Below are 49129 nucleotides of genomic sequence, written 5' to 3' on the forward strand. Positions count from 1 at the left end.
GACCCGAGCGTGATCTCGCTGTGCGCGGCGCTCTCGCACAAGCCGATCGAGATCGTGCACCTGATCTACCGAGACAAGCCTTACGAGCTCGAATCCAAGGACTACGAGTTCTCGCGCGCCTCGGTCGACGAGCACTGGGACGCGGGCCTGCGCGACATCCGCAACACGCTGGATCACCCGGACTGGCTGGTGAGCGCCTCGCAGACCAACGGCGTCACCACCTTCGACCTGACCGAGCCGAACGCACGGCGCGTGCGCCGGCCGCTGAAGCTGCCCGAGATTCCCGCCGCCGAGTAGGGCCGGGGCGGCATGCAGATCAGGTTCGTTTAAGCCGCCGGCGTCACGCTGGCACTGCGGGCATGCGGATTGCACGCCCCTGTTTCAACCCCCGTCACCCAGAGGATTCGCCATGCAACTCAAGGACAAGGTCGCTTTCATCACCGGCTCGGCCAGCGGTATCGGCAAGGAAATCGCCGTCCTGTTCGCGCAGGAAGGCGCGAAGATCGTCATCGCCGACCTGAACAAGGAGGCGGCCGACGCGACCGCGGCCGAACTCGAGTCCACCGGCGCGCAGGCGATCGGCGTGGGCGTCGACGTCACCAGCGAGGAACAGGTCGACGCGTCGGTCGCCGATGCGGTGAAGGCTTTCGGCGGCATCGACATCCTGGTGAGCAACGCCGGCATCCAGATCGTGCATCCCGTCGAGGAATTCAGCTTCGCGGACTGGAAGAAGATGCTGGCGATCCATCTCGATGGTGCCTTCCTCACCACGAAGGCCTGCCTCAAGCACATGTACGCGCAGGGCCGCGGGGGCAGCGTGATCTACATGGGCTCGGTGCATTCGAAGGAAGCCTCGCTGCTCAAGGCGCCGTACGTCACCGCCAAGCACGGGCTGATCGGCCTCGCGAAGACGGTGGCCAAGGAAGGCGCGAAGCACGGCGTGCGCGCCAACGTCATCTGCCCCGGATTCGTGCGCACCCCGCTGGTGGAAAAGCAGATCCCCGAGCAGGCGAAGACCCTCGGCATCACCGAGGAGCAGGTGGTCAAGAACGTGATGCTCAAGGAGACGGTGGATGGCGAATTCACCACCACCGACGACGTGGCGCGCGTCGCGCTGCTGTTCGCGGCCTTCCCGACCAACGCGCTCACCGGCCAGTCGCTGGTGGTGAGCCACGGCTGGTTCATGCAGTGAACGCCACCCGGTAGATACACGGTGATCGGCCCGCTCAAGACGCCATGGAACTTCGACAGCTGCGCTACTTCGTGAAGGTCTGCGAACTGCGCAGCATGGGCCGCGCGGCGCTGGACCTGGGCCTCGCGACCTCGGCGCTGAGCCAGCAGATCAGCCGCCTCGAAGGCGAGCTCTCCACGCGACTCCTGCAGCGCAGCTCGACCGGCGTCACGCCGACCGACGCGGGCATCGCGTTTCTCCAGCAGGCGCACCTCACGCTGCGGCATGCCGACGAAGCGGTGCGCGCCGCGCAGCAGGCGCGGCTGTCGGGCCACGTCAGCATCGGGCTGCCGCCGACCACGTCCTCGGTCCTCGGCGTGCCGCTGATGCAGGCGATGCGCGAACGCTATCCGGAAGTCCGGCTGCATCTGGTCGAAGCACTGTCGGGACATCTGGCGGGGATGCTCAATGCCCGCCAGCTCGATCTCGCGGTGCTGTTCCAGACCGATGTGGCGCGGCGCTGGAGCCTGCTGCCCCTGCTGGACGAAAAGCTCTTCGTCATCGGCCGCAGGGACTTGCCCGGCCTGCCGTCCGGCCGCCAGGTGCGGCTGGCGCAGCTGGGTGCGCTGCCGCTGATCATGCCCAGCGGATCGCACGGCCTGCGCGCGACGTTGACCGCCGCGTTCGCGCGAGTGCGGATCGAGCCGCGCGTGGTGGCCGAGATCGACGGCCTCGCGTTGCTGATGGATGCGGTGCGAGCCGGTCACGGTGCCACCATCCAGCCCGGCGCCGCGACCGCGCGGCTGGCGGACGAAGCGTTGGTCCAGGTCCGCATCGCCGATGCGCAGGTGGGCCGCCGCAACGTGCTCGCAAGCCTCTCGGACGATGAACTCTCGCCGGCCGCGCTGGCCGCTCGCGTGGTGATGGCCGACGTGGCGCGCTCCCTCGTGCGCGAAGGCCGATGGGCCGGGGCGACCCTTCACGAAAACTGAAGACCCCTTGCCTCGGGCGTTCTTTCGCCCGAGGGGGTGCGTCCCTAGAGTTGTGCTCCTCACGAGGAGACAACTGAATGATCGATGTCCTGGTCGTCGGCGGCGGCAACGCGGCGCTGTGCGCGGCGCTGATGGCGCGCGAGGCGGGCGCCAGCGTCCTGCTGGTCGAGGCCTCGCCGCGCGAATGGCGCGGCGGCAATTCCCAGCACACCCGCAACCTGCGCTGCATGCACGACGCGACGCAGGACGTGCTGGTCGACGCCTACCCCGAGGAAGAGTACTGGCAGGATCTGCTGAAGGTCACCGGCGGGCTCACTGACGAGCGTCTCGCGCGCATCGCGATCCGCGCTTCGTCGTCTTGCCGCGACTGGATGCGCAGCCATGGCGTGCACTTCCAGCCGCCGCTGTCGGGCGCGCTGCATGTGGCGCGCACCAATGCCTTCTTCATGGGGGGCGGCAAGGCGCTGGTCAACGCCTATTTCCGCAGCGCCGAGAAGCTGGGCGTACAGATCCGGTACGACACACCGATCGTCTCGGTCGAACTCGACGGCGACCGTTTCGTCGCCGCGCTGACAGCGAAGGGCGAGCGCATCGAGGCGCGCAGTTGCGTGCTGGCCGCCGGCGGCTTCGAATCCAACCGCGAATGGCTCAGCGAAGCCTGGGGCGTGAACGAGCGCGGCGAACGCCCCGCGGAGAACTTCCTGATCCGCGGCACCCGCTTCAACGAAGGCGTGCTGCTCAAGGCCTTGATCGAGGCCGGCGCGGATTCGATCGGCGACCCGACGCAGGCGCACATGGTCGCGATCGACGCGCGTGCGCCGCTGTACGACGGCGGCATCTGCACCCGCATCGACTGCGTGTCGCTCGGCGTGGTGGTCAACCGCGAGGCGAAGCGGTTCTACGACGAGGGCGAGGACTTCTGGCCCAAGCGTTACGCAATCTGGGGCCGGCTGGTCGCGCAGCAGCCGGGGCAGATCGGCTATTCGATCATCGACCGCAAGGCCATCGGGCGCTTCATGCCGCCGGTGTTTCCGGGCACCGTGGCGGACAGCCTGCCGGAACTCGCACGCAAGCTGGGCCTGCCCGAAGCGGCCTTCGTCGAAACCATCGATTCATACAACGCGGCCTGCCGTGTCGGGACCTTCGACCACACCGCGCTCGACGACTGCCACACCGAAGGGCTGACGCCTGCGAAGACGCATTGGGCGCGGCCGATCGATACGCCGCCGTTCTACGGCTATCCGTTGCGGCCCGGCGTGACGTTCACCTATCTCGGCCTGCGGGTGAACGAAAAGTCGGCTGTGCACTTCGGCGGCCGGCCGAGCCCGAACCTTTTCGTGGCCGGCGAGATGATGGCCGGCAACGTGCTTGGCAAGGGCTACACCGCGGGCGTCGGGATGGCCATCGGCACCGCCTTCGGCCGAATCGCGGGGACACAGGCGGCCAATGCCGCAGAGGCCGTCAAGGAGGCAGCGCATGCGGTCGCTTGATGCCCTGACGCGCGAGGCTGCATCGCTCGCGAGCAACGGTGGTCGCACCGTCATCCCGATCCTGAGCGAGCGCGAAACCGAGGTCGGCCGCCAGATGCAGATCTGCAATGCCTGCCGCTATTGCGAGGGCTTCTGCGCGGTCTTCCCGGCCATGACGCGTCGGCTGGAGTTCGGTCGCGCGGACATCCACTTCCTCGCCAACCTCTGCCACAACTGCGGCGCCTGCCTGCACGCCTGCCAGTACGCGCCGCCGCACGAGTTCGCGGTGAACGTGCCGCGTGCGATGGCCGAAGTGCGCGGCCAGACCTATGCGGACTACGCCTGGCCGCCGGCGCTTGGGCGGCTGTACCAGCGCAACGGGCTCACGCTTTCGCTCGCGCTCGCCGTGGGGCTGGCGCTGTTCCTGATGCTGGCCGTCGCGCTCAACGGCTCGCTGTGGGGTGGAGGCTTGCAGGGCAACTTCTACCGGCTCTTTCCGCACAACCTGCTGGTGAGTCTGTTCGGACCAGTGTTCGTGTTCGTCGTGTTCGCGCTCGGCATGGGCGTGACGCGCTTCTGGCGCGAGTTGAAGCCCGCGACCAGCGGCGCGCCGCTGAATGCGCCGGCCGCGGCCGAAGCCGCCGATGCGGTGCTGCGCCTGAAGTACCTCGACGGCGGCCACGGCCAGGGCTGCCACGACGAGGACGATGCCTACACGCTGCGGCGCCGGCGCTTCCACCACTTCACGTTCTACGGCTTCCTGCTGTGCTTCGCGGCGACCTGTGTCGCGACGCTCTATCACTACGTTCTGGGATGGCATGCGCCCTACGACTTGCCGAGCCTGCCCAAGCTGCTCGGCGTGGCGGGCGGCGTGAGCCTGATGGTCGGCACGGCGGGACTCTGGCGGCTCAACCGTCGCCGTCATCCATTGCAGGGCGACGCCGCGCAGAAACCGATGGACCTGGGCTTCATCGCCTTGCTGTTCCTCACCAGCGCGAGCGGGCTGGCGCTGTGGCTCGGGCGTGGCACACCGGCGCTCGCGCTGCTGCTGTGCCTGCACTTGGGTGCGGTGATGGCGCTCTTCGCCACGCTGCCCTACGGCAAGTTTGCCCACGGCATCTTCCGTACCGCGGCGCTGCTGCGCCACGCGGTCGAGAAGCGGCTGCCGAATCCGGTCGGCCTCGGCGCCGATTGACTGATCTTCAACAAGACCAAGGAGAGACGATGAACGAACGACCACTGCTTCTCGCAGGGGCGCTTTTCGCCAGCGCGCTGCTGCTGGCCGGCCCGGCCCGGGCGAATGACTTTCCGCCGGCCAAGCCGGTCACGATGGTGGTCGGCTTTGCGCCTGGTGGCGCGGCCGACGCAGCAGCCCGGCTGATCGCGAAGAAGCTCGGCGAGAACATCGGCCAGACCGTGATCATCGACAACAAGGCCGGCGCTGGCGGCAACATCGCCCATCAGTTCGTGACGGGCGGGCCTACTGACGGAACGATGCTGCTGTTCGGCTCGATCGGGCCGCTGACCATCGCGCCGCATGTGATGAAGGTGCGCTACGACCCCTTCAAGGACTTGGCGCCGGTCTCGGGCGGCGTGAACTTCCCCAACGTGCTGGTGGTGCACAAGGCGCTCGGGGTGAAGACGCTGGGCGAATTCGTCGCGCTCGCGAAGAAGAAGCCCGGCAGCGTGGATTTCGCGTCGACCGGCGCTGGCTCGGCTTCGCACCTGGCCGGCGAACTCTTCAATCAGCGCGCGGGCATCGACATGGTCCATGTGCCTTACAAGGGTGGGGCGCCGGCCATGCAGGACCTGATCGGCGAACGCGTGGCCTCGTACTTTTCAGCCCCGCCCACGGCGCTGCCGCAGGTGGAGGCCGGCCGGCTGATCCCGCTCGCCACCACAGGGCTGACGCGGCCGGCCTACATGCCGGACATCCCGACCGTGGCCGAATCGGGCTACCCGGGCTTCGAGGCGCTCAACTGGTACGCCTTCGTCGCGCCCGGCAAGACCCCGACGCCGATCCTCGACCGCTGGAACGTGGAGATCGTGAAGGTGCTCAACGATCCCGGCGTCAAGGACGCGCTGAACAAGCACGGCCTGACGCCGCAACCGACCACGCGCGCTGAACTGGCCGCCTTCATGCGCAAGGAGGATGCGAAGTGGGGCAGCATCGTGCGCGATCGCAAGATCACCGCCGATTGAGGTTTCGTGGTGGCGGGAAAGCGCTCGCGGGGGTAGAACCGTGGGGCTTCGCGCTTGGCTTGCGCGGACATGGTCAAGGAGTTCCCCATGAGCAACGACGACCTGAAGAAAGGCTTTCCGGCTTCCGCCAGGACCTTCGAGGATTTCGAGGCTTCGGCGAAAGCGCTCGGGTTCGACGAAGCATTGATCCGCGAGTGGGCGCCGATGACGGTGCTCGACGAGCACACGCACCCCTTCGACGCCAACGCGCTGGTCACCCAGGGCGAGATGTGGCTGAGCTGCGGAGGCAATACGCGCCACCTGCTGCCGGGCGACACCTTCATGGTGCCGACAGGCACGCCGCATGCCGAGCGCTATGGCTCGCAGGGCGCGACCTATTGGGTTGCGCGGCGCAATCCGCGCTGATGCGCTGCGAGGCTCAGAGCTTCAGTTCCCAGGTCTCGCCGACGAGCTGCTGGCCGAAGCCCTCGTAGGGCTCCGACTTCACCAGCTTGAACCCGCGCGTCGCGTAGATCGCACGTGCGGCGGTGAGGCAGCTGTTGGTCCACAGCACCATCTTCCTGTAGCCCTTGCTTCGCGCGAAGGAGAGGCATTCGTCGGTGAGCCGGCCGCCCAGCCCGAGTCCGCGTGCCTGTGGGGTGAGGATCAGCATGCGCAGCTGCGCGGTGGTTGCCGACTTGCGCACCACGAAGACCGCGCCGACGCGCTCGCCGTCGAGCTCGGCGATCCAGCAGCGCTCCCAGGCGGGCTGGAACTTGCGCAGGAACTGGCCGGCGATGTCGGCCACCAGCGCCTCGAAGTCGCTGTTCCAGCCGTATTCGCGGGCGTAGATCTCGCCGTGCTGTTGCACCACCCATCCAATATCGCCGGGCGCCGGGTCGCGCAGAACGGCAGTCTGCGGTTTGGCAGGCGGTGCAGTGGCCGGATCGAGCAACTGCCGCACCGTGCCCATCGCGCCGATCAGTTGCGCGCGCTGCGCCGTCGAAAGCGGCGAGAGCAGGGCGGCGGCCTCATCGCGCGACTTCTGCTGCAGTGGCGCGAAGGCGGCGTGACCGGCCTCGGTCAATCGCAGCAGGCTTTGCCGCGCGTCGCGCGGGCTCGGTTCGCGCACCAGCCAGCCCTGCGCCTCGAAGCGCCGGAGGATGCGGCTCAGGTAGCCGCCATCCAGATGCAGGTCCTTGCCGATCTCGCTGGCGACCGGCGATTCGCGGTGCGCCAGCTCGTACAGCACGCGTACGTCGGTGAGCGACATGTCGCTGCCCAGGTAGGGGTCGAGCACGCCGATGCAGCGCGTATAGAAGCGGTTGAATTGGCGGACGGCCTTGACGGCCGAGGTGTCCACGGTGTCCGAAAGGGGAGTGGTGACGGCGTCCATGCTTGCCATTGTCAAGTGATTGATTGACAAAAGCAATTAATCAAGGATCCGGGTCGCGCGTGCGGGAATCGCCTTTAGGGCGACAGTTCCAATGGAAAACCCTAAAATCGAGGGTTGCCCACGAGGCCCCTCCGGCCGACCCCACCCCCGATGAACGCCCCCGTCGACGTCTCCTTCTTCACGCGCGCCGCCAAGCCGCTGACCAGCTACCGCAAGTACTGGGCGGCCCGCTTCGGCACGGCCAAGTTCCTGCCGACCTCGCGCGCCGAGATGGACGCGCTCGGCTGGGACAGCTGCGACATCATCGTCGTCACCGGCGACGCCTACGTCGATCACGCGAGCTTCGGCATGGCGGTGATCGGCCGCATGCTCGAGGCGCAGGGTTTTCGCGTCGGCATCATCGCGCAGCCCGACTGGCAGAGCGCCGAGCCGTTCAAGGCGCTGGGCAAGCCGAACCTGTTCTTCGGCGTGACCGCCGGGAACATGGATTCGATGATCAACCGCTACACCGCCGACCGGAAGATCCGCAGCGACGATGCGTACACGCCCGGCGATGTCGGCGGTCACCGCCCCGACCGCGCGGCGATCGTCTACTCGCAGCGCTGCAAGGAGGCCTGGAGCGACGTGCCGATCGTGCTCGGCGGCATCGAAGGGTCGCTGCGCCGCATCGCCCACTACGATTACTGGCAGGACAAGGTGCGCCGCTCGATCGTGGTCGATTCGAAGTGCGACCTGCTGCTCTACGGCAATGCCGAGCGCGCGATCGTCGAGATCGCCCATCGCCTCGCGGCGCGCGAACCGGTACACCAGATCACCGATGTGCGCGGCACCGCTTTCGTGCGGCGCGAGACGCCCGAAGGCTGGTTCGAGATCGACTCCACGACCGTCGACGAACCGGGCCGGGTCGAGGCGCACATCAACCCCTACCTGATGGTCTCGGAGCAGGCCAAGGCCAACGGTGCGAGCTGCGCCCGCGAAGAAGAAGCGCAAGCCGTTGCCGAGGCGGCGGAAGCAGCCGGATCGGCGAGCGTCGCGAATGCGGCGATCAAGCCGATCCAGTTCGTGCCCAACCCGGCGCTGCAGGGCAAAGGCAAGGTCAAGGTGCCGCCGCGCGACCGCTCGGTGATCAGATTGCCTTCCTACGAGCAGGTGCGCGCCGATGCGGTGCTCTATGCCCACGCCAACCGCGTGCTGCATCTGGAGACCAACCCCGGCAATGCCCGCGCCCTGGTGCAGGCCCACGGCGAAGGCACGACCGCACGCGACGTCTGGATCAACCCGCCGCCGATCCCGCTGACCACGGCCGAGATGGACCACGTCTTCGACCTCCCGTATGCGCGCAGCCCGCATCCGCGCTACGCCGACGAGCACGGCAGCCACGACGGCGCGACCAAGATCCCGGCGTGGGAGATGATCCGCTTCAGCGTGAACATCATGCGCGGCTGCTTCGGCGGCTGCACCTTCTGCTCGATCACCGAGCACGAGGGCCGGATCATCCAGAGCCGCTCCGAAGATTCGATCATCAAGGAGGTCGAGGCCATCCGCGACAGCGTGAAGGGCTTCACCGGCACCATCTCCGACCTCGGCGGGCCGACCGCCAACATGTACCGCATCGGCTGCAAGTCGCCCGAGATCGAGGCCGCCTGCCGCAAGCCGAGCTGCGTGTATCCGGGCATCTGCCAGAACCTCAACACCAACCACGATCCGCTCATCAAGATCTACCGCCGGGCGCGCGCGCTCAAGGGCATCAAGAAGATCCTGATCGGCTCGGGCCTTCGCTACGACCTCGCGGTGCAGTCGCCCGAGTACGTCAAGGAACTGGTGCAGCACCACGTCGGCGGCTATCTCAAGATCGCGCCCGAGCACACCGAGCAGGGCCCGCTCACCAAGATGATGAAGCCGGGCATCGGCAGCTACGACAAGTTCAAGCAGATGTTCGAGAAGTACTCGGCCGAGGCCGGCAAGAAGCAGTACCTCATCCCGTACTTCATCGCGGCGCATCCGGGCACCAGCGACGAGGACATGATGAACCTCGCGCTCTGGCTCAAGCGGAACGGCTTCCGCGCCGACCAGGTGCAGACTTTCTACCCCTCGCCGATGGCCACCGCGACGGCGATGTACCACACCAACAAGAACCCGCTGCGCAAGATCACGCGCGACAGCGAGACGGTGGACATCGTGCGCGGCGAAAAGCGGCGCCGGCTGCACAAGGCGTTCCTGCGCTATCACGACGCCAACAACTGGCCGCTGCTGCGCGAGGCGCTCAAGGCCATGGGCCGCGCCGACCTCATCGGCAACGGCAAGCATCACCTGATCCCGACCTGGCAGCCGCTGACCGACGGCAGCTACCAGAGCGCACGTCGCAAGAACTCGACGCCGACGGCGGTCGCACTCAAGACCGTCAAGCCCGTGAAGGGCCGCATCCTCACGCAGCACACCGGCCTGCCGCCTCGCGAGACCGGGGCGGGGCGCCCGAAGGCGACGCCGGCCAAGCCGATCCGCAAGGGCCGGTAGCCGCCGCACGCGGGCGGTTGGCCGGCAGACCGCGGCAGCGTAGCCGTGTATGGTGTCGCCCATGCAAAAACCGCTGGCCGCGTTCTTCGTCCGTTTCGGTTTCTGGCTCTTCCTCGGCATGGCGGCCCTGAGTTCGCTCGATGCGCATGCCAGGCTCGAGGCGGGCTCCGCGCAGGCGATGCGCGATCTTCACCGCAAGTACGCCGATCAGCTCGCCAGCAGCCCGCTCAAGCGGCCGGTGGTCATCGACTCGGCGGAGACCGACGGCGGCCTGCAGGGCGACATCTACGCGGTGGTCGATCACCCCATCGACGAGGTGCGCCGCGCGCTCGAGCGCTCGTCCCAGTGGTGCGACATGCTGGTACTGCACATCAACAACCGGCGCTGCCGCGCGATGCGTTCGCCCGAAGGCGAAAAGCTCACGCTGAGCGTGGTGCCGCGCTACGACAAGCCCATCGAGCAGGCCTTCGAGCTCACCTTCGTGCACCGCATCGTCCATGCGGCGCGCGACTACCTGCAGGTGGAGCTTTACGCCGAAGAGGGCCCGATGGGCACCAGCCAGTACCGCGTGATGCTCGAAGCCGTTCCGCTCGGCGAGCACCAGACCTTCCTGCATTTTGCCTACGCCTACGACCACAACATGGTCGCGCGGCTCGCCACCATGGCCTACCTCGCGACCTTCGGCAGCGACAAGGTCGGCTTCGCGGTGGTGGGCAAGACGTCCGAGGGCAAGCCCGAGTTCATCAAGGGACTGCGCGGCCTGATGGAGCGCAATGCCATGCGCTACTTCATCGCGCTGGATGCCTATCTCAACGGTTTCGCGGCGCCTGCACCCGAGCGCGCCGACAAGCGCCTGAACGCGTGGTTCCAGTCGGTCGAGCAGTACCCGACCCAACTGCACGAGGTCGATCTCGCGACCTACCTCGCGGTCAAGCGCGAGGACCGCCAGCGCGACGCCGCGGCCGCGCGCTGACGCGACGGGCGCAATTCACCGGGAAGGCTACCTCGCCGCCGCGCCCGAAGCCCTGACCGGGCTGCTGCGGCAGACGCTGTGCACATCCGCCCCGCATGCCGTGGGCTCGAGTGTCTTGGTCAGGCACACGCGGATCTCCGTCAGTTCCGGCCCGCTGCAGATGACGGCCATTGATTGATCGGAGAGCCGCGCGTTCGCATCGCGGAAGGCCTGTGCAATCTGGGTGCTCGTGAGGATGGCCACGCCATCGCCCGGCTGGAACTGGTCCGGGATCACGATGGACTGGTGCGCCTGGTCCGCGAGCTCGAAGTAGCCTTTCGCCGTCAGCCCGCTGCAGGTGCCATGTCGATCCCATTCGTGGGCGATGAGCTTGCTGCTGGGGAAGACGTTCGCGCCAACGCTTTGGGCGCCGCCGTCGAGGCGGTTGCGCGTCGGGCAATTCTCGGGAAATCCTCCTGCCCGGTACTGTGGCCAGAGTCCATGGAGGACGAATCCGGACCGTTGGGTCCCGCACTGCTGCATGTCTTGCGGATGGCCCTCGCAATACGAAGGCGACCAGGACAGCGTCAACAGGTAGTAGTCGAACTTGCCGGCAACGGATGCGGGTGGATGCCCCTTCGCTCTGGCATCGGCATCTGCGCCGAACAATGAGGCGCAGACCAGGATCGCAATCAGGAAGGCTCTCATGGATCCTCCTTAAGTGGCTGTCGAATCAGGATAGAACCACTGCAGCGCATCCACGTCATCAACAGGAGGGAGCGTCGCCCGATCAAAGCCGGGCACACCCCGCTGCCTGGCGGGAAAGCGCCGCGTCGCCGCGGCGTGCAGCATCGAGCGCTTCAGCGCAGCACCAGCACCGGCGTGTGCGAGTGCGTCAGCACGTGCAGGGTTTCGCTCCCCATCAGCAGGCGCTTGATGCCGCGCCGGCCGTGCGAGGCCATTACGATGAGGTCGCAGTGATGCACGCGCGCGGCTTCGATGATGGCCTCGGAGATGAGCTCCGCCTGCATCACGATCGCGCGGGCGCTTTTCACGCCGCGGCCTTCGGCCTTGTCCTTGACGGCATCGACCACGCGCTGCGCCTCGGAGTCGGCCTGCTCGCGCAGGTGCGAGACCTCGGACTGGCTCAGCATGATCGAGCCTTCGAAGTAGCTGGCGGGATAGTGGTGCACCACCTTCACGGCGATGAGTTCCGCCTGCGTCAGGAGCGCCAGATCGATGGCGCTGTTGACCGCCAGGTCCGACAGCTCGGAGCCGTCGGTGGCAACGAGGATGCGTTCATACATGGCGCTGCTCCCCGGACGGGAGACGCCCGCCCGCACACTCAGCGTAGTACGGGCGGGCGCGCGGGGCAAGCGCCGGCAGGCGTCTAGGCGGGCTTGCCTAGCGCTGCAGGATCACTGGCTGACCCAGTGCGTGCCGAACGGGTTCGACGCGCCGATGGAAGGGAAGTCCACGAAGGCCTGGCTGCAGTCGAGCACCTTGTCGACGTCCACCTTCAGGCTGGCCTGGCCGTTCACCACGATGCGGTTGGCGGTCGAGGCCTGGATCGGCAGGTTCACCGTGTCGAGCGTGATGTTCGCGTCGGAGGAAATCAGCGAGATCAGCGACGGATCGTCCGCGGCCACCTGCGTCATCGACACGACCAGCGGGTAGGCCGGCAGGTAGCCCGTCGGGTAGGCGGCGGTCGGCGTGAAGTAGCCGCCCGTGTTCGCCGCGAAGCCCTGCAGCTTGACCTTGGACTCGCCCAGGATGCGCACGTTGCCGAGCGTGATGTCGTGGAAGTTCGGCACCTTCGGAACGCCGCCCGACAGCGCCTTGGTGCTGTAGTAGGGGGTGAAGAGCAAGGCGTTCTGCGCATTCTTGATGCAGATGTTGCGGTAGTTGATGTTGCTCACCTCGCCGCCGCGTGCGTAGTCGGACTTGATGCGCAGGCCTTCTTCCGAATTGAGGAAGGAGTTGTCGTAGACCTCGACGTTCGTCACGCCGGCGTTGGTTTCGCTGCCCACCGAGATGCCGTGGCCCCAGTAGATGTGGTTGTGCGCGATCACGATGCCATGGGCCCGGTCGCCGCGCTTGCCGCGGTTGCCGTCGATGCCGAAGCCGACTGCGTTGGGGTTGTTGCTGCCCTTGAGCGCAATGTCGTCATCGCCCGTGCTGACGTAGTTGTAGGCAAAGACGAAGTTCTTCAGGTAGCCGTCGAAGGACATCTTGGCCGACGAGGTCGTCGTGCTGCCGGTCGTGAGCGCATTGGACTTGGCGCTGGACGCGGAGCCGGGGTCGAACGCATCGGTGTTTTTCACGTTGTCGGCGTTGAAGGTCTCGCCGGTGTAGAGCGGATTGCCGTTGCCCGCCGGGTTGGCGAAGGCCGCCAGCGTCGGCGTCTGCACCTTGACGTTCCACACCGTCAGGCCGTCGACGCCGCTGGGCACCACGTGGAAGTTGGCGCTGTTGTTGAGCGTGATCTTGTAGAGCGTCAGGTTCTTGGCGTAGTTGAACACCATCATCCGGAAGTTCGACTGCGAGCCCGAGCCGGTGGTGCCGTTCTGGACCATGTTGCCGAGGTAGGCGAGGTCCCACCAGGTCATGTTGCGCACCGAGGACTTGGAGTCGACGAACGTGCCGCCGTTGTCGCACGCGGTGCCGTCGGGGGCCTGGGCGCTGGGCGTGGCCGCGTAGGCTGCGTAGGTGTTGGAGCAGCTCAGGTCGACCTTCATGATCGGATAGAGCGCATTTGTGGTGACGATCTCCGCGTAGGCGCGGCTGTCGATGCTCCCTTCGCCGACCACGGCCGAGTTGACCAGGTAGTCGCCATTGATGAGCGCCTTGCAGTTGCCCGAGCTGCCGGCCTGCGTCGCGCTCACCGCCGTATTGCCGCAATACTTGCCCGCCCCGTTCAGGTAGGCCATCACGTCGCGCGTGGCATAGAGCGTGGCGCCCTTGTCGATCCACAGCGTCACGCCCGAGGGCAGCGTGAGCGGGCCCGAGATGAAGCCGTTGCCGGGGCCGCTGCTGTTGACCGTCAGGCGCACAGCGAACTTGCTCGGCTTGTACTGCGGCTTGGCCAGCTCTTCGCCGCTGGCGCCCGCGATGTTGATGTTGGGCAGTGCGGCGGCCTTCTGGTCGGCGGTTGCCGAGGCGTCTGCTGCCAGGATGGCCGCGCCGACCTCCGCGTTGACCGCTGCGCCGCAAGCATCGAGCGCCGCCTGGATGCGCGCCTGGTCCGGGTTGGCGGTGGCCGCGCTGACAGCCTTGCCGACGCCGGCGATCGAGGGGTCTGCTTCGGGCGGCAGCGCGCCGTCCGGGCGCCGCACGAGGTTGTTGCTGGCCTCGAGCGTTGCGCAGACCTGGGCGTCGGTCGGCAGCGTGGGCTCGGGCGGCAGGGCCGGATCGAAGGTGGTGGTGCCCACCTGGAAGGCGTTCTTCTGGGCGACCGAGGAATCCGAGGACGTCGCCGGCGCGGTGACCGGCGTCTGCGTGCTGGACGAACCCGAAGTGGCCAGCAGCGCGGCGTTGCCGCTGCTGCTTCCGCCGCCGCAGGCGGAGAGCGAAGCAGCAGCGACCAGCGTCGCGAGAGGGGCCGCGAGCGGCAGGGGCCAGCGTGCGGAATGGGGGGGGCGGGTAGACGTCTTCATCGGAGGTCCTCTTGCGGTGGTTGTTGTCGAAAAGCGGGGGGGGTGGCCTGCCGCCGCCGCAGCCGTGAAGGCGGCGAACGGGCGTGACTCATCGCGGCGCGCAGCGACATCGCAGCGCGCCGGAAGCGGGTCCGGAGGTGTGGATCAGCGTCGGGGCGGTGCGGCGCTGGGGCGGCGGGTTGGGGGCGGGAGGGCTTGTCTCATGTGTGTACTTTTGAAATTCGTCAACAGTTGTCGTACAACAGGACGGATTTCATCAGAGCGGATTTCGTCTGTCAATGGGGTTGATTTCATAGTGAAAACCCCTGCACCTCGACGATTTGCGTGCCTTTTCTTACCTGCTAAGTTGTACGATGTCCTAGAACAACTGATGTGATTTGGAGACATTCCTCGACATCAGGGGCAGTGCTCCCAAAGGTTCTGGCCAATTAGCCTAGACCGTTATTTAAGGTTTGCTGAGGGGTTCGTTAAGCAATTCTTAGCGGCGCGCGAGAGACCTCATTCCTAGACTTTCTTCCCAGCAGGAGAGCGCACGGTGCGCCCGCCGCTGAACCGGAAGACAAGGACTCCCATGAACATCGATCCGCGCGAAATGCGCCAAGTCGCCGCCGCCGCTGCGCCCCGTGTTGACATGTATGCCGGCATCCACAAGGCCCTGCGCGCGCTGATGGCCGACAACCTCCTGGCCCTGGGCCGCATGGACCACGACGACGGGCTCGAGCTCGCACAGACCACGCAGCGCGTGCTCGAACTGCTCGAGTTCTGCCGCGCACACCTGAAGCACGAGAACGACTTCATTCATGCCGCGATGGAATCGCGCGCGGCGGGCTCCAGCGGGCGCATCGCGCACGAGCACCAGGAACACGTCGAGGCGATCGATGCGCTCGCCAATCAGACGACCGCGCTGCTGCAGTGCGACCCCGCAGTGCGGGGCGAACGCACGCTCGCGCTGTACCGGGCGCTGTCGGTTTTCATCGCGCACAACTTCGAGCACATGCACGTGGAAGAGACGGCGCACAACGCGGTACTCTGGGCGCGCTTCACCGATGCGGAACTCATGGAGCTCCACGGTGCGCTGGTCGCCTCGATTCCGCCGGAGGAAATGATGTTCGTGATGCGCTGGATGGTGCCTTTCATGAACCCGGCCGAGCGCACCGCGATGCTCGGCGACATGCGCGACCATGCGCCGGCACCGGCCTTCGCGGCGGCGCTCGACGTGGTGCGCCCGCACCTGAGCGAACGCGAATGGGCCAAGCTCGCCGCCAGCCTTGGCCTGTCGGCGCAGTGGTAGGCGTTCAGCCTGCGATTTCGGTGAGCGTGACCGGTCGTTCCACGTGCAGCCTGAAGCGGCCGCGGCCGGTCTTCTCGATGCGCAGGTGCGGGCTGTTTTCGGCGAGCCGCCGCTGCAGCAGCACCAGCCGCGCCTCGAGGTTGTCCGCCAGGTCGGGCAGCCGGATGGACGGATCGAGCCGCAGCTCGCGGTTGGTGAACTCGGTTCGGCCCTGCTGCGAATACTCGCGCAGCAGCTTGCCGAGGATCGCGCCGGCAACGCCCTTGATCAGGTAGCTGTCGGCGATGAACACGCTGTTGTTCGCGAGGTAATGGCGCACCGGCAGCGGCGCACCGCTGGCCGACGGCGCGGCGGGCGGTGCGGGTTCCCAGGCGGCAGCGGGCTCGTCGGCCGCGCGCAGCAGTTCCAGCGCGGCGCCGAGATGGCTTGCGACCGCGACCAGCGCGTCCTCGTCCTCGAAACCGAAGCGCAGTTCCGTCGGGCTCTCGACGAACAGCGCGCCGAGCAGCCGCCCGCCCGAAACGATCGGCGCGGCGAGCTGGCTGTGCGGCTCCGCCAGGCCGGGAAACGGAATCTCGGTGTCGAGCGCAATGCCCGGCTCGGTCGCGCGCAGGCTGCTGCGCACGGCGTGGCTGTAGCTCGCGGCGTTCGTCATGTGGCTGATCCGCACCGGCGTGCGCTCGCGCGCGGCGACGCCGATCACGCCGTGTCCCATCTCGATCTCCGAGCCGATGCCGGAGGTGGCGTAGCCGCAACTCGCCACCGTGTAGAGGCGCTGCGTGGCCGTGTCCAGCATCAGCACCATCGCATGGCGCACACCGAGGTGGTCGTTGAGCGCGGCGAGCACCGTCTGCAGCAACTCGTCGGTGGCGCAGCACCCGGCCATGCGCTCGGTGGCCCGGCGCACGCCGGCGAGCAGGCTGGGCCTGGGATGCGTGGTCGGGGTGAGCCGTTCGCCTTCGACGCTCTCGACAGCTTCAACCTCGTACACGTCGGAGCCGAGCAGCCGGAACACGCCCGCCATGCCTGAGTGCGAGGCGATGCCTGCGAGTTGCGCCTTCATGCGCTCGAACAACGCGCCACCGGACTCGGTCCGGAGGTAGCGCAGCCGCAGGCGGTAGAAGCCTGCGTTGACGGGATCCATCAGCAGCACGCTCGCGTAGGGATTGGCGAGGATGTTCGCCCGGGTCTTGTTGAAGAACTGGTACGACAGAGCGACATGGCGCTCGTCCATGTAGTGCACCTGCGAAATCAGGGCGACGTTGGGTGTGCCGTCCTCGGCGCAGGTCGCCATCATGGCCGGGATCGCGCCTTCGAAGCAGGCGCGGATGTCGTTCAGTGATGGTGTGCAGGTGCTCATCGCGCTGGCTGCTTCAGGTGGCCGGAAGGGCGGTGCCGGCCTTGGGGCCTGGGGTCTGGTCGAAGGCTTCGGTGGGCGTGAAGCTGATCGCCACCACTTCGTCGAGCCGGAAGGCGAGCATCGCGCGGACGAAGCGCGCATCGAAGCCGACGGCGGCGACTTCCTCTTCCATCGACGCCAGGTAGCGGCGCAGCACGAGCAGGTCGTCTTCCTGCGCAGGACGAAGCTCGGCTTCGGTCGCCTTGACCTGCACCGTGCGATGGCTCAGCGGCTGGCTGAAGACCACCGCGACGTGGCCCGTGGCGGCGATGTCCTGCAGGAGCTGGCGCGACTGTCCCCGCGAGACGAAGACGGTGATCCGCGTGCCGTCCGCCGAGATTCGCGCGCCGACCGCACGCATCACGCTCGGCCGCAATGCCGCGTCGCGCGAAGCCACGATGGTGGATACGCCCTTGTTGATCAGCGCGATGTGCTCGGGACTCAGCAGCGGATGGAGTGGGGGGACTTCGGGCATGGGATGGCCGGGAAAGAGACGGGATTTTGATACAAAAGTCCTCTTTCCCGACAGTGTCTGCGCCGTGGCGGTCAGGCCCGCCAGCGTGCGCGTGGCCTCGACGCCGTTGGCGACTGCTGTTCCGTCGGGGCGAACGCCGGGCGCAGCGAGGCCTCCAGCGCCAGTGCACGCTCTGTCGGCGCCATGCGCGCGCCGTCCTTCAGGAGCAGCGGGTCGCCGAAGATCCGGCGCAAGTGCCGAAGCGCGGTGTCGACCGCGTCCCGCGACCGTCCCAGCCGGGTGGCGGTCCGCGCGAGGCTGCGTTCGTCCATCAGCGTGCTGAAGACGCGCAGCAGTTCGACATCGGCGGCGGCATTGGGGCGTGGCATGGCGTTCGTCGCACAGCCTTGGTGCCGCGACGCACCGGCGCCGATCGCCGATGGCTTCGCAAGCAAGCCCAGCCGTGTTCCTGCCATGACGCAAGCGATTGGCGTGCCATGGTCGAGCGGGCATTGGAATTGCTGGGTGATGGCATGAACACCATCCAACGTCCCACGCGCCGCGGCGCGCTCCAGCTTCTGGCGGCCGGCGCGGCCGCTTTCGCGCTGCCGGCCTTCGCGCAGTGGCCGGACAGGCCGATCAAGATCATCGTCACCTTCCCGCCCGGCGGCTCCAGCGACATCCTCGCGCGCATCATGGCCGAGCAGCTTGGCAAGAAGCTCGGGCAGCCGGTGGTGGTCGACAACAAGCCCGGCGCGGGCGGCACCATCGGCGGCATGCAGGTCGCGAGCGCGCCGGCCGACGGCTACACCTTGATGCTGTCGAACACCACGCCGATCGCGCTCGGTCCCTTCCTGCTCGACAAGCAACCCTACGACCCGGTGACTGCCTTCACGCCGATCGCATCCCTCGGCTCCGCGCCGCTGGTGATCATGGCGAGCAAGCCCTCGGGCATCACGCACTTTGCCGATATCGAAACCCGCGCCCGCAAGGACGGTCGACTGGATTTCGGCTCGGGCGGCCCGGGATCGATCGGTCATGTCCACGGTGAACTCATCAGGAAGATCACCGGCGCGAATCTCGTGCACGTGCCCTACCGCGGCGGAGCGCCGATGACGACGGACCTGATCGCCAACGTGATCCCGGTCGGCATCGACGTCATCACGGCCTACGTGCCGTACTTCAAGGGCGGCCAGCTCACGCCGCTGGCGGTGACCAGCACCACGCGCTCGCCGTTGATGCCCGACGTGCCGACCATCGTCGAGCTCGGCCAGCCCAAGCTGGTGCTGGAAAACTTCTTCGGCCTTTCCGGCCCGGCCAAGCTGCCGCCCGACCTGGTCGCGAAGCTCAACAGCGCGTGCAACGAGGTGCTGGCGATGCCCGATGTGCAGAAGAAGCTGATCGACCTCGGCATCGTCGCCAAGCCCGAGAGCACCGCGCGCTTCGAGACCATCGTCAAGGAGCAGGTCGACGTGCTCGCGCCCACCGTCAAGAGCGCCGGCATCAAGCTCTGATTGGCTTTACACGGGAGCCGCTTGCAGCCGCATGTGCGCGGGAAGATGATGCCGGTTCGCTGGACCCAAGGAGGTTCCGATGCTCCGACATTCACGTCCCGACCCCCTCCGCCGGGGGGTGCTGATCGCAGGTGGCTGTGCGCTGCTGGTGGCGCTCGCACCGCGCAGCGCGGCAGCGCAGACAACATCCGGCATGCGCATCGGCATCATCGGCGCAGGCCGGATGGGCGGCACCATCGGCGGGCTGTGGGTGAAGGCCGGTCATCCGGTGATGCTGTCATCGCGCCACCCGGATGAACTCAAGGACCTCGTCGCGGGCCTCGGTCCGCTCGCGAAGGCAGGCACGGTGGCCGAGGCGATCGCTTTCGGCGAAGCGCTGTTCATCGCGGTGCCCTATGGCGCGCTGCCGCAGATCGGCAAGGACTACGGCGGTGCGCTCAAGGGCAAGATCCTGCTCGATGCCTGCAATGCCGTGGCGGGGCGCGACGGCACCACCGTGGCCGACGAGGTGGAGCAGGAAGGCATCGGCGTGGTGTCGCAGAAGTACCTGGGCGGCGCGCGGCTGGTGCGTGCGTTCAACACCATGTCCTATGCGATCTTCGCGCGAGAGGCCAACCGGCCGCCGCCAAGGCTTGCGATCCCGATCGCCGGTGACGACCCGGAAGCGGTGAAGGTCGCCGCAGCGCTGGTCACCGATGCCGGTTTCGATCCGGTGGTGGTCGGCAAGCTGGCCGATGCGCGCAAGTTCCAGCGCGGCGGGCCGGGCTACGGCCAGTCGGTGAGTGCGGCTGAACTCAGGCAGAAGCTGTCGCTCGCGCCATGACACCGCGCGAGCCCTGGCTGCGGCGGGTGGTTCCGGCCACGCCGCAGGAGCTGGCGGCTGCGTTGTGGTCCTTCGGCTATTTCTTCGCGCTGCTCGCGGGCTACTACGTGCTGCGGCCGCTGCGCGACCAGATGGGCATCGCGGGTGGCACGCGAGCGCTGCCCTGGCTCTTCACCGCGACCTTCATGACGCTGCTGGCGGTGCAGCCGCTCTACGGCGCGCTGGTCGCGAGGCTGCCGCGCGCGCGCTTCATCCCCATCGTCTATCACTTCTTCGTCCTCAACCTCGCGGTGTTCTGGGTGCTGCTCGCACTGGGCACCGCGCCGGTGGTCGTGGCGCGGGTGTTCTTCGTCTGGGTGAGCGTCTTCAATCTGTTCGCGGTGGCGGTGTTCTGGTCCTTCATGGCGGACCTCTTCACGAGCGAGCAGGCCACGCGGCTCTTCGGCTTCATCGGCGCCGGCGGTACGGCGGGTGCGCTGCTGGGGCCGACGATCACCATCGTGCTCGCGGTGCCGCTCGGGCCGCACAACCTGCTGATCGCGGCGATCGTGTTCCTGGAAATCGCGGTGTTCTGCGCCCACCGGCTCGAAAGAAGCGTGGGCGTGCGGCAGGACGGACCGCGCGCGCCGGCGCGCGTGGGCGGCAGCGCGTTCGCGGGCATCTCGGGGATGTTCCGCTCGCCGTACCTGCTCGGCGTGGGGGCGTGGGTCAGCCTGCTGTCGTTCGGCGCGACGATGCTGTACTTCATGCAGGCCAACGTGGTGTCGGCGACGATCAAGGGCGCGGGCGAGCAGACGCGCATCTTCGCCAGCATCGATCTCGCGGTCGGACTGCTCACGCTCGCGACGCAGGTCTTTGCCACCGGACGTTTCCTGCAGCGCTTCGGAACAGGCGTCTCGGCGGCTGCATTGCCGGCGGTCTACATCGTCGGCTTCCTGGCGATCGCGTGGTCGCCGGGGCTGGCGGTGGTGCTCGTGTTCCAAGTGGTGCAACGCTGGATGAACTTTGCAATCGCGAACCCAGCGCGGCAGGTGTTCTTCACGGTCGTGGACCGCGAGGACAAGTACAAGGCCAAGAACCTGATCGACGTGGTGGTCTACCGCGGCTCCGATGCGCTCTACGGCTGGGTCTACGACGCACTGCACGCGGCGGGGCTCAAGATCGGTGCGATTGCGCTCGTCGCGCTGCCGGTGGCGGCGGCGTGGCTGGTGCTGTCGGGCGCATTGGGCCGCACGCACGAGCGCCGCGCATCGCAGTCCGTCGGCAGCGCGCCGGCCCGTGCATCGACTCGATTGGGAGAACCGTCATGACCTCGATGACAAGGCGGAGTTTTTCCGCTCTCGCGTCCGCGGCGCTGTGGCCGCTTGCCGGCTGGGGGCAGGGCAAGGAGACTGCGCTCATCACGCGCGCCATTCCGTCGAGCGGCGAGCGCATTCCCGCGGTCGGCCTGGGCACGGCCATCGTGTTCAACAACGACGATTCGAAGATCCGCGAGACCGCGGCGCAGATCCTGCGCACCCTGCTCGACAACGGCGGCAGGCTGGTCGACACCGCTTCGACCTACGGTGACGCTGAACTGGTGCTGGGCCACGCGATGCCTGCCGCCGCATCGCGCGACAAGTTCTTCGTCGCCACCAAGCTCGAGTCGCCCGACCCCGCGGAGCTCGAGCGATCCCTGACCCGGCTCGCAACGCGCCGCATCGATCTGCTGCAGCTTCACAACGTGCGCGACCCGGCGCAGTCGCTGGCGCAATTCAAGACATGGAAGACGCAGGGCGTGTGCCGCTACGTCGGCATCACGTCGACCTCCGAGCGCGCCTACGCTGCGGTCGAGTCGGTGCTGCGGCGCGAGAAGCCGGATTTCGTGCAGATCGACTACTCGCTCGACAACCGCGAGGTCGAGGAACGCATCCTGCCGCTGGCCGCCGAGGTCCGTGCCGGCGTGCTGACGGCGCTGCCTTTCGGCCGCGGCCGGCTGTTCCGCGCGGTGCGCGGCAAGTCGCTGCCCGACTGGTCGACGGCCTTCGCCGAGAGCTGGGCGCAGTTCTTCCTGAAGTACCTGCTGGGCGACGAGCGCGTGACGGCGGTGATTCCGGGCACGTCCGATCCGGCGCACATGGCGGACAACCTCGGCGCAATGCGGGGTCGCCTGCCCGATGCTGCCGAGCGCAAACGGATGGTGGAGTTCGTGAAGGGCCTTTGACGGCTCAGCCCGCCAGCGTGAGCAGCGGCACGTCGCGCTCGCGCGCCATGGCGTCCAGTTCAGCGCGGGTGCGCGCCGCGATCCAGCGCGCGATCGCCTCATGCGTCTCGGCCGAAACCATGTCCTTGGATGCCGTTCCTGCCGCCTCGCACAAGCGGGCGGCGAAATGCGGTTCGAGCGCGGCCACGGCCACGCGGCCATCGGCGCACGGGTAGATGCGATAGCCGGCGTGCGCGCCACCCACGGCGCCGCCCGGCGCCGTGAGCCCCCAGGTACGCGGCAGCGCCAGCCAGTCGGCGGCGGCATTGAGTGCGACTTCGAGGTAGATGCCGGCGCCGGACGACGCCACCTGGTGCAGCCGGGCCTTCAGCACCGCTTCGCTCGCGAGCAGCGCACCGCCCATGTCGGCGTAGAGCGTGGGCGGCAAGTCCGTGCCGGTGACGAGCCCGCTTTCGGCGAGGTAGGTGAGGTCGTGCCCGGGCTCTTCCGCGCGGTCGCCGGGCGCGCCGACGATCGCGACCTGCGACAGCTTCGGGTGCCGCGCCTGCAGCCTGGCCCAATCCAGTCCCAGTTTCGAGAGCGCCGAAGGCCGGAACGACGTCAGCAGCACATCGGTCGATTCGAGCGCGCGATGCAGTTGCTGCTGGCCGGCTTCGGTCTTGAGATCGGCGACTTCGACGGTCACGCCCTCGTGCAGCGCCGCGTAGGCCGCGCGGTTGTAGTGGCCCATCGGATCGCCCGAAGGCGGCTCGAGCTTGAGGCAGGTCGCGCCCATGGCGCGGCAGCGCATCAGCGCGGCGGGGCCGGGCAGGTTGAGCGCGAGGCTCAGCACGCGGACGCCGGCCAGCGGCGCGAAGACTTCGGCGGTGGAAGAGGACATGGTCGGATCCCGGTTCAAAAGCTGCCCGGGAGCTTACCGGTTCGCGCCGGCCGATCTACGATGCGCGCTGCACAGCCTTTCGATCAACGAACAGAAGGAGACACGCATGTACCAATCCGATCTCATGGCCGGCCAGCGCATCCTCGTGACCGGCGGCGGCACCGGCCTCGGCCGTGCGATGTCCGAGCGCTTCCTGAGCCTGGGCGCCGACGTCGCGATCTGCGGCCGGCGCCAGAGCGTGCTGGAGGAAACCGCCAGCGCGTGGCGCACGCAGTTTCCGGGGCGGCGCATCGACACCTTCGGCGTGGACATCCGCAATGCGCAGGTGGTGGATGAGATGGTCGAGGCCCTCTGGCAAGGCGGCGGACTGACGGGGCTCATCAACAACGCGGCGGGCAACTTCGTCTCGCCGACCGAGGCGCTCTCGCCGCGGGCTTTCGATGCGATCGCGAACATCGTCTTCCACGGCACGTTCTACGTCACGCAGGCGGTGGGCAAGCGCTGGATCGCCGAGACGAAGGCCGGCAAGTGGAAGCAGGGCGATCCGTACCGCAGCGTGATGAGCATCATCGTCACCTGGGTCGACAACGGCGGTCCGTATGTCGTGCCCTCGGCCATGAGCAAGGCCGGCATCGAGGTGATGACCAAGTCGCTGGCGATCGAGTGGGCGCGCTACGGCATCCGCCTCAATGCGGTCGGGCCGGGCGAGATCCCGACCGAAGGCATGAGCAAGCGGCTGAACCCCGGCGAAGAGCCCGGCGCGCGCAGCAAGGCATTGAACCCGATGGCACGCACGGGCGAGATGAGCGAGCTGCAGAACCTCGCCACCTTCCTCATGGCACGCGGCCAGTGCGACTGGCTCAATGGCCAGAGCATCATGATGGACGGCGGCGGTGCGCTGGCCACGGGCGGCAACTTCTACGAGCTGCGTCAGTGGAGCGATGCCGACTGGCTCGCTGCGCGCGAACGCATCGAGGCGCAGAACCAGAAGGACAAGGCGCAGCGTTGATCAGGCGCGCTTCGGGTCTCGCAACAAGGCCAGGGTGCGCGCGCCGAAGCCCTGATTGATCATCAACCCAAGCAGCACGGCCGCAGTGCCGAGCCACTGCGCGGGGCTCGGGCGTTCGCCGAAGCACAAGGCTGCCGCTGCCAGGCCGACCACCGGAACCAGCAGCGAGAACGGCACTACGCGGCCGGCCGGGTGGCGCTGCAGGAGGCGTGTCCACATCGAGTAGGCGAGCAGCGTCGCGAACCAGGCGAGATACAGCACCGAAAGCAGCGCGCCGAGGTCGAGGTTCGCGAGCTGGTGCATCACGGTCGATGGACCTTCCATCAGCACTGCGAAGATGGCGAAAGGCACGATCGGCACGAGGCTGCTCCACACGATGAAGCCGAACGGGTCGTAGTCCGCGGCGGCCCGTGTCGCGAAGCGCACCACGATGTTCGAGCTGGCCCACATGAAGGCGGCCGATAGCGTGAGGATGAAGCCGATGAGCGTCATCTGCCCTGGCCCTTCGCCGTGCGCGGTTGCGATCAGCACGAGGCCCGCCAGCGCCACGGCGATGCCGATCCACTGTCTGCGCAGCGCATGTTCGCCAAGCAGCGGCGCAGCGAGCATCAGCGTGAAGAAGGCCTGCGTCTGCATCACCACCGAGGCCATGCCTGCGGTCATTCCGAGCTTCAGGCCGAGGAAGAGAAAGCCGAACTGGCCGAGTCCCTGCGCGAGTCCATAGGCCAGCAGGTAGCGCCACGGCAACGCGGGCTTGCGCACGAAGAACAGCAACGGCAGCGATGCGGCGGAAAAGCGCAGCGCGCCCAGCAGCATCGGGCTCAGGTCACGCAGCCCGAGCTTCATCACGACGAAGTTCAGGCCCCAGATCACCACCACCGCCAGGGCGCGGCCGAGGTCCGCGCGACTGAGGCCTGCCTGTGTGCTCACGCGCTCGCCTGCGCGGGTTGCGGCTGCTCGCGCGCGTCGCGTGCCGCCTTGAAGGCGAGGAAGGCTTCGAGGCTCGTCTTGCGCGGCACATAGCCGAATTCATCCTTCAACCGCTTGTTCGACAGCACCGGCCGGTAGCGCAGGAAGTCGAGCTGCTCGGGCCCGTAGCGCGTCAGGCCCAGGTGCGAGCCGAGCGTGAGTGCCATCTTGAGCAGGGTCGCGGGCAGCACCAGCACCGGCTTGTGCAGGATGGAGGCGATCTGCGGCAGGGTGAGCGCGCCGTCGCCCGCGACGTTGAAGCAGCCGGCACGCCCGGTGGTGATCGCGTGGATCACACAGGCGGTCACGTCCTCGTCCCAGATGAAGACGAAGGGACTGTCGCTGCCCCGGATCGCGAGGATGCGCGGCTTCTCGAAGAGCGCCGTGATCTGGTTGTGCACGTTCTCGCCGAGGATCGTGCCGATGCGCAGCACCGTCTGCCGCAGTGCCGGATGCGATACGCGGTAGGCCGCGAGCATCTCTTCCACCAGCCGCTTGTGATGCGAGTAGGCGAAGGCCTGGTTGCCGCGCAGCGCGTCGCCCTCGTCGATCCACGCGGGGTTGTCGGCGTGATAGCCGTAGGCCGCGCCGCTGGACGACACCACGATGTGGCCGACGCCTTTGGCGATGCAGGCTTCGAGCACGTTGCGCGTGCCCAGCACGTCGACCGAGTACTCGAACTGCCGCGTGCTGCCGCGTCCGGGCGTGACGATCGAGGCGAGGTGCACCACGGTGTCGATGGCGTGTTCGCCGAGCGTGTGGCCGATCTGTGGTGTGCGCACGTCCTGCACCGCGTAGACGACACCCGGCAGTCGCCGTTCGGCCGGCACTTCGCGCACATCGAGCGCGACCACATGCTGGATGTCAGGCAGGCGGGAGAGCGCTGCGACCACCGTGCGGCCGAGAAAACCGTCGGCGCCGGTGACGAGCACGCGGCGCGCCGCGGTGGACTTGGAGACTTCCATGGAAAGGACTCGAAAGAGAATTCGGATTCAAGCCGAGCGCACGGCCGATACGGAGAGTGGACGACGCGCCCACCAGGCGGCGAGCGCGAGGCCCGCGATGATGTCCCAGAAACCCCACACGCCGGCGACCACCGCCATTCCGCCGAGGCCGCCGAAGAAACTGAAGATCAGCACCAGCCCGAGGCCGGCGTTGCGGATGCCCACCTCGAAGCTCACGGCGCGGCGGTCGTACTCGGCAAGGCCGGTCGCGGTGGCGCAGGCGTAGCCGGTGATGAAGGCGAGCGCGTCGTGCAAGATCACGGCCAGTAGTACGAGCCCGACATAGTCGAGGAAGTAACGCCAGTTGCCCGCGATCGCCGCGAGGATGAAGCCGATCAGGCAGACGAAGCTCAGGATGCGCGCGGGCTTCTTGATGCGGTCGGTGAGCTTCGGCAGATAGTGCGCGACGGCGATGCCGACCACGAAGGGCGCGCCGATGATCGCGATGATGTGCATCACCATCTCGGCCGGGTCGAGCGCGATGGTCTTCAGCAGCGGCGCGGCCGTCGGGTGGATGCCGCCCCAGAACGCGAAGTTCAGCGGCATCACGAAGATGGTGATGAGGTTGGACAACGCCGTCATCGACACAGAGAGCGCCACGTTGCCGCCGGCGCGGTGCGTGAGGATGTTCGACACGTTGCCTGGCGGGCAGCAGGCGACCAGGATCATGCCCAGCGCGATGCTCGGCGCCGGCTTCAGCAAGAGCGTCAGCGCGAAGGTCACCGCCGGCAGCACGATGAACTGCGCCGCCACGCCCACCGTGATGGCAACCGGCATGCGCATCACGCGCTTGAAGTCCGACACGCGCGTGTCCAGCGCGATGCCGAACATCAGGAAGCCGAGCACCGCGTTGAGCAGCACCAGCGACGCCGGGTTGAAGTTCAGGCGTACCTCGTCGACTGGGATCATGGGTCTTCTCTCGAACGTCGGTTGAGGCTCAGGCCAGCGCGGCCGAGGCGTCCCGCACAGCGCGCCGGTAGGTGTCCTTGTGCACGTAGTAGGACATGCGCTCCAGCTTCAGGTACTTGTAGCCACCGGAGAGATCTGGGGTCGGCCCTGCCTTGGCCTCCTTGAGCACAGCGGCCTGCGGACGCCCTTCGGACTGGGCCTTGAAGTAGCGCGCGACCAGTTCGGCCTGCTCGTAGCGCCCCTGCCAGCCGATGCCGCTCGCCTCGATCATGCCGAGCACCGCGAGGTTGTCGAAGCCCGGCGCGAAGATGTTCAGGTACAGCTTCGGCGCCATGCCTTCCCAGTTGAGCCAGGTGCGGTCGATGAAGGGGTAGTGCAGCTTGTAGCCGGTCGCGCAGAGTATCAGGTCGTAGTCGCGCGCGCTGCCGTCCTTGAAGTGCACCGTGTCGCCGTCGAGCCGCGCGATGTCGGCGCGCACCGAGATGTCGCCGTGGCCGATGTGATGCAGCACCAGCGAATTGACCACCGGGTGCGATTCGTACATGCGGTAGTCCGGCTTCGGAAACCCGAAGCGCACCGGATCGCCGGTGAACCACTGCAGCACCTTCGCGTCGAGCCGCTGCTTGATCCACGCCGGCAAAGGACGCTTGCCGCCGAGCGTGTCGGCCGGCTTGCCGAAGATGTACTTGGGCACGAAGTAGTAGCCGCGCCGCACCGAGATATCGACGCTCCTGGCGTAGTGCACCGCATCGACCGCGATGTCGCAGCCGCTGTTGCCCGCGCCGACCACCAGCACGCGCTTGTCCTGGAAGAGGCTCGCGTGCTTGTAGGAAGAGGTGTGCAGCAGCTGGCCGTTGAAGCGGCCTTCGAAGCGCGGCATGCTCGGCTCGGACAGCGTGCCATTGGCAATGATCACGCCCTTGTATTCGGCGGTCTCGACGCGACCACAACCGGCGTCGATGCTCACACGCCAGAGCGTCGATGCGCTTTCTGTCACCGGCTCGACGCGGATCACGCGCACGCCGAAGCGGAAGTGCTGCCGCAGGTCGAAGTGGTCCGCGAAGTCGCTGAAGTAGCGGCGCAGCTCGGAGTGGCTCGGGTAGTCGGCCACGCTGTCGGCCATCGGGAATTCCGAGAACTCGGTGGTGCGCTTGGACGAGATCAGGTGCGCCGACTGGTAGACCGTGCTGCGTGGGTTGTCGATGTTCCAGAGGCCGCCCACGTCGTCATGGGCCTCGAAGCCCTGGAACGGAATGCCGAGCTTCTGCAGGTTGCGCGCGCCGGCAAGTCCCGAGGGGCCGGCCCCGATCAGGGCGATTTGCTGGTGGGTGGGCACGAGTGCGGACACAGGATGACTCACGAAAGAAGAACTTCAGGATGGGATTTCGGCGCGTTCAGCGCGCGCGGGATTCGGGGTCGGCTGGCGACGGCAGGCCGGGGATGGCCGTCGAGCCCGGCTCGCCAGCACGCGGCTTGCGCGGCTGGCGCAGCAGCAGGGCGTCATGCCACCGCTCGGGAAGCAGGTCGAGTGCGGACGCCATCCAGCCCAGGCGGCGCGGCAGCACGAGCTCTTCGGTGCCGCGCGAGATGGCGCGCAGGATGGCCGAGGCCGCTTCCTCCGGCGCCATCAGCCCAGGCATCGCGAAGCGATTGCCGGCGGTGAGCGCGGTGCGCAGGTAGCCGGGGTTGACGGTGCACACGCGCAGGCCGGTCGGGCGCAGCTCGGCGCGCAGGCTTTGCAGGTAGCGGATCAGGCCGCCCTTGCTTGCGCAGTACGCGCCGTTGCCCGGAAGGCCGCGCCGGCCCGCCAGGCTCGCGATGCCGACCAGCGTGCCGCGATCGCGCGAGCGCATCCGCGCGACGAAGGGCTGGAACGTGGTGGCCACGCCAAGCAGGTTGATCTCGAGGATGCGCCGGAACACCGTGAGGTCGGAAGCCTCGGCCGTGTCGAAGCCGCCGGCCACGCCGGCATTGGCGATCACGGCATCGGGCACGCCGAAGCGGCTCATCCAGTCCTGCGCCGTCGCCTGCATGGCGGCGCTGTCGCTCACGTCCGGCGTGTAGATCGCGCAACGGCCGGGCGCCGCGGCGGCCAGCGCCTCCAGCACCTCGATGTTCAGGCCGACCAGTGCCACCTTGGCGCCGCGAGCGAGCATCTGCCGCGCCAGCGCGCCGCCCAGGCCGCCGCACGCGCCGGTGATCACGAGGTTGTCGATCGTAAAATTCATGGAATCGTTTGTTTAGGTGTGAAGCTTATCGAAACTGCGGCAAAATCTCGAAAATATTCTTAATTTCGTCTCGTTTTCCGAGATTTCTAATGGATTTTCCCGACCCCGCCAGCGTCGATGACCCCGAGCAGGCCGCCACGCCCGGCCTGCGCCTGCTCCAGTTGCTCGAACTGGTAGCCGCCGAGGGCGAGCCTCAAAGCCTGTCCGATGTGGTTCGCCTGAGCGGCCAGCCCAAGCCGTCGGTCCACCGGATGCTCCAGCAACTGGAGCACGGCGGATTGCTGGCGCGCGGCAGCGACGGCCGGCGCTATGCGATCACCCCGCGGCTGATGCGTTTCGCCGAAACCGTCCTGCGTGGCAGCACCGCGACCGGTGTGCGCCACGCGGTGCTGCGCCAGCTGGTGGCGGACGTGGGCGAGACCTGCAACCTCACGGTGCTGTCGGGTGCGGAAGTGATCTATCTCGATCGCGTCGAGACGGCCTTTCCGCTGCGGCTCGAACTGCGCCCCGGTTCGCGCGTGCCGCTGCATTGCTCGGCCAGCGGCAAGCTGTTCCTGGCCTATCTTCCGCGTGCGCAGCGTGACCGGCTGCTCGACGGCCTGCAATACGAGCGCCACACCGCGCACACGCTGTCATCGCGCGAAGCGCTGGACGCCGAACTCGAACGCATCCGCCAGAACGGCCATTCGGTCGACGCGGAGGAGTTCATCGACGGCCTGGTGTGCGTGGCCGTCCCGGTGCGCGACGATCCGCAGGGCCCGGTGCGATGTGCCGTGGCCTTGCAGGCGCCGGCGGTGCGCATGCCTTTGCCCGATGCCCTGCAGCAGCTCGACAAGCTGCGCAACGCCGCGCAGCGGATTGCCCGGGCGATGCACTGAGCGCGCTTCAGGCGCACCAGCGGGCCTGCACCCGTTCCCGCGCTGTTCATCGGTCATGTCGGCTCGGAAACGATGTCCGCCCCACGCTCGGCCAGGAGCGCGCGCAGGAACGAGCGATGGCAGCGCGCCTCGTCCTCGCAATAGCAGCCGACCGACAGCGAGGTCTGGTGCGACAGCGCGGCGAGCAGGTCGAGGCTGCGGCTTGCGTCGGGCTCGCCCATCTCGCTCTTGAACTTGCGCCCGAAGGCGTTCCATTCCGATGCGTTGCCGGAAGCCTGGGCGGCCTGCGCCATCTTCATCGTCTCGATCGACGGCGCGAGGTTGGGGTACCACACGTCGTACCAGTTCTGCGACGCGAACTCGCTCTTGGGCACGCCGCGCGGCGGGCGGCGCACGGTGCCGATGCGTAGGCCTTCGCCGGGCGCGCGGTCGCTGCCGAGTCGAACGATGCGGATGGGCATTTGTCTCTCCTCCTTGGGGTCGATGGTCTCAGGGTGCGGACGATACCGCCCCTGTTGGGTGGGCGACAGCGCGATCATCGCCCGGCGCCGATACTCGGCGCAGCAAGGAGACACCCGCATGAACGACCGCATCGAATCCATCCGCCACGCCGACGGCGTGGTCGAACTCCACCTGGCCCGCGCCGACAAGATGAACGCGCTCGACCCCGCGATGTTCGACGCGCTCATCGACGCCGGCACCCGGCTGCGGGACGACACCAGCGTGCGCGCCGTGGTGCTGGCCGGGCGCGGCAAGGCCTTCTGCGCGGGGCTGGACATGCAGTCTTTCCAGCGCATGCAGGACAGCGGCGCCGGCATCGTGGGCGAAGGTTCGGCCGGCAGCGACCTGATCGAGCGCACGCACGGCATTTCCAACGCGGCGCAATACGTCGCGATGGTCTGGCGCGAGGTGCCGGTGCCGGTGATCGCCGCGGTGCATGGGGTGGCCTTCGGTGGCGGGTTGCAGGTGGCGCTCGGCGCGGACGTGCGGTTGGTCGCGGCGGACACGAAGATGTCCGTGATGGAAATCAAGTGGGGCCTGGTGCCCGACATGGCCGGCATGGTGTTCATGCGCGAACTGGCGCGCAATGACGTGGTGCGCGAGCTGACCTACACCGGCCGCATCTTTTCCGGCGAGGAGGCCGTCGCGCTGGGCCTCGCGACGCGGGTGGCTGCCGATCCGCTGGCCGAGGCGCTGGCGATGGCGCGCGAGATTGCGCAGAAGAGCCCCGACGCGATCCGTGCCGGCAAGCGCCTGCTCAATGCCGCCATGGGCCACAGCGCGGCCGACCTGCTGCTGGCCGAATCGGTCGAGCAGAAGGTGCTGATCGGCAGTCCCAACCAGGCCGAGGCCGTGCGCGCGAACATCGAGCGCCGCGCGCCGCGCTTCAGCGAACCACAGCGCTGAGGAGGCTCCTCAGGCGCCCCTGAAGCGCAGCCATTCTTCCGCGGGAGCGCGTTCGCTCACAAGGGCGTTCACCGGATGGTCCGGGTTGCGGTGCCCGATCGCCATGCCGCAGAACAGCATGCGCTCCGGCGGCAGCTCGATCGCCTTGCCGATCGTCACCGGGTAGATCGCCCAGCATTCCTGCGCGCAGCTGTCGAGGCCTTCGCCGCGCAGCAGCAGCATCACGGTCTGCAGGTACATGCCGAGGTCGGACCACTGCGGCGGTCCCATCGAGCGGTCGACCGAGCAGAAGAGCGCCATCGGCGCGCCGAAGAAGTCGAAGTTGTTCGCGAACCAGCGGCGGCGCGCGGCCTTGTCCTCCCGCGGGATGCCCAGGCGCGCGTACATCGCCTCGCCGACCTGAAAACGCCGGTCGCGCCAGGGCGCGCGCAGGTTGGGCGGATAGATGTCGTAGTCGGTGGGCTCCGGCTCGCGGCCTTCCATGAGGTGGCGGCGCATCTGTGCACGCAATTCGGCGAGGGCGTCGCCGGTCACCACGTCGATGTGCCAGGGCTGGAGATTGCCCCCGGACGGCGCACGCGCGGCCAGCGTGAGGACTTTGCGGATGGTCTCCGGATCGACCGGCGTCGGCAGGAATGCACGGATGGAGTGGCGGCTGGCGACGGCTTCCTGGATTTGCATGGGCGACTGGGTGGGTGTCAATGGCTCGATTTAAGCAGGTTCCCACTCTGCAGACGGGCATACTTCGGGCGTGGCAATGTATCTTCTCCATCGTCTCGCGGCCCAGCAGTTGCCCATTGCGGTCTCGGGCGGCGAGCATGTCGACGCTGTCCGGGTGTTGAGCCTGGCCGGCCACATCAAGGCATCTATCCCGAAACCGGTGCGCACGCTCGATGGCTTCGAGCAGCCCGCGGCGATCGTTTCCGAGATCACCTCGCTCGGGCGCAGCATGCTCAAGCGCTTCCCGCTCAGGTAACCGGCAGCCCGCCGCGCCCCGGAAGAGGGCGCGTTTTCCCTGAGATGGGGCGTACATATCGGCCGTAAATGTCCTATTGACGGGACAAGAGAACGGCGCAACCATCGGCCCCCATGTCCCAGATGCCGCTGCCCAAGTACCACCAGATTTATCTGTTGCTGTGCGAGCAGTTGGCCGAAGGCCGCTTCGAAGGCGGGCTCCCCGGCGAGTTCGCGTTGATGGAAGAGTTCGGCGTCGCGCGCGTCACGGTGCGCCGCGCGCTGGAGAAGATGGCGGCCGAAGGCCTGATCTCGCGCGAGCCGGGCCGCGGCACGCGACCGATCGGCAGGCCGCCTGCGGCCATCGAGCCGGTCGGGCACGGCGTGCAGCGCGCCAACCTCGGCGGCCTGCTCGAAAACCTCGTCAGCATGGGCCTGCGCACCTCGGTCAAGGTGATCGACGTGCAGACGGTCACCGCGTCGGCCAGCGTGGCCGCCGCGCTGCAGCTCAAGCCCGGGGACGCGGTGCAGAAGGCGGTGCGCGTGCGTTCCACGCGCGAGGGGCCGCTGTCGCACATCACCACCTACGTGCCCGCCGAGGTCGCGCGCCGCTTTGGCCGCCGCGAACTCGCGCGCAAGCCGATCCTCGTGCTGCTCGAAGAGGCCGGCGTGCAGGTCGGCCGCGCGCACCAGACCATCACCGCCAAGCTCGCCGACGCAGCGCTGGCGCAGCACCTCGATGTCTCCGTCGGCTCGGCGCTGCTGGCCGTGCGGCGCCTGGTCTACGACATCGACGAAAGGCCGGTGCAATGGCTGCACGGCCTGTACCGGCCCGACCGCTACACCTACGAGATGCAGTTGTCCCGCGTGGGCGGCATCGACGCCAAGGTGTGGGTCAGCAAAGAGCTTTCCGCGCAATTCACCTGAGTCATCACGATCTACCAACGAGGAGTCCCCATGGAAAACCGCCGTCGCTTCCTGTCGCAGACCGCCGCCCTCGGCACGTCGCTCGCCTTTCCGCTCATCGGGGGCGCGCAGCCCAAGCCGATTCGGGTCGGGGTGCTGCATCCCGTGACCGGGGCGCTGGCCTATTCGGGGCAGCAGTGCCGGCTCGGCGGCCAGATGGCGATCGACGACATCAACGCGGCGGGCGGCATCAAGTCGCTGGGCGGCGCCAAGATCGAGGCCCTGCTCGGCGATGCGCAGTCGCAGCCGCAGGCCGGCGCGGCCGAGGTCGAGAAGATGAACGAGGCGGGCGTGTCGGCCATCGTCGGCGCCTTCGCTTCGGCGATCTGCCTGGCTACCACGCAGGCGGCGGCCAAGTACAACCTGCCGCACGTCGTGGATGTCGGCGTGGCCGACCAGATCGTCGAACGCGGCTTGAAGAACACCTTCCGCTTCGGCCCCGGCTACAAGAAGTCGACCGAAGTCGCGATGGCGAACCTGCTGGTGCTCAACAAGGCGGCGGGCAGCCCGGCCAAGACCGTGATGATCATCCACGAGGAGTCGCTCTTCGGCACCGGCACCGCGCAACTGCTGTCGCGCGAGCTGCCGGGCTACGGCTTTGAGGTCAAGGAAGTGGTGAAGCACGCGAACCCCACGCGCGACTTCAACAACATCGTGCTGCGCATGAAGTCCGTCAATCCGGACATCGTGATCCCGGCCAACTACTACAACGAATACGCATTGCTGGTGCGCACCATGCAGCAGCAGAAGGTGCAGCCGAAGGCGATCTTCTCGGTGCTGGGCGGTGCGGCGTCGAGCTACAAGTTCGTCAAGGAGTTTCCGGATGCGGCCAACGGCATCATCGACTGCAACCACTGGTTCAACCCGAAGGACAAGCGCTCGCAGGAGCTGCGCAAGCGGGTCGAGGCCAAGGGCCAGTTCTTCAGCTACGAGGTCTTCATGACCTACACGGCGATGATGCTGCTGGCCGATGCACTGGAGCGCGCCAAGTCGAGCGAGCGCGCCGCGATCATCGATGCGCTGGAGAAGAGCACCTTCTCCAATCACATCATGCCGTACGGCCCGACGAAGTTCGTCAATGGGCAGAACGAAGGCGCGCAGCCGCTCATGACGCAGGTCGTGAAGAACGACATCAAGGTCATCATCCCGCGCGACTACCGCGAGGTGGAACCCGTGTTCCCCCTGCGCGCAGCCTGAGGCCGGAAGCAGGATGTTCGATTTCGGCATTCTCTTCCCGTCGGTCCTGAACGGACTGACGACCGGCGCGGTCTATGCACTGATCGCGCTGGGGCTCACGCTGATCTACGGCGTCCTGCACATCATCAACTTCGCGCACGGCGCCTGCCTGATGCTGGCGCTGTATGCGGTGTACTTCCTCAAGGAACGGCTCGGCATCGATCCGTACCTCGCGCTGCCGATCGTGGTGCCCGGCATGTTCGCGCTGGGCTACGGCCTGCAGCGCATCGTCATCAATCGCGCGGGGCACGGCAAGGACGAGAACATCCTGCTCGCGACGCTCGGCATCGCGATCGTGATGGAGAACCTCGCGCTGCTGTTCTTCAAGTCCGACACGCGCAACATCGACACCGCCTATTCGCTCGCCACGGTGGCCATCGGCCCCGCGATGATCGCGGTGCCCAAACTCGTGGCTTTCGCCGGCGCGCTGGTGGTGTCGGCGGTGCTGTTCTGGATCATGGGCCGCACCGACCTCGGCCGCGCGATCCGCGCCGTCGCCAAGGAGAAGGAGGGCGCCAAGCTCATGGGCATCGACGTCGACCATGTCTACGCGATGAGCTTCGGCATCGGCCTGGCCTGCCTCGGCGCCGCGGCCTGCTTTCTCTTGCCGGCCTATTACGTGAACCCGCAGGTGGGCGGCGGCTTCGTGCTCGTGGCCTTCACGATCGTGGTGCTCGGCGGCATGGGCAGCTTCGTGGGCGCGCTGATCGGCGGCTTCCTCGTGGGGGTGGTGGAGTCGCTCGGCGGACTCTTCCTGGGCGAGTCGCTCGGGCAGATCGGCATCTTCGCAATCTTCATCGGCGTGGTGCTGTTCCGGCCCGAGGGCATGTTTGGAGCGCGGGCATGAGTGCTTCCAACGTATCGAACGCCGGCCTGCGGCATCTGGTCGGCATCGCGGTCTTCGCGGTGGCGGTGGCCTGCCTGCCGCTCGTGACGTCGTCAGGCGTGGCGCTCAACTTCGTGATGATGGCGCTCTACGCGACGCTGATCGCGCAGGCCTGGAACATCCTCGGCGGCTTCGGCGGCCAGTTCTCCTTCGGGCATGCGCTGTTCTTCGGCACGGGCGCCTACATCCAGGCGATCGCGCAGCTCCAGGGCGGCATCAACGCGTGGGCGGCGCTGCCGATGGCGGTCGCGGGCAGTGCGTTCGTCGGGCTCTTCGTCGGCGCGCCGACTTTCCGCTACGGGCTCAAGGGTTCGTACTTTGCGCTGGTAACGCTGGCCTTTGCGGAGGTGTTCCGGATCGTCGCGCTCTCGGTGCCGTTCACGGGCGGCGGGGTGGGGCTGATGGTGCCGCTGCGCGAGTCGGCGGCCAACCTGCAGTTTTCCTCGCGCGCGGGCTACCTGTGGGTCGTGCTGGCCTTCGTGACGGCGGCGCTGCTGGTCACCTGGTGGCTGCGCAACGGCCGGTTCGGTGCCTACCTGCAGGCGGTGCGCGACAACGAGGACGCGGCGCGCGCGGTCGGCGTGGATCCGTTCCGCATCAAGCTCGCGGCGATCGCCATCTCGGGCGCCTTCATGGGCGCGGCGGGGGCGTTCTACGTGCAGGTGTTCCAGTACATCGATCCGGGCATCGCCTACGGCTCGGGCACGTCGGTGGAGGCGCTGGTCGCGGCCATCGTCGGCGGCATGGGCACGCTGTGGGGGCCGGTGCTCGGTGCTGCCGCGCTGCATGTGCTGTCGGACTTCACGCGCAACCTGTTCGGCGAGCTGCCGGGCATCAACATGGTGATCTACGGCGTGGTGCTGGTACTGATCGTGATCTTCCTGCCGCGCGGCATCGCTGGCATCGGGCTGTCGGTGCGGCAGCTCTGGGCGGGGAAGGGAGGCCGTCATGGCTGAGCCTCTCCTCGTGCTCGACGGCATCTCGCGCTCCTTCGGCGGGCTGAGAGCGGTGCAGAACGTGAGCCTCTCGGTGCGCGAAGGCAGCCTGAGCGCGCTGATCGGTCCGAACGGCGCGGGCAAGACCACGCTGTTCGCGCTGATGTCGGGCTTTCTCAAGCCGGACACCGGCACCGTGCGCTTCGCCGGGCAGGACATCACCGGGCGAGAGCCGCATCGCAATGCGCTGCTGGGCATGACGCGCACCTTCCAGATCGTGAAGCCCTTCGCGGCGCAGACGGTGCGCGAGAACATCGCGGTCGGTGCGCACCTGCATGTGCGCGGCCGCGGCGAAGCCTTGCGGCGCGCCGAGGATGTCGCGGCGCGCGTGGGCCTCGCACCGCAACTCGACAAGCCGGCCTCGGACCTCACGGTGGCCGGACGCAAGCGCCTCGAACTCGCGCGTGCATTGGCAACGCAGCCGCGTCTGCTGCTGCTCGACGAAGTGCTGGCCGGACTCAACCCGCAGGAGATCGCCGAGATGATGCCGGTGGTGCGCGGCATCGCCGACGGCGGTGTGACCGTGCTGATGATCGAACACGTGATGCAGGCGGTGATGAACCTCGCCGAGCATGTCTGGGTGCTGGCGCAAGGCCAGTTGATCGCCGAGGGCAGCCCGGCACAGGTCACCTCGAACGACAAGGTGGTCGAGGCCTACCTCGGCCATGGCACCGCGGCGCGGCTGCGCAAGGCCGCGGCGAATGCGCCGCAGGAGGCTGCGGCATGACGACGTTGCTCGACATCCGGAACCTGCGCGGCGGCTATGGCCGCGTGGAAGTGCTGCGCGGTGTGGACCTGCGCGTGAATGCGGGCGAGATGGTCGCGCTGCTCGGCAGCAACGGCGCCGGCAAATCGACGCTGAACAAGATGGTGTGCGGCCTTTGCCCCGCCTGGAGCGGCTCGGTTCAATTCGACGGCAAGGACCTGAGCGGCGCGCACTACCGCGAGGTGGTGAAGGCCGGGCTCATCCAGGTGCCGGAAGGCCGCAAGGTGTTCCCGAACCTCAGCGTGCTCGAGAACCTCGAACTCGGTTCCTTCACTCGCGCGCGTGAGCGCCGCGCCAGCAATCTCGACAAGGTGTTCGGCATCTTCCCGCGCCTGAAGGAACGCACCGGCCAGCCGGCCGGCACCATGAGCGGCGGCGAACAGCAGATGCTCGCCATCGGTCGCGGCCTGATGGCGGAGCCGGTGCTGCTGATCCTCGACGAGCCTTCGCTGGGGCTGTCGCCGCTGCTCGTCGAGGAAATGTTCTCGCTCATCCGCCAGCTTCGGGACGACGGCCTCGCGGTGCTGCTGGTCGAGCAGAACGTCGGCCAGTCGCTGGAGATTGCCGACCGGGCCTATGTGCTGGAGAACGGAAGCGTGCGCTTCTCGGGGCTGCCGCAGGAACTGCTGGGCAGCGACGAACTCCGCCGCGCGTACCTGGGCCTTTGATTCGCCTATCGCATCGCCGGCCCCGCGCGCCATTCATCGAACAGGAGACAAACGTGAAACGTCGAGACATTCTTATCTCATCCGCCGCGCTCGCGCTGGCCGCGGGCGCCCGTGCGCAGATGGGTGGCGTGCCCGTGCGCATCCTCGTAGGTGCGCCCGCAGGGGGCTCCACCGACACGCTGGCGCGAACGCTCGCCGCCAGCATGGGCCCTGCGCTCGGCAGGACCGTGATCGTGGAAAACCGCCCGGGCGCGGGCGGCAACATCGCGGCCGAACTCGTCGCGAAGGCACCGCCGGACGGCAACACCTTGCTGATGAGCTTCACCAGCCACGCGATCAATGCGACGCTCTATCCGTCGCTGCCCTTCGATCCGGTCAAGGATTTCACGCCCCTCACGCTGGTGGCGACTTCGCCTTCGATCCTCGTCGCGCATCCCTCGCTGCCGGCCAACAACGCGCGGGAACTCATCGCGCTCGCGAAGGCCAAGCCGGGCCAGCTCAACTTCGCGATCGGCTCGGTCGGCTCGTCGCTGCACATGGCGGGCGAGGCATTCAAGATGCAGTCGGGTGTGGACATCGTGAACATCCCGTACAAGGGCACCGCACCCGCGGTGCAGGACGTGCTCGCCGGCCAGGTGCAGCTGATGTTCGCGGCGGTGGGCAACGCGCAGGCCCACATCCAGGCCGGCAAGCTCAAGGCCCTGGGCGTGACCACGGCCAAGCGGCTGCCGCAGTTCCCGGACGTGATGGCGATTGCCGAGGTGCTGCCGGGCTACGAATCCAGCGCGTGGTTCGGCCTCTTCGGACCGGGGCGCATGCAGCCCGACATGGCGCGCAAGATCAGCGATGCGGCGCGCAAGGCGATTGCCACGCCAGAGATGCACAAGCGCCTCGAAAGCGAAGGCGCAATCCCGGTCGGTAATTCACCCGAGCAGTTCGCGCCCTTCGTGCAGAGCGAGATCAATCGCTGGGCCAAGGTCGTGAAGTTCTCCGGAGCCAAGCCGGAATGAGCGCCGCGCCGGGCCGCCCCAAGCAAGCTCGTGCCCCCTCGGGGGGCCGCGAGGACACGCTAGTACCGAGCAAGGGGGCTATATGAACACCATCGCCTCCGCCCAGACGCTGGCGCAGAAGCTGATCGCCCGCGCGAGCGGCCGCGAAAGCGTGGCCGTCGGCGAGATCGTCACCTCCGCGGTCGATCTGGCGATGTTCCACGACTCGTCCGGCCCACGCCGGCTCAAGCCGATGCTGGAAGAACTCGGTGCCGGGATCTGGGACCGCTCACGCGTCGTGCTCGTGATGGATCACTACGTGCCCGAACGCGACGAAGATTCGCGCCGCATCGTTCGCATCGCGCGCGAGTGGGCGCGCGACCAGCAGTTGCCGCACGTCTACGACAGCCAGGGCATCTGCCATGTGGTGGTGCCGCAGCACGGGCACATCCGCCCCGGGATGATGTGCGTGGGCGGCGATTCGCATTCGCCGACCGGCGGGGCGTTCGGCGCGTACATGTTCGGCGTGGGCAGCACCGAGATGCTCGGCGTGGTGGTCACCGGCGAGATCTGGCTGCGTGTGCCAGAGACCATCCAGATGTGGTGGGACGGCGTTTTGCCGAAGGGCGTGACCGCCAAGGACATGATGCTGCACATGATCGGCCGCTTCGGCATGAACGGCGGTCGCTACCAGGCGGTGGAGTTCTGCGGACCGGCAGTGACCGCACTGTCGATGCAGGAGCGCATGACCTTGTCGAACATGAGTGCCGAGCTCGGCGCACAGGTGGGCCTGATTGCGCCCGATGCGACCACCGCCGCTTTCCTTGCCGGGGCGGGCGTACCGCACGTCGACACCCGGCCCTGGTTCACCGACGAGGATGCCGAGTTCACACGTCATCGCTTCAACGCCAGCACGCTGGAACCGCACATTGCCGCGCCGCACAGCCCAGCCAATTCGCACGGTGTGAGCCGTTTTTTGGGCATGCCGATCGACATCGCCTACATCGGCGCATGCACCGGCGCGAAGCTCGACGACCTTCGCGCGGCTGCGCAGGTGCTGCGGGGACGCAAGGTTGCAAAGGGGGTGCGGCTGATGGTGGCGCCGGCCAGCGTTCGCGACCAGAAGCTGGCGCAAGAGGAGGGCGTGCTGCAGGCGCTGACCGATGCGGGCGCGGAGCTGTTCCCGACCGCGTGCGGCGCATGCTCCGGATACGGGGATCCAATGGGCGATGACGTGACCGTCATTTCCACCACCGCGCGCAACTTCAAGGGGCGCATGGGTTCGCCGACCGCGCAGGTGTATCTGGGCTCGCCCTATACCGTTGCCGCCGCGGCATTGCGCGGCAGCGTCGCCGATCCGCGGGAGGTGCTCGCATGAGCGCCGCGCGGCCGCCCGAAGGCGCTCGCACCGCAGTGCGGAGCACGGAGGTTCCTCAATGAACGCGCCGAACCTCCACCGCGTCTGGCGTCTCGGCGCCGACATCGACACCGACGCGCTCGCGCCGGGCCACGCGATGAAGCACGGCATCGACACCATCGCCCAGCACTGCCTCGAAGCCATCCGCCCCGAGTTCGCGCGCGATGTGCGCCCGGGCGACGTGATCGTGGCCGGTCCGAACTTCGGCATCGGCTCGTCGCGCGAGCAGGCGGCCGCCGTGCTCGTGAAGCTCGGCGTGGCTGCCGTGATCGCACCGGCCTACAGCGGGCTCTTCTTCCGCAATGCGTTCAACCTCGGCCTGCTCCTGTTGACCTGCCCGCAGGCCGAGATGCTGGGCGAAGGTGTCCGCATTGAAATTGACGCCGCAACGCCCGCGGTGATTGCGCCGGACGGCACGCGCCTCGCATGCGAGCCGGTGCCTTCGTTCCTGATGGACATGGTCCGCGCCGGCGGACTGTTGAACCAGCTACGCCAGCGCGCTGGCAAGAAAGCAAGTCATGCCTGATCCCTCCCACATCCCAGCGATCGACCCTGTCACGCTGGCCGTGCTTCGCGGCCGGCTCGAACAGGTGGCCGACGAAATGGACGCGACGCTCTATCGCAGCGCGTTCAACCCCATCATTGCCGAGGCGCACGACGCCTGCCACGGGCTTTACGACGCCGCCACCGGCGACACGCTGGTGCAGGGCAAGTCCGGCCTGCCGGTGTTCGTCGGCGCGATGGCCTTCGCCGTGCGCGCGACCGCGAAGGTGGCCGAATCACGCGGCGGCATGCAGGACGGCGACATCTGGATCAGCAACGACGCCTACGACGGCGGCACGCACGCGAACGACTTCAAGCTGGTGCGGCCCTTCTTCCGCAACGGCCAGCTCTACTGCCACATGGCTTCGGCGGCGCACTGGCACGACGTCGGTGGCGCGGTGCCCGGCAACTACAACCCGGCGGCCACCGAGTGCTGGCAGGAGGCGGTGCAGATCCCGCCGGTGCGCATCGTGCAGGGCGGGGTGCTCGACCGCGACGTGCTCGCGATCCTGCAGGCCAACACGCGCCTGCCCGACAGCCTCTGGGGCGATCTCAATGGCCAGCTCGCCGCGCTGGAGCTCGGCGCGAAGCGGCTCCACGGCCTGCTCGACGAATACGGCGACGACCTCGTGCTGCAGGCGCTCGGCGAACTGCGCAGCCGGGCGCTGCGGCTGATGCGCTCGCACATCGCCTCGCTGCCGGATGGACGCTACAGCTTCGAGGACGTGCTGGACAACGACGGCATCACCCCCGAACCGCTGACGATCGCACTGGACATGACGGTCTCGGGCGACCGCCTGCTGCTCGACTTCTCGCGCACCTCGCCGCAATGCGCGGGGCCGGTGAATATTTCGCGCGCGACTGCGATCGCGGCCTGCTATGTGGCGCTCAAGCACCTCTTTCCCGACGTGCCGGCGAACGCGGGCGTGCTCGATGCGGTCGACTTCGTGCTGCCTGACCGGCTCGTCATCAGCGCCGAACGGCCGAGGCCGGTGGGCGGCTACACCGAAACCATCCTGCGGATGATCGACGTGATCTTCAGCGCCGCGGCGAAGGCCGATCCGAAACGCGCGGTGGCGCAGGCCTACGGCACCATCAATGCGCTGTCGATCGCCGGCCTGCGCAGCGACGCGGGCCGCGAAGGCCAGCGCTGGGTGATGTTCAGCTTCTTCGGTGGCGGCCATGGCGCGCACTCGGGCGGCGACGGACTGTCGCACGGCAATGCGCCGATCTCCACTGCGACGATCCCGCCCCTGGAGATCCTCGAAGCGGCCTATCCGGTGCGCTTCACCGAATGGTCGCTGCGCGCGGATTCCGGCGGCGAAGGCCAGTATCGCGGCGGTCTGGGCGCGGTCTACGAGATCGAACTGCTGGAGAAGGACGCCGAGGTGTTCGTCTTCGGCGAACGCGGCACCTCGCCGCCCAAGGGCATCGCGGGCGGCGGCCCGGGCGCGCTCAACGTCTTCCGCTACCAGAACGAGGGCACCTGGCATGTGCCCCCGATGGTCTCGAAGATGCGCGGCATCCGCCTCGTGCGCGGCGAGCGCGTGCGCCTCGAAACCCCCGGCGGCGGCGGGTGGGGGAGCGCCGCGGAGCGACAGCCCGAACAGCGCGAGCGCGACCGGGAAATGGGTTACGTGACCACCGGCGCCGCTGCAGGCAGGAAAGCATCCGAATGACTTCGAAACAACCATCTCTCGTCGTCGGCGTGGACGTCGGCGGCACCTTCACCGACCTCTTCGTGCTCGACGAGGCGAGCGGCACCGCGCGCATCGTCAAGGTGCCTTCCACGCGCGGCGAAGAGGCGCGCGGCTTCATGAACGGCGTGGCGCGCGTGGCCGATTCGGCCGCGGCGATCGCGACCATCGTGCACGGCACCACGGTCGGCACCAATGCGTTGCTCGAACGCAAGGTGGCACGCACCGGCATCATCACCACGCGCGGCTTTCGCGATGTGCTGGAGATGCGCCGGCGCGATCGCCCGCAAACCTGGGGCCTGCGCGGCAGCTTCACGCCGGTGGTCCCGCGCGATCTGCGGCGCGAAGTCGACGAGCGCGTGCTGGCCGACGGCACCTTGCACACACCGGTCGACCTCGACCAGGTGCGCGCCGAGGCGCGTGCGCTGCTCGACGCGGGCTGCGAGGCGGTCTGCGTGTTCTTCATCAACACCTACGCCAATCCGGAGAACGAGCGGCGGGCGGTTGCCGCGGTGCGCGAGATCTGGACCAACGCACACGTCACGTCTGCGAGCGAAGTGCTGCCGGAGATTCGCGAGTTCGAGCGCTGCTCGACCGCGACGCTCAATGCCTCGTTGCAGCCGGTGGTCGGTGGTTATCTGTCGCGCCTCGAATCCGACCTGCGCGGGCAGGGCTTCGGTGGAGAACTGCTGGTGGTGCAGAGCAACGGCGGCGTGATGTCGCGGCAGACCGCGAGCGATTTGCCGGTGCGCACTGCGCTGTCTGGTCCGGCAGCGGGCGTGATCGCCTGCGCGGCCATCGCGCGCGCCGCGGGCTACCCGAACGCGATCACCGGCGACATGGGCGGCACCTCCTTCGATGTGTCGCTGGTGGCCGATGGCGAAGCGGCGCTCGCGGCGCAGACCGCGATCGAGTTCGGCATGGTGATCCGCTCGCCGATGATCCAGATCGAGACGATCGGCGCGGGCGGCGGCTCCATCGCGTCGGTGGATGCGAGCGGCATGCTCCAGGTCGGCCCCGAATCGGCGGGCAGCATCCCCGGTCCGGCGTGCTATGGGCGCGGCAACATGCGGCCGACGGTGACCGATGCCAACGTGTTGCTGGGCCGCATCGCCGCGGACCGGCCGCTCGGCGGCGGGCTGCTTGCGGCGCTGGATGCGGAGAAGTCGCGACAAGCCATCGAAGAGCATGTGGCAAGGCCACTCGGGCTCGATGTGCATGCGGCGGCGGAGGCGATTCTCACTGTCGCGAACGCGCGAATGGCGGGCGCAATCCGGTTGGTGTCGATCGAGCGCGGCCACGATCCGCGCCGCTTCGCCTACATGCCTTTCGGCGGCGGCGGCGCGCTGCATGTGTGCGCGATGATGCGCGAGGTCGGCGTCGGCACGGGCATCGTGCCCCGCTATCCGGGCGTCACCTCGGCGCTGGGCTGCGTGATCGCGGACATGCGGCATGACGCGGTGCAGACCATCAACCGCCCGCTCACCGAAGTGGACGTGGCCGACTTGCAGCGGCGCATCGACGAACTGGCCGCCGCGTGCCAGCGCCGCCTCGATTCGGCCGGCGTGCGCTTCGAGGCAGTGCGCGAGGTGATCGCGCTCGACATGCTCTACGCGGGGCAGACGCACACCTTGCCGGTCGAACTGACGGACGCGCGTAGCAAGCCATTGACGGTCGATTCGATCCGTGTGGCTTTCGAGGCGGCCTACGCCACGGCCTTCGGGCGCGTGCTTGACGGCATCCCGATCCGTGTGATGAACCTGCGCTACGCGCGCATCGGGGTGCGGCCCAAGTTCGATCTGGCTGTGCTCGCGCCCGAAGGGGCCGGCAGCGTTGCGCCGCTCGGCACGCAGCGTGTGTTCCACGAAGGCAAGTGGCACGACGCTGTGCGCTATGCGCGGCTCGAATTGCCGGTGGGCACGCGCATCGACGGGCCGGCGATTCTCGAACAGCCCGATACCACCGTATGGCTCGAACCCGGCTTCCACGCCGAGGTCGATGCGCACGGCAACCTGTTGGTAAGACCGTCATGAGCGCGGGCGCACCCCTCGTCGGCGCGAAGGCCGCGCTGGTCATCATCGATCTGCAGAACGATTTCCTCGATCCGAAGGGCGCGTATGCGCGCGGCGGCGACAGCAATCCGCCCGCGCTGCTGCTGCCTGCGCGCGTAGCGGAAGTCGCGCGATCGCTCAAGGCAAAGGGCGGGATGGTGGTCGCGAGCCAGTTCACGCTGTGGCCCGATGCCTCGGGCGAGCCGATGGTCTCGCCGCATCTCAAGGCCCTGCGGCCATACCTGCAGAAGGGCGATTTCGCACCCGGAAGCTGGGGGCAGGCGAATGTCGATGCGCTCGCGGGGCTGGTCGATGTCTCGGTGTGCAAGGTCGCGTATTCGGCCTTCTTCAACACGCAGCTGGACTGGGTCCTGCGCCGCGCTGGCATCGAGTCTGTCGCGGTGTGCGGCATCGTGACCAACGGCGGCGTGGCCAGCACGGTGCGCGATGCGCACATGCGTGACTACCGAACGCTGGTGTTGTCCGACGGCTGCGCAGCCTTCGGCGAAGAGCGGCACCAGACGTCGCTGGCCGACATGCGCAACGTGGCCGAGGTCACGGACTGCGCGGCCTTCATTCGGTCGCTGGGGTGATGATGGCGGACGGATCTGCGCGCCGCATCCGGCGTGCTTCATCGATCGACGCGGAGGCGCAGGTGCCGGTCGCGATCATCGGCGGCGGCGCCTGCGGACTCACCGCCGCGCTGATGCTGGCCGATGCGGGCGTCGAGTGCGTCGTGCTCGAACGTGATGCGGCGCCGAGCGGATCGACGGCGCTGTCTTCGGGATTCATCCCCGCGCCTGGCACGCGCGTGCAGCGCGAGCACGGCGTGACCGGCGACAGCCCAGAGCGCTTTGCGGCCGACATCCAGGCGAAGGCGCATGGGCGCGCGTCGCCGGTGCGGGTCGATGCCTATTCGAAAGCGGTCGGTCCGGCGCTGGATGCGCTTCAGGCGCGCCATGGCCTCGAGTGGATCCTGCTCGACGGCTTTCTCTATCCCGGCCACAGCGTGCACCGGATGCACGCGTTGCCGCAGAAGACCGGTGCCGCGTTGATGGCGCGGCTGCAGTCGGCGGCCGAAGCGGCTGGCGTCCCCGTGCTGACGCAGGCAGTGGTCGATACGCTCGTGGTGAATGGGGACGATCGCGTGATCGGCATCGAGTACCAGCGGCCGGACGGGCAGCGCGAGACACTGGGCTGCGATGTGCTGCTGCTGGCCTGCAACGGCTTCGGCGGCAATGCCTCGATGGTGCGCGAGCTTCTGCCCGAGATGGCCGAGGCCACCTTCGGCGGCCATGTCGGCAACGACGGCAGCGCAATCCTCTGGGGCGAAACGCTCGGCGCGCGGCTGCGCGATCTCGGCGGCTACCAGGGGCACGGCTCGTGGGTGACGCCGCAGGGCGCGCTGATGTCGTGGGCGGTGATGATGGAAGGCGGCGTGCAGGTCAATCGCGAAGGCCGGCGCTTTCACGACGAGACCCTGGGCTATTCCGAAGCCGCGGTGCATGTGCTCGCGCAGCCGGGCGGCATCGCGTGGAATGTGTTCGACGCGCCATTGCTCGAACTGGCGCGAGGTTTCCCCGACTTCTGCGATGCGGAGGCTGCCGGTGCCTTGCGACGCTGCGAAGCGCTCGCCGATCTGGCGGCCTGCATCGGCTGCGATGAGGCAGTGCTTGCGCGCACGCTGTCTGCCTTGCACGAGAAGCAACCGCAGCCCGACGGCCGCGTGTTCTCGCGCGGCCTCGAAGCGCCGTATTTCGCGGTGAAGGTGACCGGCGCACTGTTCCACACGCAGGGCGGGCTCGACACCGGCGATGACATGCGCGTGCTGGATGCGGACGGCAAGCCCTTCGCGAACCTGCTTGCCGCGGGCGGCGCGGCCGGCGGCGTTTCGGGTGATGCGGTGTGGGGCTATCTCTCCGGCAACGGATTGCTGAGCGCGGTAGCCGGTGGCTACATCGCGGCACGGACGGCTGCGGCGCTCGTGACTTCAAGGGAGTGATGAAATGACCGACAACACGTTCAAGACGCGCCTTGCGTCGAAAGACATCGTTCTCGCGCCCGGCGTCTACGACGCGCTGAGCGCGCTCGTCGCCGAGCAGGCGGGGTTCGAGGCGCTCTACCTTTCCGGCGCATCGATCGCCTACACGCGGCTGGGCCGATCGGACATCGGCCTCACCACCTTCACCGAAGTTGCCGACACGCTCGCGCGCATCACCGAGCGGGTGAACCTGCCGGTGATCGTCGATGCCGACACCGGCTTCGGCAACGCCCTCAACACCCAGCGCACCGTGCGCGGCTTCGAGAGGGCCGGCGCGGCGATGGTGCAGATCGAGGACCAGACCTTCCCGAAGCGCTGCGGCCATCTCGACGGCAAGGCGGTGGTGCCCGCGCGCGAGATGGTCGGCAAGCTCAAGGCGGCGCTGGATGCGCGCGCCTCCAGCAACACGCTGATCCTCGCGCGCACCGACGCGGTCGCGGTCGAGGGGCTCGACGCCGCGCTCGATCGCGCGGAGGCCTATCTCGAATCGGGGGTGGATGCCCTCTTCATCGAGGCGCTGCGTTCGCCCGAGCAGATGGACGCAGCCTGCCGCCGTTTCGCGCATCGCGTTCCGCTGCTGGCCAACATGGTCGAAGGCGGCAAGACGCCGATCCAGGACGCGGATGCCTTGCAGGCGCACGGCTTCCGCATCGCGATCTTCCCAGGCGGCACCGCGCGGGCGGTGGTGCACACGCTGCAGGGCTACTACGCGAGCCTGCACGCGCATCGCACCACGCAGCCCTGGCGCTCGCAGATGCTGGACTTCGATGCCCTCAACGAAGTCATCGGCACGCCGGACCTCATGCGCACCGGCAAACAGTACGAGTAACCGCCCCCAAAGCCAGAAATCCCGCGGAGAGGCGGTGTCCGAGCCACACGAAGTGGGCGAGGCTGGGGGTGAACTCACCTCATGCGCAACGGGCGTACACCAACGCGAGGTAGTCCGTGTGCTTGCGCAGCGCCTCGAGTTGCTGGAGCGTCGTGCCTGTGACGCGGTCGTCCGGGTCGAACTTCAGGCTGCCGTCCGGAAGCAGGACGAAGTGCGTGGCGCCACGTGGCAGCCCGGGGCGGTTTCCCACGTTGACGTAGCCGCAGCCGGCACCGGTGGAACGGTTGTACTTGACGCCCGAGAAGGTCGCGAATCCATCAGGGAGCTGCTTCCGCACGCTGGTCTCGACCTTCCACACCGGAAAGTAGAACCACCACACGCCAAGGCAGCCAACGAAAAGCGCGATCCCGACCAGGGCCGATGCAAGCACTCTCATGTTTCGCTCCTTTGTCCCAGGAGTGAAACATTCTAGTAAAAACGAAAACTTTTGTTTAAGTTTTTCCGCCGACTGAGGCGCCGTTCAGCGGACGGTCGACATCACGGTCGCGCGGCACCTGCGTTGTTCGCTCGGCGCCAGAAGCACGCAGTTGTTGAGCGCGCGTTGCTGCATGTCGCTCAGGCGCGGGCGGGAGGCCGGCGCGCCGTAGTAGCCGGGGGCCGGGGCATAGTAGGCGGGCGGCGCCGGCTGGTAGTAGGCGGGAGGGGCCGGATAGTAGACCGGGGGAGGCGGCTGGTAGTAAGCCGGCGGCGCGGGCTGGTAGTAGGCCGGTGGCGGGGCCACATAGGCGGGCGCAGGCTCGTAGTACACCGGGCCGCCGACGCCGACCGAAACATTCACTTCCGCGTAGGCCGAGACGGCGGGCGAGAGGGCGGTTGCGGCAACAACCGCGGCAAACGCCAGTCTGGCGATCGCAGAGCCAGGAAAGCTCACTGAAATTCTCCGATTGGGGCGAACTTGCCCATTCAGGTTGAAACGTTGCGGACCGGCGCTTGGTGGACAGGTCCAACAATCTGTGACGTCTCGAGTATCCGCGCCCGGCCCGTGGCAGGCAAAAAAAACAGCCCGCACGGGGCGGGCTGTTCGGTCAGTCAGAAGAACGAAGCGGGGCTCAGGGCACGTTCGCCGAGTTCATCTGGAAGGGCTTGCCGGGCAGCGCCATCGCACCGCCGTATTCGGCCGCGGCACCGTTGATCGCGTTGATCGCGCAGCCGGTGGGCCACGGGCAGAGTCCGCCGTCATGGAAAGTCACCTGGCCGTAGCGGTAGTTGCGCACCGCCTTGCCCGTGTAGTCGAGCGCGCTCAGCACGTAGCCCTCGTTGGAGAAGTTGTCCGAATCCTCCACCGCGATCAGGTCCTTCATCTCGCTGTGCTGGATCGTCCGAACGATGCTGCCGCTGTTGCCGTTCGAGGCGAAGCGCACCCAGTTGATCTTGTTGTCGCCACGGGAGGCCACGATGACCTGCTGGTTGCTCGCGTCGAAGGTGGTGTTGGTCGGTTCGCCCTTGGAAGTCGCAAGCGACGTCGGGTTGCGGCCGATACCGGTCACGGTGCCCACTTCGGCGATGTTGCTTGCCGGCGGATTGGCAGTCATGTTCCAGCCGTCGCCCGGCGCGAAGCCGTCCAGGCTGTAGATGTGCAGCGTGCCGTCCTGCGTTGCGATCCAGGCCCGTGAGGCAAAACGCTCGGAGACCGTGGCCTTCACCGCGGTCGGACGCGCGCCCAGCGACACCGTCTTGACCACCGTCGGCTTCTGCGAGGCTTGCACGTCGAAGGTGAACGGCCACTGGTTGG

The 49129-nt window shown here is 67.8% G+C and carries 49 protein-coding genes and 1 pseudogene (1 of these 50 running past the window's edge); 32 read left to right on the top strand and 18 right to left on the bottom strand.

The genetic code is table 11. The features are described 5' to 3' along the window. From BLW05_RS09515 to BLW05_RS09545, 7 genes are all read left to right on the top strand, one after another. Positions 1 to 297, top strand: partial view of a patatin-like phospholipase family protein gene (locus tag BLW05_RS09515; RefSeq protein WP_093161989.1) — the end only. 927 nt of this gene lie to the left of the window's left edge; 297 of the gene's 1224 nt are visible here — the last part of the coding sequence; its start codon lies beyond the left edge, outside the window; the stop codon is at positions 295 to 297. A gap of 112 nt (positions 298 to 409) precedes the next feature. Continuing rightward, on the top strand, positions 410 to 1192 hold the full coding sequence (locus BLW05_RS09520) for a 3-hydroxybutyrate dehydrogenase (protein WP_093161991.1): 783 nt from the start codon (positions 410 to 412) through the stop codon (positions 1190 to 1192). A gap of 44 nt (positions 1193 to 1236) precedes the next feature. Beyond that, on the top strand, positions 1237 to 2163 hold the full coding sequence (locus BLW05_RS09525; RefSeq protein WP_093161992.1) for a LysR family transcriptional regulator: 927 nt from the start codon (positions 1237 to 1239) through the stop codon (positions 2161 to 2163). Between the two features lie 77 nt (positions 2164 to 2240). Then, the gene (tcuA, locus tag BLW05_RS09530) at positions 2241 to 3653 is read left to right on the top strand and encodes an FAD-dependent tricarballylate dehydrogenase TcuA (RefSeq protein WP_093161994.1); all 1413 of its coding nucleotides are present in this window, start codon (positions 2241 to 2243) and stop codon (positions 3651 to 3653) included. Beyond that, positions 3640 to 4827 carry a tricarballylate utilization 4Fe-4S protein TcuB gene (gene tcuB, locus BLW05_RS09535; RefSeq protein WP_093161995.1) on the top strand — a complete coding sequence of 396 codons (1188 nt, stop codon included), beginning with the start codon at positions 3640 to 3642 and terminating at the stop codon, positions 4825 to 4827. Before tcuA ends, tcuB begins: the two co-directional genes overlap by 14 nt. Before the next feature lie 29 nt (positions 4828 to 4856). Then, positions 4857 to 5834, top strand: a complete 978-nt coding sequence (locus BLW05_RS09540; protein WP_093161997.1) for a Bug family tripartite tricarboxylate transporter substrate binding protein — start codon at positions 4857 to 4859, stop codon at positions 5832 to 5834. Between the two features lie 87 nt (positions 5835 to 5921). After that, a complete protein-coding gene (locus BLW05_RS09545) occupies positions 5922 to 6239 on the top strand; it encodes a cupin domain-containing protein (protein WP_093161999.1) in 318 nt (105 codons plus the stop codon). A 13-nt stretch (positions 6240 to 6252) separates the two neighbouring features. On the opposite strand, the gene BLW05_RS09550 is transcribed toward BLW05_RS09545, so the two are convergent. Continuing rightward, positions 6253 to 7209, bottom strand: a complete 957-nt coding sequence (locus BLW05_RS09550) for a bifunctional helix-turn-helix transcriptional regulator/GNAT family N-acetyltransferase (protein ID WP_371126927.1) — start codon at positions 7207 to 7209, stop codon at positions 6253 to 6255. A gap of 150 nt (positions 7210 to 7359) precedes the next feature. On the opposite strand from BLW05_RS09550, the gene BLW05_RS09555 reads away from it, so the two are divergent. Next, positions 7360 to 9723, top strand: a complete 2364-nt coding sequence (locus BLW05_RS09555) for a YgiQ family radical SAM protein (RefSeq protein ID WP_093162002.1) — start codon at positions 7360 to 7362, stop codon at positions 9721 to 9723. A 61-nt stretch (positions 9724 to 9784) separates the two neighbouring features. After that, complete coding sequence (locus tag BLW05_RS09560; protein ID WP_093162177.1) at positions 9785 to 10696, top strand: hypothetical protein; 912 nt, start codon at positions 9785 to 9787, stop codon at positions 10694 to 10696. Between the two features lie 27 nt (positions 10697 to 10723). On the opposite strand, the gene BLW05_RS09565 is transcribed toward BLW05_RS09560, so the two are convergent. From BLW05_RS09565 to BLW05_RS09575, 3 genes are all read right to left on the bottom strand, one after another. Beyond that, positions 10724 to 11383, bottom strand: a complete 660-nt coding sequence (locus tag BLW05_RS09565) for a ribonuclease T2 family protein (protein WP_093162003.1) — start codon at positions 11381 to 11383, stop codon at positions 10724 to 10726. Positions 11384 to 11535: 152 nt separating this feature from the next. Next, the gene (locus BLW05_RS09570; protein ID WP_093162005.1) at positions 11536 to 11982 is read right to left on the bottom strand and encodes a universal stress protein; all 447 of its coding nucleotides are present in this window, start codon (positions 11980 to 11982) and stop codon (positions 11536 to 11538) included. A 111-nt stretch (positions 11983 to 12093) separates the two neighbouring features. After that, positions 12094 to 14331 (bottom strand): glycosyl hydrolase family 28 protein, encoded by a 2238-nt coding sequence (locus BLW05_RS09575; RefSeq protein WP_093162006.1) that lies wholly within the window; start codon positions 14329 to 14331, stop codon positions 12094 to 12096. A 571-nt stretch (positions 14332 to 14902) separates the two neighbouring features. Here BLW05_RS09575 and BLW05_RS09580 point away from each other — a divergent pair. After that, the gene (locus tag BLW05_RS09580) at positions 14903 to 15622 is read left to right on the top strand and encodes a hemerythrin domain-containing protein (protein ID WP_093162008.1); all 720 of its coding nucleotides are present in this window, start codon (positions 14903 to 14905) and stop codon (positions 15620 to 15622) included. Positions 15623 to 15626: 4 nt separating this feature from the next. Here the strand turns inward: BLW05_RS09580 and BLW05_RS09585 are convergent, their stop codons facing one another. The 3 genes from BLW05_RS09585 to BLW05_RS09595 form a co-directional block, all read right to left on the bottom strand. Further along, positions 15627 to 16982 carry a GAF domain-containing protein gene (locus tag BLW05_RS09585; RefSeq protein ID WP_093162009.1) on the bottom strand — a complete coding sequence of 452 codons (1356 nt, stop codon included), beginning with the start codon at positions 16980 to 16982 and terminating at the stop codon, positions 15627 to 15629. A 13-nt stretch (positions 16983 to 16995) separates the two neighbouring features. Next, positions 16996 to 17496, bottom strand: a complete 501-nt coding sequence (locus tag BLW05_RS09590) for a hypothetical protein (RefSeq protein WP_093162011.1) — start codon at positions 17494 to 17496, stop codon at positions 16996 to 16998. 71 nt (positions 17497 to 17567) lie between these two features. Further along, a complete protein-coding gene (locus BLW05_RS09595) occupies positions 17568 to 17864 on the bottom strand; it encodes a LysR family transcriptional regulator (protein WP_093162178.1) in 297 nt (98 codons plus the stop codon). A 144-nt stretch (positions 17865 to 18008) separates the two neighbouring features. Here BLW05_RS09595 and BLW05_RS09600 point away from each other — a divergent pair, with 144 nt between their 5' ends. The 4 genes from BLW05_RS09600 (at position 18009) to BLW05_RS09615 (ending at position 22015) form a co-directional block, all read left to right on the top strand. Next, positions 18009 to 18989: a Bug family tripartite tricarboxylate transporter substrate binding protein gene (locus tag BLW05_RS09600; protein ID WP_093162012.1), complete on the top strand. Its 981-nt coding sequence runs from the start codon at positions 18009 to 18011 to the stop codon at positions 18987 to 18989. A 79-nt stretch (positions 18990 to 19068) separates the two neighbouring features. Beyond that, positions 19069 to 19812, top strand: coding sequence for an NADPH-dependent F420 reductase (locus tag BLW05_RS09605; RefSeq protein ID WP_093162014.1), 744 nt, complete (start codon positions 19069 to 19071; stop codon positions 19810 to 19812). Further along, positions 19809 to 21122 carry an NTP/NDP exchange transporter gene (locus BLW05_RS09610; protein ID WP_177142600.1) on the top strand — a complete coding sequence of 438 codons (1314 nt, stop codon included), beginning with the start codon at positions 19809 to 19811 and terminating at the stop codon, positions 21120 to 21122. The genes BLW05_RS09605 and BLW05_RS09610 overlap by 4 nt, the downstream gene beginning before the upstream one ends. Further along, the gene (locus tag BLW05_RS09615) at positions 21119 to 22015 is read left to right on the top strand and encodes an aldo/keto reductase (RefSeq protein ID WP_093162015.1); all 897 of its coding nucleotides are present in this window, start codon (positions 21119 to 21121) and stop codon (positions 22013 to 22015) included. Before BLW05_RS09610 ends, BLW05_RS09615 begins: the two co-directional genes overlap by 4 nt. Positions 22016 to 22019: 4 nt before the next feature. On the opposite strand, the gene BLW05_RS09620 is transcribed toward BLW05_RS09615, so the two are convergent. Beyond that, entirely contained in the window at positions 22020 to 22895 is an 876-nt protein-coding gene (locus BLW05_RS09620; RefSeq protein ID WP_093162017.1) for a CoA transferase, read from the bottom strand. A gap of 106 nt (positions 22896 to 23001) precedes the next feature. On the opposite strand from BLW05_RS09620, the gene BLW05_RS09625 reads away from it, so the two are divergent. Further along, the gene (locus tag BLW05_RS09625) at positions 23002 to 23904 is read left to right on the top strand and encodes an SDR family NAD(P)-dependent oxidoreductase (RefSeq protein ID WP_093162018.1); all 903 of its coding nucleotides are present in this window, start codon (positions 23002 to 23004) and stop codon (positions 23902 to 23904) included. On the opposite strand, the gene BLW05_RS09630 is transcribed toward BLW05_RS09625, so the two are convergent. From BLW05_RS09630 to BLW05_RS09650, 5 genes are read right to left on the bottom strand one after another with little or no spacing between them, the layout of a single operon-like run. Then, entirely contained in the window at positions 23905 to 24834 is a 930-nt protein-coding gene (locus tag BLW05_RS09630; RefSeq protein ID WP_256330135.1) for an EamA family transporter, read from the bottom strand. After that, positions 24831 to 25838 (bottom strand): SDR family oxidoreductase, encoded by a 1008-nt coding sequence (locus tag BLW05_RS09635; RefSeq protein ID WP_093162020.1) that lies wholly within the window; start codon positions 25836 to 25838, stop codon positions 24831 to 24833. The genes BLW05_RS09630 and BLW05_RS09635 overlap by 4 nt, the downstream gene beginning before the upstream one ends. Positions 25839 to 25865: 27 nt before the next feature. Beyond that, the gene (locus BLW05_RS09640; protein WP_093162022.1) at positions 25866 to 26786 is read right to left on the bottom strand and encodes a bile acid:sodium symporter family protein; all 921 of its coding nucleotides are present in this window, start codon (positions 26784 to 26786) and stop codon (positions 25866 to 25868) included. Between the two features lie 28 nt (positions 26787 to 26814). Then, positions 26815 to 28146 (bottom strand): flavin-containing monooxygenase, encoded by a 1332-nt coding sequence (locus BLW05_RS09645; protein ID WP_218135155.1) that lies wholly within the window; start codon positions 28144 to 28146, stop codon positions 26815 to 26817. A 34-nt stretch (positions 28147 to 28180) separates the two neighbouring features. Beyond that, positions 28181 to 29014 carry an SDR family oxidoreductase gene (locus tag BLW05_RS09650; protein ID WP_093162023.1) on the bottom strand — a complete coding sequence of 278 codons (834 nt, stop codon included), beginning with the start codon at positions 29012 to 29014 and terminating at the stop codon, positions 28181 to 28183. An 89-nt stretch (positions 29015 to 29103) separates the two neighbouring features. On the opposite strand from BLW05_RS09650, the gene BLW05_RS09655 reads away from it, so the two are divergent. Beyond that, a complete protein-coding gene (locus BLW05_RS09655) occupies positions 29104 to 29892 on the top strand; it encodes an IclR family transcriptional regulator (protein WP_093162025.1) in 789 nt (262 codons plus the stop codon). Positions 29893 to 29945: 53 nt separating this feature from the next. Here BLW05_RS09655 and BLW05_RS09660 read toward each other — a convergent pair whose 3' ends face one another. Then, positions 29946 to 30353, bottom strand: coding sequence for a DUF488 domain-containing protein (locus tag BLW05_RS09660; protein WP_093162026.1), 408 nt, complete (start codon positions 30351 to 30353; stop codon positions 29946 to 29948). 118 nt (positions 30354 to 30471) lie between these two features. Here BLW05_RS09660 and BLW05_RS09665 point away from each other — a divergent pair, with 118 nt between their 5' ends. Then, positions 30472 to 31299, top strand: a complete 828-nt coding sequence (locus BLW05_RS09665; RefSeq protein ID WP_093162028.1) for a crotonase/enoyl-CoA hydratase family protein — start codon at positions 30472 to 30474, stop codon at positions 31297 to 31299. Positions 31300 to 31308: 9 nt separating this feature from the next. Here the strand turns inward: BLW05_RS09665 and BLW05_RS09670 are convergent, their stop codons facing one another. Next, complete coding sequence (locus BLW05_RS09670; RefSeq protein ID WP_093162029.1) at positions 31309 to 31980, bottom strand: nitroreductase; 672 nt, start codon at positions 31978 to 31980, stop codon at positions 31309 to 31311. 76 nt (positions 31981 to 32056) lie between these two features. On the opposite strand from BLW05_RS09670, the gene BLW05_RS09675 reads away from it, so the two are divergent. The 15 genes from BLW05_RS09675 (at position 32057) to BLW05_RS09745 (ending at position 47337) form a co-directional block, all read left to right on the top strand. Next, complete coding sequence (locus BLW05_RS09675) at positions 32057 to 32275, top strand: hypothetical protein (RefSeq protein WP_093162031.1); 219 nt, start codon at positions 32057 to 32059, stop codon at positions 32273 to 32275. 113 nt (positions 32276 to 32388) lie between these two features. Next, the gene (locus BLW05_RS09680; RefSeq protein ID WP_256330136.1) at positions 32389 to 33180 is read left to right on the top strand and encodes a GntR family transcriptional regulator; all 792 of its coding nucleotides are present in this window, start codon (positions 32389 to 32391) and stop codon (positions 33178 to 33180) included. Positions 33181 to 33210: 30 nt separating this feature from the next. Then, on the top strand, positions 33211 to 34416 hold the full coding sequence (locus tag BLW05_RS09685; RefSeq protein WP_093162032.1) for an ABC transporter substrate-binding protein: 1206 nt from the start codon (positions 33211 to 33213) through the stop codon (positions 34414 to 34416). A 13-nt stretch (positions 34417 to 34429) separates the two neighbouring features. After that, on the top strand, positions 34430 to 35302 hold the full coding sequence (locus BLW05_RS09690; protein WP_093162034.1) for a branched-chain amino acid ABC transporter permease: 873 nt from the start codon (positions 34430 to 34432) through the stop codon (positions 35300 to 35302). Then, a complete protein-coding gene (locus BLW05_RS09695; RefSeq protein ID WP_177142601.1) occupies positions 35299 to 36297 on the top strand; it encodes a branched-chain amino acid ABC transporter permease in 999 nt (332 codons plus the stop codon). Before BLW05_RS09690 ends, BLW05_RS09695 begins: the two co-directional genes overlap by 4 nt. Beyond that, a complete protein-coding gene (locus BLW05_RS09700; RefSeq protein WP_093162035.1) occupies positions 36290 to 37063 on the top strand; it encodes an ABC transporter ATP-binding protein in 774 nt (257 codons plus the stop codon). Before BLW05_RS09695 ends, BLW05_RS09700 begins: the two co-directional genes overlap by 8 nt. Further along, positions 37060 to 37770 (top strand): ABC transporter ATP-binding protein, encoded by a 711-nt coding sequence (locus BLW05_RS09705; protein WP_093162037.1) that lies wholly within the window; start codon positions 37060 to 37062, stop codon positions 37768 to 37770. Before BLW05_RS09700 ends, BLW05_RS09705 begins: the two co-directional genes overlap by 4 nt. Before the next feature lie 53 nt (positions 37771 to 37823). After that, the gene (locus BLW05_RS09710) at positions 37824 to 38780 is read left to right on the top strand and encodes a tripartite tricarboxylate transporter substrate binding protein (RefSeq protein WP_093162038.1); all 957 of its coding nucleotides are present in this window, start codon (positions 37824 to 37826) and stop codon (positions 38778 to 38780) included. An 82-nt stretch (positions 38781 to 38862) separates the two neighbouring features. Continuing rightward, a complete protein-coding gene (locus BLW05_RS09715; RefSeq protein WP_093162040.1) occupies positions 38863 to 40137 on the top strand; it encodes a 3-isopropylmalate dehydratase large subunit in 1275 nt (424 codons plus the stop codon). A gap of 58 nt (positions 40138 to 40195) precedes the next feature. Then, on the top strand, positions 40196 to 40702 hold the full coding sequence (locus BLW05_RS09720) for a LeuD/DmdB family oxidoreductase small subunit (RefSeq protein WP_093162041.1): 507 nt from the start codon (positions 40196 to 40198) through the stop codon (positions 40700 to 40702). Continuing rightward, entirely contained in the window at positions 40695 to 42398 is a 1704-nt protein-coding gene (locus BLW05_RS09725) for a hydantoinase B/oxoprolinase family protein (protein ID WP_093162043.1), read from the top strand. Before BLW05_RS09720 ends, BLW05_RS09725 begins: the two co-directional genes overlap by 8 nt. Continuing rightward, positions 42395 to 44449, top strand: a complete 2055-nt coding sequence (locus tag BLW05_RS09730) for a hydantoinase/oxoprolinase family protein (RefSeq protein ID WP_093162044.1) — start codon at positions 42395 to 42397, stop codon at positions 44447 to 44449. Before BLW05_RS09725 ends, BLW05_RS09730 begins: the two co-directional genes overlap by 4 nt. Next, entirely contained in the window at positions 44446 to 45060 is a 615-nt protein-coding gene (locus tag BLW05_RS09735) for a cysteine hydrolase family protein (RefSeq protein ID WP_093162045.1), read from the top strand. The genes BLW05_RS09730 and BLW05_RS09735 overlap by 4 nt, the downstream gene beginning before the upstream one ends. Before the next feature lie 2 nt (positions 45061 to 45062). Then, on the top strand, positions 45063 to 46469 hold the full coding sequence (locus BLW05_RS09740) for an FAD-dependent oxidoreductase (protein WP_093162186.1): 1407 nt from the start codon (positions 45063 to 45065) through the stop codon (positions 46467 to 46469). 4 nt (positions 46470 to 46473) lie between these two features. Beyond that, the gene (locus BLW05_RS09745; protein WP_093162047.1) at positions 46474 to 47337 is read left to right on the top strand and encodes an isocitrate lyase/PEP mutase family protein; all 864 of its coding nucleotides are present in this window, start codon (positions 46474 to 46476) and stop codon (positions 47335 to 47337) included. Between the two features lie 79 nt (positions 47338 to 47416). On the opposite strand, the gene BLW05_RS09750 is transcribed toward BLW05_RS09745, so the two are convergent. From BLW05_RS09750 to BLW05_RS35905, 3 genes and pseudogenes are all read right to left on the bottom strand, one after another. Beyond that, positions 47417 to 47773, bottom strand: coding sequence for a hypothetical protein (locus BLW05_RS09750; protein WP_093162048.1), 357 nt, complete (start codon positions 47771 to 47773; stop codon positions 47417 to 47419). 84 nt (positions 47774 to 47857) lie between these two features. Then, positions 47858 to 48268: a hypothetical protein gene (locus tag BLW05_RS09755; RefSeq protein ID WP_143044805.1), complete on the bottom strand. Its 411-nt coding sequence runs from the start codon at positions 48266 to 48268 to the stop codon at positions 47858 to 47860. A 178-nt stretch (positions 48269 to 48446) separates the two neighbouring features. Continuing rightward, positions 48447 to 49129 (bottom strand): annotated as a pseudogene (locus BLW05_RS35905) (hypothetical protein); the annotation flags it as partial.

The organism is Variovorax sp. YR216 (assembly GCF_900107745.1).
Taxonomy (GTDB): domain Bacteria; phylum Pseudomonadota; class Gammaproteobacteria; order Burkholderiales; family Burkholderiaceae_C; genus Variovorax.

Excerpts from the sequence above, each read along its gene's own strand:
- tcuA (WP_093161994.1), top strand. The coding sequence starts at position 2,241 with ATGATCGATGTCCTGGTCGTCGGCGGCGGCAACGCGGCGCTGTGCGCG.
- BLW05_RS09520 (WP_093161991.1), top strand. The coding sequence starts at position 410 with ATGCAACTCAAGGACAAGGTCGCTTTCATCACCGGCTCGGCCAGCGGT.
- BLW05_RS09615 (WP_093162015.1), top strand. The coding sequence starts at position 21,119 with ATGACCTCGATGACAAGGCGGAGTTTTTCCGCTCTCGCGTCCGCGGCG.
- BLW05_RS09680 (WP_256330136.1), top strand. The coding sequence starts at position 32,389 with ATGTCCCAGATGCCGCTGCCCAAGTACCACCAGATTTATCTGTTGCTG.
- BLW05_RS09595 (WP_093162178.1), bottom strand. The coding sequence starts at position 17,864 with ATGCCACGCCCCAATGCCGCCGCCGATGTCGAACTGCTGCGCGTCTTC.
- BLW05_RS09690 (WP_093162034.1), top strand. The coding sequence starts at position 34,430 with ATGTTCGATTTCGGCATTCTCTTCCCGTCGGTCCTGAACGGACTGACG.
- BLW05_RS09565 (WP_093162003.1), bottom strand. The coding sequence starts at position 11,383 with ATGAGAGCCTTCCTGATTGCGATCCTGGTCTGCGCCTCATTGTTCGGC.
- BLW05_RS09525 (WP_093161992.1), top strand. The coding sequence starts at position 1,237 with ATGGAACTTCGACAGCTGCGCTACTTCGTGAAGGTCTGCGAACTGCGC.
- BLW05_RS09725 (WP_093162043.1), top strand. The coding sequence starts at position 40,695 with ATGCCTGATCCCTCCCACATCCCAGCGATCGACCCTGTCACGCTGGCC.
- BLW05_RS09685 (WP_093162032.1), top strand. The coding sequence starts at position 33,211 with ATGGAAAACCGCCGTCGCTTCCTGTCGCAGACCGCCGCCCTCGGCACG.
- BLW05_RS09590 (WP_093162011.1), bottom strand. The coding sequence starts at position 17,496 with ATGCCCGAAGTCCCCCCACTCCATCCGCTGCTGAGTCCCGAGCACATC.
- BLW05_RS09635 (WP_093162020.1), bottom strand. The coding sequence starts at position 25,838 with ATGGAAGTCTCCAAGTCCACCGCGGCGCGCCGCGTGCTCGTCACCGGC.
- BLW05_RS09560 (WP_093162177.1), top strand. The coding sequence starts at position 9,785 with ATGCAAAAACCGCTGGCCGCGTTCTTCGTCCGTTTCGGTTTCTGGCTC.
- BLW05_RS09720 (WP_093162041.1), top strand. The coding sequence starts at position 40,196 with ATGAACGCGCCGAACCTCCACCGCGTCTGGCGTCTCGGCGCCGACATC.
- BLW05_RS09600 (WP_093162012.1), top strand. The coding sequence starts at position 18,009 with ATGAACACCATCCAACGTCCCACGCGCCGCGGCGCGCTCCAGCTTCTG.
- BLW05_RS09675 (WP_093162031.1), top strand. The coding sequence starts at position 32,057 with ATGTATCTTCTCCATCGTCTCGCGGCCCAGCAGTTGCCCATTGCGGTC.
- BLW05_RS09705 (WP_093162037.1), top strand. The coding sequence starts at position 37,060 with ATGACGACGTTGCTCGACATCCGGAACCTGCGCGGCGGCTATGGCCGC.
- BLW05_RS09610 (WP_177142600.1), top strand. The coding sequence starts at position 19,809 with ATGACACCGCGCGAGCCCTGGCTGCGGCGGGTGGTTCCGGCCACGCCG.
- BLW05_RS09740 (WP_093162186.1), top strand. The coding sequence starts at position 45,063 with ATGGCGGACGGATCTGCGCGCCGCATCCGGCGTGCTTCATCGATCGAC.
- BLW05_RS09580 (WP_093162008.1), top strand. The coding sequence starts at position 14,903 with ATGAACATCGATCCGCGCGAAATGCGCCAAGTCGCCGCCGCCGCTGCG.
- BLW05_RS09735 (WP_093162045.1), top strand. The coding sequence starts at position 44,446 with ATGAGCGCGGGCGCACCCCTCGTCGGCGCGAAGGCCGCGCTGGTCATC.
- BLW05_RS09700 (WP_093162035.1), top strand. The coding sequence starts at position 36,290 with ATGGCTGAGCCTCTCCTCGTGCTCGACGGCATCTCGCGCTCCTTCGGC.
- BLW05_RS09665 (WP_093162028.1), top strand. The coding sequence starts at position 30,472 with ATGAACGACCGCATCGAATCCATCCGCCACGCCGACGGCGTGGTCGAA.
- BLW05_RS09655 (WP_093162025.1), top strand. The coding sequence starts at position 29,104 with ATGGATTTTCCCGACCCCGCCAGCGTCGATGACCCCGAGCAGGCCGCC.
- BLW05_RS09670 (WP_093162029.1), bottom strand. The coding sequence starts at position 31,980 with ATGCAAATCCAGGAAGCCGTCGCCAGCCGCCACTCCATCCGTGCATTC.
- BLW05_RS09715 (WP_093162040.1), top strand. The coding sequence starts at position 38,863 with ATGAACACCATCGCCTCCGCCCAGACGCTGGCGCAGAAGCTGATCGCC.
- BLW05_RS09570 (WP_093162005.1), bottom strand. The coding sequence starts at position 11,982 with ATGTATGAACGCATCCTCGTTGCCACCGACGGCTCCGAGCTGTCGGAC.
- BLW05_RS09625 (WP_093162018.1), top strand. The coding sequence starts at position 23,002 with ATGTACCAATCCGATCTCATGGCCGGCCAGCGCATCCTCGTGACCGGC.
- BLW05_RS09585 (WP_093162009.1), bottom strand. The coding sequence starts at position 16,982 with ATGAGCACCTGCACACCATCACTGAACGACATCCGCGCCTGCTTCGAA.
- BLW05_RS09540 (WP_093161997.1), top strand. The coding sequence starts at position 4,857 with ATGAACGAACGACCACTGCTTCTCGCAGGGGCGCTTTTCGCCAGCGCG.
- BLW05_RS09650 (WP_093162023.1), bottom strand. The coding sequence starts at position 29,014 with ATGAATTTTACGATCGACAACCTCGTGATCACCGGCGCGTGCGGCGGC.
- BLW05_RS09660 (WP_093162026.1), bottom strand. The coding sequence starts at position 30,353 with ATGCCCATCCGCATCGTTCGACTCGGCAGCGACCGCGCGCCCGGCGAA.
- BLW05_RS09575 (WP_093162006.1), bottom strand. The coding sequence starts at position 14,331 with ATGAAGACGTCTACCCGCCCCCCCCATTCCGCACGCTGGCCCCTGCCG.
- BLW05_RS09745 (WP_093162047.1), top strand. The coding sequence starts at position 46,474 with ATGACCGACAACACGTTCAAGACGCGCCTTGCGTCGAAAGACATCGTT.
- BLW05_RS09555 (WP_093162002.1), top strand. The coding sequence starts at position 7,360 with ATGAACGCCCCCGTCGACGTCTCCTTCTTCACGCGCGCCGCCAAGCCG.
- BLW05_RS09545 (WP_093161999.1), top strand. The coding sequence starts at position 5,922 with ATGAGCAACGACGACCTGAAGAAAGGCTTTCCGGCTTCCGCCAGGACC.
- tcuB (WP_093161995.1), top strand. The coding sequence starts at position 3,640 with ATGCGGTCGCTTGATGCCCTGACGCGCGAGGCTGCATCGCTCGCGAGC.
- BLW05_RS09620 (WP_093162017.1), bottom strand. The coding sequence starts at position 22,895 with ATGTCCTCTTCCACCGCCGAAGTCTTCGCGCCGCTGGCCGGCGTCCGC.
- BLW05_RS09605 (WP_093162014.1), top strand. The coding sequence starts at position 19,069 with ATGCTCCGACATTCACGTCCCGACCCCCTCCGCCGGGGGGTGCTGATC.
- BLW05_RS09640 (WP_093162022.1), bottom strand. The coding sequence starts at position 26,786 with ATGATCCCAGTCGACGAGGTACGCCTGAACTTCAACCCGGCGTCGCTG.
- BLW05_RS09750 (WP_093162048.1), bottom strand. The coding sequence starts at position 47,773 with ATGAGAGTGCTTGCATCGGCCCTGGTCGGGATCGCGCTTTTCGTTGGC.
- BLW05_RS09695 (WP_177142601.1), top strand. The coding sequence starts at position 35,299 with ATGAGTGCTTCCAACGTATCGAACGCCGGCCTGCGGCATCTGGTCGGC.
- BLW05_RS09730 (WP_093162044.1), top strand. The coding sequence starts at position 42,395 with ATGACTTCGAAACAACCATCTCTCGTCGTCGGCGTGGACGTCGGCGGC.
- BLW05_RS09550 (WP_371126927.1), bottom strand. The coding sequence starts at position 7,209 with ATGGACGCCGTCACCACTCCCCTTTCGGACACCGTGGACACCTCGGCC.